This is a genomic window from Metapseudomonas cellulosilytica (assembly GCF_049334135.1).
Lineage (GTDB): Bacteria > Pseudomonadota > Gammaproteobacteria > Pseudomonadales > Pseudomonadaceae > Metapseudomonas.
The window spans coordinates 1-56672 of the sequence record NZ_JBHZGN010000032.1; the positions used below are offsets into that span (position 1 = coordinate 1).

At 62.5% G+C, this 56672-nt stretch carries 50 protein-coding genes and 2 pseudogenes (1 of these 52 running past the window's edge); 23 read left to right on the forward strand and 29 right to left on the reverse strand.

Translation table 11 applies throughout. From position 1 onward, the window contains the following. Positions 1-70: 70 nt before the first annotated feature. The 10 genes and pseudogenes from ACFW0H_RS27190 to ACFW0H_RS27235 all read right to left on the reverse strand — a co-directional run bounded on the left by ACFW0H_RS27190 (position 71) and on the right by ACFW0H_RS27235 (position 10746). Positions 71-1327 carry an aromatic ring-hydroxylating oxygenase subunit alpha gene (locus ACFW0H_RS27190; RefSeq protein ID WP_422916960.1) on the reverse strand — a complete coding sequence of 419 codons (1257 nt, stop codon included), beginning with the start codon at positions 1325-1327 and terminating at the stop codon, positions 71-73. A 400-nt stretch (positions 1328-1727) separates the two neighbouring features. After that, positions 1728-2459 carry a substrate-binding periplasmic protein gene (locus ACFW0H_RS27195; protein WP_422916961.1) on the reverse strand — a complete coding sequence of 244 codons (732 nt, stop codon included), beginning with the start codon at positions 2457-2459 and terminating at the stop codon, positions 1728-1730. 332 nt (positions 2460-2791) lie between these two features. Beyond that, a complete protein-coding gene (locus tag ACFW0H_RS27200; RefSeq protein WP_422916962.1) occupies positions 2792-3316 on the reverse strand; it encodes a hypothetical protein in 525 nt (174 codons plus the stop codon). Between the two features lie 65 nt (positions 3317-3381). Next, positions 3382-4368, reverse strand: coding sequence for a caspase family protein (locus ACFW0H_RS27205; protein ID WP_422916963.1), 987 nt, complete (start codon positions 4366-4368; stop codon positions 3382-3384). Continuing rightward, on the reverse strand, positions 4368-4739 hold the full coding sequence (locus ACFW0H_RS27210; RefSeq protein WP_422916964.1) for a TIR domain-containing protein: 372 nt from the start codon (positions 4737-4739) through the stop codon (positions 4368-4370). The genes ACFW0H_RS27205 and ACFW0H_RS27210 overlap by 1 nt, the downstream gene beginning before the upstream one ends. Positions 4740-4941: 202 nt before the next feature. Next, on the reverse strand, positions 4942-5775 hold the full coding sequence (locus tag ACFW0H_RS27215; protein WP_422916965.1) for a DUF4062 domain-containing protein: 834 nt from the start codon (positions 5773-5775) through the stop codon (positions 4942-4944). 495 nt (positions 5776-6270) lie between these two features. After that, entirely contained in the window at positions 6271-6741 is a 471-nt protein-coding gene (locus ACFW0H_RS27220; protein ID WP_422916966.1) for a LysR substrate-binding domain-containing protein, read from the reverse strand. Between the two features lie 223 nt (positions 6742-6964). Beyond that, positions 6965-7195: pseudogene (locus tag ACFW0H_RS27225) on the reverse strand (NYN domain-containing protein); the annotation flags it as partial. 52 nt (positions 7196-7247) lie between these two features. Further along, complete coding sequence (locus ACFW0H_RS27230; protein WP_422916967.1) at positions 7248-8018, reverse strand: DUF6602 domain-containing protein; 771 nt, start codon at positions 8016-8018, stop codon at positions 7248-7250. A 1357-nt stretch (positions 8019-9375) separates the two neighbouring features. Then, positions 9376-10746 (reverse strand): transposase, encoded by a 1371-nt coding sequence (locus ACFW0H_RS27235; protein WP_422916968.1) that lies wholly within the window; start codon positions 10744-10746, stop codon positions 9376-9378. A 171-nt stretch (positions 10747-10917) separates the two neighbouring features. Here ACFW0H_RS27235 and ACFW0H_RS27240 point away from each other — a divergent pair, with 171 nt between their 5' ends. Further along, entirely contained in the window at positions 10918-11109 is a 192-nt protein-coding gene (locus ACFW0H_RS27240) for a DUF7740 domain-containing protein (protein WP_422916969.1), read from the forward strand. A gap of 139 nt (positions 11110-11248) precedes the next feature. On the opposite strand, the gene ACFW0H_RS27245 is transcribed toward ACFW0H_RS27240, so the two are convergent. Then, the gene (locus ACFW0H_RS27245; protein WP_422916970.1) at positions 11249-12136 is read right to left on the reverse strand and encodes a DNA-binding protein; all 888 of its coding nucleotides are present in this window, start codon (positions 12134-12136) and stop codon (positions 11249-11251) included. Between the two features lie 87 nt (positions 12137-12223). Here ACFW0H_RS27245 and ACFW0H_RS27250 point away from each other — a divergent pair, with 87 nt between their 5' ends. Beyond that, the gene (locus tag ACFW0H_RS27250) at positions 12224-13360 is read left to right on the forward strand and encodes a site-specific integrase (protein ID WP_422916971.1); all 1137 of its coding nucleotides are present in this window, start codon (positions 12224-12226) and stop codon (positions 13358-13360) included. 200 nt (positions 13361-13560) lie between these two features. On the opposite strand, the gene ACFW0H_RS27255 is transcribed toward ACFW0H_RS27250, so the two are convergent. The 4 genes from ACFW0H_RS27255 to ACFW0H_RS27270 are packed head-to-tail and all read right to left on the reverse strand — an operon-like array spanning position 13561 to position 18407. Beyond that, on the reverse strand, positions 13561-14910 hold the full coding sequence (locus tag ACFW0H_RS27255; RefSeq protein WP_422916972.1) for a hypothetical protein: 1350 nt from the start codon (positions 14908-14910) through the stop codon (positions 13561-13563). Continuing rightward, positions 14891-15823, reverse strand: coding sequence for an AAA family ATPase (locus tag ACFW0H_RS27260; RefSeq protein ID WP_422916973.1), 933 nt, complete (start codon positions 15821-15823; stop codon positions 14891-14893). The genes ACFW0H_RS27255 and ACFW0H_RS27260 overlap by 20 nt, the downstream gene beginning before the upstream one ends. Then, positions 15820-17730, reverse strand: a complete 1911-nt coding sequence (locus ACFW0H_RS27265) for a hypothetical protein (protein WP_422916974.1) — start codon at positions 17728-17730, stop codon at positions 15820-15822. Before ACFW0H_RS27265 ends, ACFW0H_RS27260 begins: the two co-directional genes overlap by 4 nt. After that, positions 17727-18407, reverse strand: a complete 681-nt coding sequence (locus tag ACFW0H_RS27270) for a hypothetical protein (RefSeq protein WP_422916975.1) — start codon at positions 18405-18407, stop codon at positions 17727-17729. Before ACFW0H_RS27270 ends, ACFW0H_RS27265 begins: the two co-directional genes overlap by 4 nt. A 200-nt stretch (positions 18408-18607) precedes the next feature. On the opposite strand from ACFW0H_RS27270, the gene ACFW0H_RS27275 reads away from it, so the two are divergent. Then, the gene (locus tag ACFW0H_RS27275) at positions 18608-19612 is read left to right on the forward strand and encodes a hypothetical protein (protein ID WP_422916976.1); all 1005 of its coding nucleotides are present in this window, start codon (positions 18608-18610) and stop codon (positions 19610-19612) included. Between the two features lie 203 nt (positions 19613-19815). Further along, positions 19816-20091, forward strand: a pseudogene (locus ACFW0H_RS27280) (MFS transporter); the annotation flags it as partial. A 152-nt stretch (positions 20092-20243) separates the two neighbouring features. Here the strand turns inward: ACFW0H_RS27280 and ACFW0H_RS27285 are convergent. From ACFW0H_RS27285 to ACFW0H_RS27295, 3 genes are all read right to left on the reverse strand, one after another. After that, entirely contained in the window at positions 20244-20660 is a 417-nt protein-coding gene (locus ACFW0H_RS27285; protein ID WP_422916977.1) for an SRPBCC family protein, read from the reverse strand. A gap of 83 nt (positions 20661-20743) precedes the next feature. Further along, complete coding sequence (locus tag ACFW0H_RS27290; RefSeq protein WP_422916978.1) at positions 20744-21754, reverse strand: aldo/keto reductase; 1011 nt, start codon at positions 21752-21754, stop codon at positions 20744-20746. Between the two features lie 162 nt (positions 21755-21916). After that, positions 21917-22813: a LysR substrate-binding domain-containing protein gene (locus ACFW0H_RS27295; RefSeq protein WP_422916979.1), complete on the reverse strand. Its 897-nt coding sequence runs from the start codon at positions 22811-22813 to the stop codon at positions 21917-21919. 123 nt (positions 22814-22936) lie between these two features. Here ACFW0H_RS27295 and ACFW0H_RS27300 point away from each other — a divergent pair, with 123 nt between their 5' ends. Beyond that, on the forward strand, positions 22937-23728 hold the full coding sequence (locus ACFW0H_RS27300) for an SDR family NAD(P)-dependent oxidoreductase (protein WP_422916980.1): 792 nt from the start codon (positions 22937-22939) through the stop codon (positions 23726-23728). Between the two features lie 72 nt (positions 23729-23800). Here the strand turns inward: ACFW0H_RS27300 and ACFW0H_RS27305 are convergent, their stop codons facing one another. From ACFW0H_RS27305 to ACFW0H_RS27325, 5 genes are all read right to left on the reverse strand, one after another. Beyond that, positions 23801-24985, reverse strand: a complete 1185-nt coding sequence (locus tag ACFW0H_RS27305) for an MFS transporter (RefSeq protein ID WP_422916981.1) — start codon at positions 24983-24985, stop codon at positions 23801-23803. After that, positions 24982-25326 (reverse strand): MoaF-related domain-containing protein, encoded by a 345-nt coding sequence (locus tag ACFW0H_RS27310; protein ID WP_422916982.1) that lies wholly within the window; start codon positions 25324-25326, stop codon positions 24982-24984. Before ACFW0H_RS27310 ends, ACFW0H_RS27305 begins: the two co-directional genes overlap by 4 nt. Continuing rightward, positions 25323-26261 (reverse strand): cyclase family protein, encoded by a 939-nt coding sequence (locus ACFW0H_RS27315; RefSeq protein WP_422916983.1) that lies wholly within the window; start codon positions 26259-26261, stop codon positions 25323-25325. The genes ACFW0H_RS27310 and ACFW0H_RS27315 overlap by 4 nt, the downstream gene beginning before the upstream one ends. A 127-nt stretch (positions 26262-26388) precedes the next feature. After that, entirely contained in the window at positions 26389-27204 is an 816-nt protein-coding gene (dkgB, locus tag ACFW0H_RS27320; protein WP_422916984.1) for a 2,5-didehydrogluconate reductase DkgB, read from the reverse strand. A gap of 479 nt (positions 27205-27683) precedes the next feature. After that, positions 27684-29600, reverse strand: coding sequence for a sigma 54-interacting transcriptional regulator (locus ACFW0H_RS27325; protein WP_422916985.1), 1917 nt, complete (start codon positions 29598-29600; stop codon positions 27684-27686). A gap of 224 nt (positions 29601-29824) precedes the next feature. On the opposite strand from ACFW0H_RS27325, the gene ACFW0H_RS27330 reads away from it, so the two are divergent. The 9 genes from ACFW0H_RS27330 to scpA are packed head-to-tail and all read left to right on the forward strand — an operon-like array spanning position 29825 to position 38522. Continuing rightward, on the forward strand, positions 29825-30307 hold the full coding sequence (locus tag ACFW0H_RS27330; protein WP_100548284.1) for an MSMEG_0572/Sll0783 family nitrogen starvation response protein: 483 nt from the start codon (positions 29825-29827) through the stop codon (positions 30305-30307). 59 nt (positions 30308-30366) lie between these two features. Beyond that, positions 30367-31347: a Nit6803 family nitrilase gene (locus ACFW0H_RS27335; RefSeq protein WP_422916986.1), complete on the forward strand. Its 981-nt coding sequence runs from the start codon at positions 30367-30369 to the stop codon at positions 31345-31347. Continuing rightward, positions 31334-32431, forward strand: coding sequence for an MSMEG_0568 family radical SAM protein (locus ACFW0H_RS27340; protein WP_422916987.1), 1098 nt, complete (start codon positions 31334-31336; stop codon positions 32429-32431). Before ACFW0H_RS27335 ends, ACFW0H_RS27340 begins: the two co-directional genes overlap by 14 nt. An 11-nt stretch (positions 32432-32442) precedes the next feature. Beyond that, the gene (locus tag ACFW0H_RS27345; RefSeq protein WP_422916988.1) at positions 32443-33003 is read left to right on the forward strand and encodes an MSMEG_0567/Sll0786 family nitrogen starvation N-acetyltransferase; all 561 of its coding nucleotides are present in this window, start codon (positions 32443-32445) and stop codon (positions 33001-33003) included. After that, positions 32996-34000 (forward strand): sll0787 family AIR synthase-like protein, encoded by a 1005-nt coding sequence (locus tag ACFW0H_RS27350; RefSeq protein WP_422916989.1) that lies wholly within the window; start codon positions 32996-32998, stop codon positions 33998-34000. Before ACFW0H_RS27345 ends, ACFW0H_RS27350 begins: the two co-directional genes overlap by 8 nt. 1 nt (position 34001) lies before the next feature. Then, positions 34002-34310 carry an MSMEG_0570 family nitrogen starvation response protein gene (locus ACFW0H_RS27355; RefSeq protein WP_422916990.1) on the forward strand — a complete coding sequence of 103 codons (309 nt, stop codon included), beginning with the start codon at positions 34002-34004 and terminating at the stop codon, positions 34308-34310. A gap of 38 nt (positions 34311-34348) precedes the next feature. Then, entirely contained in the window at positions 34349-35608 is a 1260-nt protein-coding gene (locus ACFW0H_RS27360) for an MSMEG_0569 family flavin-dependent oxidoreductase (RefSeq protein WP_422916991.1), read from the forward strand. Positions 35609-35637: 29 nt separating this feature from the next. Then, positions 35638-36459, forward strand: coding sequence for a Pnap_2097 family protein (locus ACFW0H_RS27365; protein WP_422916992.1), 822 nt, complete (start codon positions 35638-35640; stop codon positions 36457-36459). Next, positions 36456-38522 carry a methylmalonyl-CoA mutase gene (gene scpA, locus ACFW0H_RS27370; protein WP_422916993.1) on the forward strand — a complete coding sequence of 689 codons (2067 nt, stop codon included), beginning with the start codon at positions 36456-36458 and terminating at the stop codon, positions 38520-38522. Before ACFW0H_RS27365 ends, scpA begins: the two co-directional genes overlap by 4 nt. 248 nt (positions 38523-38770) lie before the next feature. On the opposite strand, the gene ACFW0H_RS27375 is transcribed toward scpA, so the two are convergent. Further along, entirely contained in the window at positions 38771-39433 is a 663-nt protein-coding gene (locus ACFW0H_RS27375) for a LuxR C-terminal-related transcriptional regulator (RefSeq protein ID WP_422916994.1), read from the reverse strand. A gap of 174 nt (positions 39434-39607) precedes the next feature. On the opposite strand from ACFW0H_RS27375, the gene ACFW0H_RS27380 reads away from it, so the two are divergent. The 9 genes from ACFW0H_RS27380 (at position 39608) to ACFW0H_RS27420 (ending at position 50598) form a co-directional block, all read left to right on the forward strand. Next, the gene (locus ACFW0H_RS27380; RefSeq protein WP_422916995.1) at positions 39608-40135 is read left to right on the forward strand and encodes a dimethylamine monooxygenase subunit DmmA family protein; all 528 of its coding nucleotides are present in this window, start codon (positions 39608-39610) and stop codon (positions 40133-40135) included. Further along, positions 40132-41061 carry a PDR/VanB family oxidoreductase gene (locus ACFW0H_RS27385; protein WP_422916996.1) on the forward strand — a complete coding sequence of 310 codons (930 nt, stop codon included), beginning with the start codon at positions 40132-40134 and terminating at the stop codon, positions 41059-41061. Before ACFW0H_RS27380 ends, ACFW0H_RS27385 begins: the two co-directional genes overlap by 4 nt. 15 nt (positions 41062-41076) lie before the next feature. Next, positions 41077-42093, forward strand: coding sequence for a heme-dependent oxidative N-demethylase family protein (locus ACFW0H_RS27390; RefSeq protein ID WP_422916997.1), 1017 nt, complete (start codon positions 41077-41079; stop codon positions 42091-42093). A gap of 42 nt (positions 42094-42135) precedes the next feature. Beyond that, positions 42136-43266, forward strand: a complete 1131-nt coding sequence (locus ACFW0H_RS27395) for an aminomethyltransferase family protein (protein WP_422916998.1) — start codon at positions 42136-42138, stop codon at positions 43264-43266. 36 nt (positions 43267-43302) lie between these two features. Then, positions 43303-44157, forward strand: a complete 855-nt coding sequence (gene purU, locus ACFW0H_RS27400; RefSeq protein ID WP_422916999.1) for a formyltetrahydrofolate deformylase — start codon at positions 43303-43305, stop codon at positions 44155-44157. Beyond that, entirely contained in the window at positions 44154-45065 is a 912-nt protein-coding gene (gene folD, locus ACFW0H_RS27405; RefSeq protein WP_422917000.1) for a bifunctional methylenetetrahydrofolate dehydrogenase/methenyltetrahydrofolate cyclohydrolase FolD, read from the forward strand. Before purU ends, folD begins: the two co-directional genes overlap by 4 nt. Then, entirely contained in the window at positions 45062-46432 is a 1371-nt protein-coding gene (locus tag ACFW0H_RS27410) for an NAD(P)-binding domain-containing protein (protein WP_422917001.1), read from the forward strand. The genes folD and ACFW0H_RS27410 overlap by 4 nt, the downstream gene beginning before the upstream one ends. Before the next feature lie 43 nt (positions 46433-46475). Beyond that, positions 46476-48818 (forward strand): DUF1989 domain-containing protein, encoded by a 2343-nt coding sequence (locus tag ACFW0H_RS27415; RefSeq protein WP_422917002.1) that lies wholly within the window; start codon positions 46476-46478, stop codon positions 48816-48818. A gap of 91 nt (positions 48819-48909) precedes the next feature. Then, positions 48910-50598, forward strand: coding sequence for an APC family permease (locus ACFW0H_RS27420; protein ID WP_422917003.1), 1689 nt, complete (start codon positions 48910-48912; stop codon positions 50596-50598). Positions 50599-51175: 577 nt separating this feature from the next. Here ACFW0H_RS27420 and ACFW0H_RS27425 read toward each other — a convergent pair. The 5 genes from ACFW0H_RS27425 to glnT all read right to left on the reverse strand — a co-directional run. Further along, positions 51176-52501 carry an ammonium transporter gene (locus ACFW0H_RS27425; RefSeq protein WP_422917004.1) on the reverse strand — a complete coding sequence of 442 codons (1326 nt, stop codon included), beginning with the start codon at positions 52499-52501 and terminating at the stop codon, positions 51176-51178. A 177-nt stretch (positions 52502-52678) separates the two neighbouring features. After that, on the reverse strand, positions 52679-54001 hold the full coding sequence (locus tag ACFW0H_RS27430; protein ID WP_422917005.1) for an FMN-binding glutamate synthase family protein: 1323 nt from the start codon (positions 53999-54001) through the stop codon (positions 52679-52681). 20 nt (positions 54002-54021) lie between these two features. Beyond that, positions 54022-54696, reverse strand: coding sequence for a GltB/FmdC/FwdC-like GXGXG domain-containing protein (locus ACFW0H_RS27435; protein ID WP_422917006.1), 675 nt, complete (start codon positions 54694-54696; stop codon positions 54022-54024). 11 nt (positions 54697-54707) lie between these two features. Then, positions 54708-55607: a class II glutamine amidotransferase gene (locus ACFW0H_RS27440; RefSeq protein ID WP_422917007.1), complete on the reverse strand. Its 900-nt coding sequence runs from the start codon at positions 55605-55607 to the stop codon at positions 54708-54710. Positions 55608-55646: 39 nt separating this feature from the next. Next, positions 55647-56672, reverse strand: partial view of a type III glutamate--ammonia ligase gene (gene glnT, locus ACFW0H_RS27445; RefSeq protein WP_422917008.1) — the 3' portion only. Its footprint extends 309 nt past the window's final position; the window shows 1026 of its 1335 coding nt (coding positions 310-1335); its start codon lies off the right edge, out of view — the gene reads right to left on this strand; it ends in the stop codon at positions 55647-55649.

The window sequence follows — 56672 nt, forward strand, 5'->3', positions numbered from 1 at the left end:
TGGTCGGTATCGGCGAAGCGTTGATCAGCGCGCAGGCTGGCGATATTTTCAAACATGCTCATCACCGTACTCACACGCCATGAGCCGCGAGGCGGGCCGCGTACCAACGGGAGAACTGATCGACGTAGCTCTCGGTAAAGGCCGAGAACGGGCCCGGCGAGTACGCCGGATCCTGAGTGCCGCTGTGCGTGATAGCTACCAGGTTTGCATCCTGCTGATTGGTGGCCATCCACACTTCGGTCAGGGTCTGGCGGTCATAATCGACGCCTTCCACGGCATCAGCATGTACCAGCCATTTGGAGCGGACCAAGGTCTTGTCCGGGGCCAGCGGTATGATGTAGCTGATCACCGCATGATCGCTCATCACATGGGTCCAGGAGTTATGGGTCCACATATGCGTGTCACCCAGATCGCGACGAGTCAGGTTGCCGAACAGCTTGGTGCAAGCGACCTTGGTATCGATGGTCTGCGACTCGCCATGGCCTGCGATCACCAGACGCTGGGTGCGGAACTGAGTCACGGCGTTTTCGTCGAGGTATTCGACGGGGGCGCAAAGATGACCTTGGCTTTCCCAGTTAGTCTGCGCATTGGTATTGCGCTGGAAGTACTCTTCCAGAGCCAGGAGCGAGTCTTCGCCCATTCCGTCGGTGCAGAAGCCGAAATCTTCCGGCAGGAACGACGCGGTCAGCTCCGGATGGGTGGCCGCGCAGTGGTAGCACTCGCGGTTGTTTTCCATCACCAATTTCCAGTTGCCGTTCTCAATAATTTCAGACTCAAAGGCAATCTTGGTGTTGGTCAGGTCATAAGGCGCGAAACGCGCCGCCATGGTTTGTTCCAGTACGGAAATATCTTCAGGCGGGTTGTCACCCAGGCAGACAAAGATATGCGTTCCAACAACCTTGCAATGCACCGGAATTAGGCTGCGACACTTCGAATCGAAGTCCTTGCCCATGTGCGCAGCGTGCTTAAGACTACCGTCCAGATCATAGGTCCACTGGTGGTACGGGCAGACAAGCATACCCACGGTGGACTTACCGGCATCTTTGAGCCGGGCACCGCGGTGACGACAAACATTGCGGAAAGCGCGGACCTGCTCATCATCGTCCCGCACCAGGATGATCGAGGACTTGCCGATGTCGATGGTCGAAGCATCGCCGGGTTCGGCGACATCGGCGGTAACACCAACAAGAATCCAGTGTTTGGTGAAAAAGATATCCACGTCTGTGTCGAAAATATCTTCTCGGCCAAAAAGCTCACCAGGCATACCTTGGCCTGGTTGACGTTGATTCACGAGTTCACGATGAGTTTTAACGGGCGCAATGTTCATTATTATCCTCAGGCACTTTGTCAGGACATCACGGATGACGTGAAAAAGTATCCGAAGACCTCAAAAAAGCGTCAACGCGCTTAATTTTACGTGTCACATTACCTAAAGTTATGCGTGCAGAATCAGTAGGCCGAAGTGGAGCTTTTCCCGCAGCAGCCATTCGATCAGCGTTAGAAATTGCCTGTCATCTATCCCCGATCCCCAGGGTGGCGAGTCGACTTTGGCTGCAGCTGCAAGGACATCGACCCCTCCGCGAAAGCTCGACGGTCCCACCTTTAGAATGATCTGAAACCTTCCGCGCTAATCACGCACGCACACTGGCATCACCGGAAAAGGATCCCTGGCAGTGGCTACATGGCGAATCAACCATTGCCCCTCGCCTGCTGCCAGCGTGTCGTGATCACTTCAGACCGTTCTCTCGGAGAATAGTGTCGAAGGTGCCATCTGCCTTGATGGTGGCCAGTCCCTTGTTGAATGCATCGACGATGGCCTTGTGGCGCGGATTCTTCAAACTGCTGGCCACGTGCATCTGCTGGCTGGACAAACCGTTATGGGTGAACTCGATCTTTTGCATTAGGTCGGGGGCATTGTTCTTGATGATCCAGCGGGCAACGAATTCGTCCTCTAGCGTCAAGTCGAGCCGCCCGCGAACCAGCTTCTTGACGTTTTGCAGGACTTGGGAAACCTCGGGCCGAGCGAAATTGGTGGCATTGAGGAATTCGTCGCCGTAGCCATACCCTTTGACAATGCCCACTGTTTTTCCAGTCAGACTCCCCAGTCCATCGTATTCAAACGGGTCGCCTTTACGCTTGATGAACTTTATCTCGTTCTTCAAATAGGGTTCGCTAAACAGCAGGAACGCCGCCCGTTCTTGCGTCCACCAAGCATTGGGCAGGATGTCATACTCGCCGCTTTTCACTCCGCTGAGCGCTCGCGCCCAGGGAACGAAGCGCATGTCGACCGTATAGCCTTGACTGGCAAACGCTGCCCGAACAATTTGCAGGCAGATGCCCTGTGCAGGATGGGTCGGGTCTGCAAAGGGGGGATATGAGTCAGCTGCTGCAATGATTTTCTGAGACCAGGCAGGAGCGGAGAACAACAGACAGAGCAACAGGACAAGAACACGCCGCATACGCTTCTCCTCAACAGTGGAGAAAAGCTATGTTCAGTAGTTTAGTCAAACTGCCCCTCGTAACGGGTCTCTTTCGGCCAAAATCTGCCATTTGCGGCGAACTTCTCTCGCCCCATAGCGGCCCCGTAAGCAATCTATAAAGCAGGAAGTATAAAGCTGCCGGTTTGCTCTTCGAATAAAAAGCCCGACTTAAGGTCGGGCTGTAAGTTATGGCTTGCGACTGATCGGGGGAACTACTGGCGGCGGCGGCGGCGGCGGTGGGCGAACATCACCACGAACATTTCTAGTTGGTGGCGGCGGTGGCGGCGGTGGCTTTTGACTCATGTTGCCTCCTAAAGAGTAGGGAATTTGGCAATCGCATAGGCAATCGCAGCAAAGGTCGTCGAGATAATTACTGCCATGTTGCAGAAATATAAGCTGGAAGATTTTCTGTCGTTATTTATCGTCGAGATAGAAGCGCAGTCCATGTAATCCAAATATAGCTTTCGCCTAATCTCTGCGGTGACAATGGAGTCGCAATCAACGTCGGCCGCATAGTAGGCAAGTAGCTGTTGTCGCCAGTCTTCTAAATCGTTCGGGGTGACTATGGCCCGATCCATCTTCCCCAGTAGCGCATCTGTAAAAAAATACGCTCCGAGGAATAAGAAACAGATGGAGACAGCCAGCACAGTCCAAAACCAGATTGTCAACCCTAGCTCTAGCTTCTTGTAATCCGTGCTGACGACCACTGCATAGAAACCAACAACGGCAACCATCACGGCGAGCGGGATATTGAGTCGAGAGAAAATTTGTTCCTTGCGCTGTTGCTCATGAAAGTAAATTTTCTCGTAGTGGGCAAACAACTCTTGTTGATTCATGAGCCTCCCTTCAATTTACAATTCGATAATGCTTATGTGAATTGCTAAGCTGCCCGCTATTTCTCCTATATGAGGCTCTTCGATGCTAACCTTCTATAGTGTTCGCCAAGTGCTGTGAGGCGGACAGTCTTGCTTTCCATTGCAGCATGCCACATGTGCGGTGCACCCTCTGGGACAAGAAGCCCTACTCGGTTGTACTTCTGCAGGATTTTGAAAACGGCGTTGTGATCCGGATTAGGTGCCGGAATGCCTTGAGGATTCGTTGCCCACGACTCATGCCGTTCTGGCTCATATGTGGGATCAAGTTGGAGTTGAAAGCCTGCGGCCGGAAAGAACTCTGAGATTCGACGCAACTCAGCGAGCTCCAATGGAGGCTGTACTTTCCGCAAGGAAACGAAACGCTTAACATTAGTCTTGAAAACGGGGCGCTGCGACCATGGTCCAAGCGACTGGTCTACGTGTGCATAGACACCTCCTGGTGTTACGTCACCAACGAGGTTCGCCGCAGCACCACCAAGTGCGTCCACGAGCAAACTGGTGAAGACTCCCGCTCCATCCTCCTCGGTTGCATACTGCTCCGCTGTCGAAGCTGTGAGAATGGTTACGCCATCGCTAATCTCAGCAACCTTCTGTTGCAGTGCGCTTCCTCCTGCGATGCCACTATGACAGCTATCCAGAACAATCACTCGGTTCTGGACCTTCGACTGGTTTGCCATGGTCATGATCTCGGCCAACGGCACGCCATCATTTCCTGTTTTCACCTCGGAGGAGCATAGGTAGCCGCCCGTTGCTTCGATGTGACCGTGACCGGCAAAGTAAAAGAGAGATACCTCGCCATCACCTTCGAAGAGACTTTCGATGGCCTGCCGAAGATCATCTCTCCCAACCATATCGCTTGGCCCAGTGGCCGTTAGATGCTTCACACCGAAATTCACTGAACCATCGGCGTGTCGGTCAAGCATTGCCTTAACCGCGAATGAGTCGTTGACGCAGCCATGGAGAGACGAGACGTTGGAGTAGTGATCAATGCCGACAACGAGAGCTTTACGCATCAGAGGCTATCAATCCAGTTGGCGATGTTGTCCCAAGTCCAAACCATCGTATTCACTCCGGCGAGGTCAGTGCGATCATCCTTATAGGCCCAAATCCCACGAATTTTCTTTTTCTCTTCCTTGGCGCACTGAATCTCCCACTTCTGCCCACTGGATTTGAGGGAATTCTTGCTGACGATCACCAGTACGCCATCTGACCTAAGAATGCGAGTGCGCACCTTCTTTTTCCACTCGTCGTCGTAGGCTTCTTTTACCGACATATCTACGTACTCAAAGGGCGAGTCCGTATGCAGAGACTGCCCCTTGATCATGTCGCGGATGCGAGCATCCTCGATTGCAAAAGCAACGAAGACAACTTTCTTTTCGGCCATGGCAAAACTCCTTTTAATGGCTTCGACTAAATTACTGCACAACTAATAGGCGGTTCCTGCTGGGCGCGAACGGCAGGTATTGGTAAAATTGCCAAACTACCTATGTAGCCAAACTGAATCCACCTTCCACAAGGGGCGTACAGGAGTAGGTCCATTTAGAGACCACTAGACCCCCAATACTACTGGAACTCTACAGGGCGAATTACAGCGCATCTGCAACTCTGTAGCCTTGATCAGTCAGCTCGAAAATTTGCCCCTTTCCTCCTCGCGACCGGACAAGTCCATGGTTCTCCAACTGCTCCAACGCACCTTCCCATAGCGCAATTTCCCGGCGCCCACCATCGCCAATAATATTTTTCCCGTTAACTTGTATTTCAGTTCCGCCTATATGGCCCAAGTGCAAAATAACACCACCCCGGTCCAGCGATGCTTCCTTCAGGAGTATCTTGGCCTCTTTTGACAGTCCCGGCGATGCGGAGGCAGCAAGAGAGATCGACGGGATGCCGAGGGAAACCGAACCGGCCTCCCCCAACAAGTCGTTCATATGCATGGCGAGGTGTTTGTTTAAATCTTCGGCGAACTGCGTAATGTCGGCAAACTGGTGATAAAGGCCACGAGATTTACAAGACTCCTTGAATTCCTGCAGCCGGTCGTACTCTTCGCGGACAACTGACGCCATCGCAACCGGTTCCTCGGAGAAGTAGAGGAGAGTTGGTTTTCCGGCTTCAATATGTCGCTCGATCTCTTCAACGCTTCCGCTTGCATATCCCTCGGTTGGCGTCCCGAGGCGCGTCCAAAAGACACCCACCAAAATATCGGCATCAGCGAGCAGCTTGTCGTTGATGATGTCTTGCGCAGGACGTCCCATATTTGGGGCCGAATTGGTTTCCCACCCTAGAGCAAACAGAATTGCCTTACGATGCTTCGTATGGATTTCGTTCCACACGCGCACCGAGCTTCTGACCTGGGCTCGCGCCGCGCTCACGTCACCGGGCGATGCGATAAACACGTTGTACAGCGTCACTCCATAACTCATGCTTCCCTTCTCCTCGGGTGAACGAGCCCCCTTTATACCAACGGAGCGGCGCGGCCAAAAGCCATCAGAGATGGTAATTGATACGTGGAGCCTAGATTGCGTGGTGGCTGGGCCTGGCTGAATCTCGCGCACAAGGTCATCCGCCCCCTGCTTCGTAGGTAAGGCGCCTTCATGTCGACTTAGGCCATTTCATAGGCAACCGAGAGATTGGTTCAGATCAGTCATCAACACGTTGCACTGGCCGCCGACGAAGTTGTTGAAAGTGATCCGCCTTTCGACCGTGCTGTTATCTCTTCCGTTCGTGGACGGTCATCAACGTTCGTTTAGGGTGGGCTCCGGCCAGGCGCGACCCGCAGAAGCCAGCCACTTCCCGCTAATCCGCCGGTTTGGGGTACTACGAATGGCCTACTCGCTCATGCCGGCGAAGTAGGTTTTGGCCAGAGCTGTAGCATTTTGATCGTGATGGTCCAGTCTTCGTGGATTCAGACAGCGAAGCTACCGCACGTCGTTCTCTAGCGACCTCCACAGTTCGAGTATCGTCTGGTTGGGGTTACTTATCGATCTGAACGACCAGATTTCCAGCTCGGCACTCCATCCCTCGCCGGCGCGTACTAACCTGCCAGCAGCGATCACCTCTTCGACAGCCAACTCCGGCTGCCAACTGATTCCATAGCCTTCCCGAGCCATTCTCATGAGATGCATGGCCATGTCCGCCTCGTAGAAACGCTTGAGATGCGGTTGCTGGCTTTCACCTCTGAAGATGATCTCCACTACACGCCCCAGAAACGAGGTGGCCGTGTAAGCAAGGTAAAGAATGGGGTTCACCGACGAGCCGGGCAGTTGGAACAGCGGTTTCCCATCCGCATCTGGCGCCGATACCGGAATGAACGCGTCGGCTCCCAGTCGAAGTCCAATAAACTTGTCGGGATCGAGAAAGATGGGGGGCTTGAGGATGGCTGTACCCAATCATCAAGTCGCAGTTTCCTTCGGCCAAGGCAATCACCGCGTCGTGCACATTCGCTGCCAGGACATGGGCGTTGAAATAGCCATTCCGCCGTTGGAATTCGACAAACCACTTGGGTACGAAGGTCATGGACAGCGTATGGCCTGCCACCACCTGGATTGAGCGCCCGGGCATGCGATCACCTCGTCGCAGTGCAGATCGCAGCTCCATGAAAGTCGTCAGCGCATTCTTGCCGGCGGCGTATTGGTATTGCAGGCAGGGTGTGAAGGCCTGACGGACCAATGCCTCTTGCCATCGATTGCCAAGCGTGGCGTGGTTGCCATACCCACGCCGCAGAACAACCCGCCCAAACTGGGCAACCACCCGAAGTGCATGGTCCAAAATCTCGGGCGGTACGTTGTCGCAATCTACGAGTACAGCGACGCGTAGGTCGCTATCTGAGTGACTCGTATTCATTCCCCGACTCCCTCATTAAACCAAATTCCGAACGTATGGCTGGGGCCCACTCTTACATAGGGAAGAGGTCGATACCGAGTACCTTCTTGACCTGACGCTTGTGATAGATATCGCGAGGAGCCAGAGCTGCTCGAGGCGCGTGGCGATTCGTTATGTAAGCTTCGACATGTCTGTAGAGGGACAGGAAAAACAGCTCCAGTGCGTTGATCTCCATTCCCTCTAGATCCTCGAAGAAGTACGACAGGTAGCCCGCCCCGTCGCGATCATGGATAACGTAATTCCGCTCGAGGTGGTAGGACCTATCGAGGCCCGTGATCTCGTCCGGCAAGAAGTGAAAAGTATCGTGGTCGAAGTCATCGCGGCCATCGAGGTGCGGATAGGTATCGAAGTAATCGTGCAACAACGCGAGTTTTGGGGCGTTGAACATGAACAGATAGGTCCGTGTATGTGATTCTAGGGCCTCGAAACTAGCGAAATAACGAATAACATCGTGGAATGTTTTTTTATTGATAGAAGTCTTGACCTCAAGAACAGCGATCACTGCTTCTGCCGGAACAACCACCAGCCCTCCAACCTGATAGAACGGTGCATACAAGTGGGCATCGTAGATCAGAATGTCACATTGCTTGGAGATTCCGCCGTCTTTATCGAGGATGAATCCTTGGTTGACGCTGACCAGTTGCGGGAGATGCTCCTTAAGAAATTGACGCAGCACTTCTTCGGCCAGCGCACCGGTCGTGGGGTTGTGTCGAGTGATGTAGGCCTTTGCCTGCATAATTTTGCTGTGCAGTTCTTGGCCGATGTATTCGAAGTACTGACTCATCCAGGGTCTATTCCTCTTGCGACGTCTTCCGCCACTACCATCGAGAGCTTTGTGTCCAGCGCCTTGTACATGCTCACGGCTCAACCTGTATGGCCTTAGCCACTGCGCTTGGCTAATCTGGCCCGCCCGACGAATCAATCGTCTGGTTGCATGGGTAGCCGCGGGGATGGTGACCGAGCAGTATGCCAGTGTGTTCCGCGACTTGAGGAGGTGATCCCACAACTCCTCATGCCTGGGTGACGTGAGTGGGCAAGTCTCCCAAGGTGACAGGTTCCATCCAATCCAGGTTCGATAGGCATACGCCGCAGATCGGATCACCACCACCTTCGTGATTGATCGGCTGAAAGACCCGTCGGATCAAACCGCACTCAACGCACTCGCCTCGCTCCGCCCGAAACAGCACAACCAGCGCTGGTTCTCCCGGCTCACGAGGGGGTATAGACCAGTGGGTGGCTCCCCAACTCGTTGCATCCTCTACCGTGGTCGTCAATAGTTGAAATGACTGTGTCAAGCGAAGTGGTTGCCCCCTGGGCACAAGCTCGCTCGCTAAGGCAAATCGCAGAAGGGCCACCAATTGCTCTCGTATCGCCCCCTCGAAATTCCAGCTGCTCTCCAGCGCTTGCTCCAACACGCTGAGTGCGTTAGACAGCCGTCTGGTGCCAACGACCTCGTCGTAAACCCGGCGAGCCTTGTCGGCCTTTTCTGCAAGATTTTGCAGTTCTACCTGGATAAGAAGGGAAGGCTTAAATTGGAGCGCTGACTTTTTCCCATTGCATGAGCTACATGCTGGCATCCAATTTTCGAACGAATTTAGGTCGAACGAAGCGGGCAGGCCAAGCGCCTCCTTAGCAGCGTTAAATAGTGAGGGACTCTCAAGAAGGTGCTCAGGCAAAACATGGTCGACGACCATTGAGGTGAGGTCGAGTGGGACCCTGCACAGGTAGCACTTCGTGCCGTGTACCAAGAATATCGCGTACCGTTGCGCGCTGGAGAATTTATACCTCGACATGATGCAATCTTTCGTCACCTCACCGTACGAACAATAGCGTCTACTCGTCTGCTCAACGCGCCACAGCCACGTGTTTAATCCGCGATTTTGGCCGTTCTTCTGAATACCCAAATGCTGCCAGAAAGCCACCCATGCCGGACGACCGTTCATGGCCGATTTCTGCCGATTAGGACCGGCAGCTTTGGGCCGATTGTGTTGAAAAAGGCGGTTCTGCGGCAGCCAGTCGGCCAGGTGCGCCAGCTTTCGAAGTGGCTGCAAGCCACTTCAAGTTGCCTTTCGGCGTTTCACTGAGCCACCGGGCTCAGGTTTGCGGGTTAATTCGAGGGTTTCTGCTCGCAGCAGGCGTACCTATCCCGTGATCGGTGGCCCGTGAGGCATGAGCTTGGCCATGCGTCGCAGGTTTTGCACCGTCGCGGCCAAGGTGAATTCGTCGGTGGCGCCGGTCAGGCCACGCAGTCGTAAACGGTCGAGTTTCATGATCCGTTTGAGGTGGGCGAACAGCATCTCCACCTTCTTGCGCTCGCAGCGAGAGACGAGGTACTCCGGTGTCTTGGCGATGCGTCGAGCTACGTCGCGAGCAGCCTCATGGATACTGCGGACGATCTTCCGATTCGGCGTATTGGGACAGCACTTGGCTTTCAGCGGGCAGGTGGCGCAGTCGGCTTGGCTGGAGCGGTAGATGATGGTGTTGGCCTTGGTCACCCGCGTTCTCTGTTGGGTGAAGGCGCGCCATTCACTGCGTAGCGGTTTGCCGGCTGGGCAGCGGTATTCCTTGGCCTCCTGATTCCAGTGAAAGTCGTTGCTGGAGAGACTGTTGTCCTTGCGCTCGGTCTTGTCCCACACCGGCACATGCGGCTCGATGTCCTTCTCCTCGACCATCCAGGCCAGCATCGGGGCCGTGCCATAGGCGGTATCGCCGATCAGGCGTTCCGGTGTGAGGTCGAACTGCGCTTCGACGCGCTCGACCATCGTTTTGGTCGACTCGACTTCGGCAGTCCGATGCGCCGGGGTGGCTTCCACATCCAGGATCACGCCGTGCTCGGTGTCGATCAGGTAGTTGGTAGCGTAGGCAAAGAAGGCCGGACCACCTGGCGCGGCGGTCCACCGGGACTGCGGATCGGTGAGTGAAATTTTCTTGGGCAGGGCTTCGGCCAGCGCCTCTTCATCAAGGGCTTCGAGGTACTCGCGCACGGCGCGGCTGCTGAGCGCCGGATCGCGCCAGTCGACTTCATCGCCCGCCACCCCACGTTGCCGGCTGGCATCCGCCTTGATGATGCTGGCGTCGACGGCGAAGCCTTCGCCCTTGACCAGCCCAGCGGCCATGCAGCGCCGGAGCACCTCATTGAACAACCAGCGGAACAGGCCGCTGTCACGGAAGCGGCCGTGGCGATTCTTCGAGAAGGTCGAGTGATTGGGCACTTCGTCTTCCAGGCCCAGCCGGCAGAACCAACGATAGGCCAGGTTCAGGTGCACCTCTTCACACAACCGCCGCTCGGAACGGATGCCGTAGCAGTAGCCGACCACCAGCATGCGCACCATCAACTCCGGATCAATCGATGGGCGTCCGATGGGGCTGTAGAAGTCGGCCAGGTGAGCACGCAGGTCACTGAGATCCAGGCACTGATCGATGCTGCGCAGGAGGTGTTGGACTGGGACGTGCTCTTCCAGATTGAACGAGTAGAACAGGCGCTCCTGTCCTCCCGGTAACTGCCCCATCATGCTGCCTGCCCCCACGCTCACTGAGCGTGCGATTCTGCCGGCGGCATGGGGCGGCAGCTACTTTTTCAACAGAATCGGCCGTACTCAGCCCTTCACCAGGCCGAAACGGTATTGAGCCATTCCAAACCCAGACGGCATACTGCCTGACGACATCGAATGAGCTTATGACAAGTGAATTTGCAAGACGCCACCCTGGCCCTCTTCCTCGCCGCACGCATCCACGGTACCGACGCGGCCATCAAAGCCACAGCCAAACGCTGTTCGAAATCACTGCCGCGCAGCAAGCGCGACCTGATGTTCGCCATCGTCGACAGCGCCGAGCCACTCAAGCTGGTCAATTATCTGGCCGAACACTTGGACTAACCGGGCTCGACAACACGTCGACTGCCAGATGTGGCCCAAAATGATCGTGCTCGACGCCGGCCTGAGCTGATTTGAGATCGCCCACCAACATTGCCTCGCTTACCCCATGCCCGTCCGGGCGGCCGGCAGCTCCCGGGCACTATTCCGCGTCTGCCGATTTTCTCGGTCGTTTCGCCGGTTTGACTGTCTTCGCGGGCTTGGCGCTGGTGCGCCGGGGACTTGCGGCAGCGGCGAGTTGCTGCTCGAGCGTCATTGCCCGCGCCGATTCAGCGGCGGCGACTTGTTGCGCTTCGCTAAGTTGGGCCAGCGCGATATCCAGCCGCTGGCGCAGTTGTTCCTGCTGCTTCCCCACAGTCTTCAGTTGGGTCGCGGCCGCCCTGCTCTCCTCGCGGGCGCGATCGACTTCCCGGTGGGCACGCTCCTCCACGCCCCGCACATAGCCGGCCGAGGACTCGCGCTCCTGCGTCAACTGACGCTGCGCGGCCTGCAGCTCCTGGCGCAGGGTGCCGACCTCGTGCACGGCTTCTTTCCGCTCCGTCGTAAGGACCGTACAACGGTTCTGCAGGTCGTCCAACTGCGCTTGGCGTTGCGCGAGCAACTGCTCCAAGTCAGACAACCGGGTTTCCGCGGCCTGCCGTGCAGCCTGGTCCGCCGCTACCTGCTGCCGCGCCTGCGCCGCTGCCTGGCGTGCCGCCTCCTCGACGTCTGCGACTCGCACGCGTTCGGCATCCAGCACGGCCCGCTGTTCGCTCAGCCCCTGCTCGGCGACCCCCTGGGCGAGCAGGATTGCCTGCTGCCACACGGCGACAAAGGCCTGGGCCACCTCCGTCGGCAGCGTCGGCAAACGAGTTTCGCCACGCAGGCGCTGGGCCAACTGGTCCCACCACTGGTCCAGCAGAGCACCGACCCGTGCCGGACTGCCGCGGCCGAGTTCGAGGCGCACGCGCTCCACGGTGGGCCGCTCGCCGCGCGCCAAGACGGTATCCGCCGCGGCGAACACTTCGGTTTCCGGTACGCCTACCGCCATGCCCAGCCTCCTGCTAGATTAGGTCTGATAATCGAATGTTATCCGACCTTATCTGAATCAAGCTTCATTTATCATACGTTGAACGTAATGGATCATACACATCTCTTGTTACCGGGCGACAATCCCCTGCTCGCCGCCGATCGCCTGGATGCCACGGCCCGTGCCGCCGCCGCGGCGTTTGTTGCCGCCGGCACCGCGGCCAATACCCTGCGCAGCTACCGCAGCGCCCTCGCCTACTGGGGCGCCTGGCTGCAGCTGCGCTACGGTCGCACCCTGGAGACGGGGCCGCTGGAGGACACGGTGGCCGTGCAGTTCCTCCTCGACCACCTGGCGCGCCCCGAGGCGGGCGGCTGGCAGCACCTGCTGCCGCCGACGCTGGATGCCGCGTTGGTCGACGCCGGCGTCAAGGCCAGGCTCGGCGCCCTGAGCCACAACACCGTGCGCCAGCGCCTGGCCGTGCTTGCCAAGTGGCACGCGCTGAAGGGCTGGCCGAGCCCAACCGAGGCGGTGACGGTGAAGACCCTGCTGCGCGAGGCGCGCAAGGCGCAGGCGCGCCACGGCGTCACGGTGCGCAAGAAGACCGCGGCGGTGCGCGAGCCGCTGGCGGCACTGCTGGCCACCTGCACGGATGGTGTGCGCGGGATCCGCGATCGCGCCCTGCTGCTCTTGGCCTGGAGCGGAGGCGGCCGCCGGCGCTCGGAGGTGGTCGGCCTGCAGGTCACCGATCTCCGTCCGTTGGACGCGGACACCTGGCTCTACACCCTGGGCACGACCAAAACGGAAACCGGAGATGTGCGTCGAGAAAAGCCGCTGCGCGGCGCCGCGGCGCAAGCCCTGACGGCTTGGCTGGCGGCGGCACCGGCCAGCAGCGGGCCGCTGTTCCGTCGTGTTTACAAAGGAGGCCGTGTGGGTAGCGCGGGCCTTTCAAGTGACCAGGTCGCGCGCATCGTGCAGCGCCGCGCGCAGCTGGCCGGGCTCGCCGGCGATTGGGCCGCGCACAGCCTGCGTTCGGGCTTTGTCAGCGAGGCCGGGCGCCAGGGCGTGCCGCTCGGCGAGGTGATGGCGATGACCGAGCACCGCAGCGTGAGTACGGTGATGGGCTATTTCCAGGCCGGCGCGCTGCTCGGCAGCCGCGCCAGTCGACTGCTGGAGACGCCCGAACACCTCGCTGGCAGGCCCGAGGGCAGGAGCGAACCGTCCACCAACGGTCAAAACCGTGGCTAAGGGCACGGGCACTATGTGCAGCGCACTTCAACCGCTAAGCGGTCTTTGCCAGCCGCCGTCGCCACCGGTCACTGGCCGGTCGACCGGCTGCGCAGCACTGAAAAGGAGACACGGGTGGGCGCGAAGCGATTACCGGAAGCGTTACCTAGCCCCACAGCCGCGAGGTGGAGGCGTCTGGTTCGGCTGCTCAGGGACCCACGTTAAAAGTAAAACATCGCTGTCGCCCGCAGCGAACCGAAGAACAGCCTGGACTTGGCCGAGGTGCTCAACTCTGCGCGGGTACCGAAATTGCGCAGTCGCAGGACCTGCTCCTCCCGGGCCGGCCCCATGAGCTGGCGCATGGCCGCTCGATCAGCGGGCAAATCGAATACGCACCTGCAGCAGCCTTCCCAGCGCTCCCCGAGCAGCCGATCCAGCATTGGCAGGAATTGGCCGGCGTGCAGCACCGCAAAAAAATGCCGCGGATCAATGTGCACGAAAAACTGTGACGCAGCGCGACTCCAGAACCATAAGCGCGCAACGAGCTGGTAGAACACGCATTGAAAGAAGCGTTGCGCCACCCGGGGCGCCATCTGCAGCTTGGCCAACTGCTGCACGGCCTGCGCTGACAGTCGCGGCATCGCGTCAGCACGGCTCAGGTCCTCAAATTTCTGCCGAAAGATCGACAATGCCGCGGTATACACGCACACGCTGCGCGACGCATCCCCAAAGTCGGGGCGCGAAAGCACGGCACCGCAGGGGCAGTCGCGATGCGCCTTGAGCAGGCGCATCTGATGAAAACTCACAAAGCGCCGGTAGCTCTCATCGGGTGAGCTCGGCGCCGCACACGGCCCGCCCAGTTCAAGCGTCTTGTACCAGCTCTTGGTGGTAGCATCGTGAACAAACTCCGGCATCGCGCCACCCTCCGCGCACGCTTGCGCGCCACAGTCGGTCAACCTATCGAAATGGAGGACATCCAGTACCGCCAAGCGGTGCAGTCGAAAGGTATGCGTGACGAACATGGAGCACGCAAGCTCGTGCCTGTGGATGGCAGGAGTGTGACATACGGCAAAGATCGCCCGCCGATTCGGTACCCAGTAGCCGCAGTCCACACAACGGTAGCCGACCGCGCTACCGAACGGGGTAGGGGTGAATTTGCGAATGTCGTGGCAACGTTCGCACAGGGGGATCAGCGGCTGGTGATGCCACGGACAGCTGACCACAAAGCGCAGGGCAAAGATTGCCGGCACGAACCCTGTCCCAGCCAGGCATGCCGCACAATATTTGAGGGGGCCGTTGACACTTCTCGGAAAGCAATCGGCGGCTAGTTCGAGGAAGCTGGTATTCAAGAAATAGCCGGGCGAGCTGTCGTAAAGTTCGTGCAGGGCCTCCTCGATGTCGGTTTTCCCCCTCCAGTGCCGCCGGGGCATGAGGGGCACTGCTCTGAGCACTACCTGAGCGCGCATGCCATTGATCACCGACGTTTTGTGCAGAATGGCAATGTCGTGCTCAAACTGCCACGGAAAATGATCTGGGAAAAAAAGCCCGTATTTATAGTGCATCTGTTGCATTGCAAAACATCGCAATCCCACTGCAATAGACCGCTTCCTGGATCATCCGCTCATCGATTTCAAACAAGACGCTGTCATGCGGCGCGATGAGCAGCAACAGGTCAAGGATCGCCTCACGCACATGCTGCATGGGTAGGTTGTCGACGTACTTCCCCTTCACGCGTGTCGCGAAGGCCTTCCAGAACCAGTCAGCCAGGGGCGCCAGCCTGAATCCGGCGGCAAAGGCCGCTGGCGCGAAGAAGGCGGTGTAGCTGATGCCCGACCCGACGGGGTATTCGGAGCCCGCATCACACGCCTGCAGGATTGCCGTTAGTTGTCCGACGTTCTCACACCCCTTGAACTCGATGATTTCTGAAAAGAAGCGCGCCACCAGCTGATCGTGCTCCAGCACACGAAACGCGGAGAGTCGCTCACTGATGGCGTTCGCCTGCCCAAAACCGATGACCGTTAGCTGAATGCCTGACGACTCGAGATAATCGTAGAGGTCAGCCAACACGTGAAAGTCGTTCTGAAGCCAACGCTGAATTTGATCGATTACCAATACACATTGGGGCGCGGGTCGGCCAGTCACCTGTCCTTCGATGTAGGCCAGCAGATGCTGAAGGTAATCGACCCCACGCGCTTCAGGAAGCACGTGCTCCGATGCGCACAACTCCTTCAAAGCGGACTGCCGCTTGCCGGGATCCCGGTGGCGGGCAATGTGGCGCGTCGTGAACACCTCCGGCAACGTGTCCTTTAACTGGCCGGTGACATATTCGGAACAACGGGATTTGCCGACCCGCGACGCGCCTTCGAACAACACGGCGGAGCGCCGGGCGGTGACCCGATCGAGACACAGGTGGAGTGCGCGGCTCATCTGCTCCGTGATAAACAGCGCCTCGTGGGTCTGGAGGGGATGCGCGCCGGCGTTCATGGCTTGAATCGGTTCAGCGCGTGCCCGGGTGTGGGGAGCTCACCGTAATCGTGATCCGGCTGGATAAGGTAGTACGGTCGCTCAGGCCGGCTTTTTCGGGGCTGCCGGTTGCCTGCCTCCGGGGTTGCCGCTTCGCGACTGATGGACAATGCCACTCCCGCTTGTCCCTGTCGGATGAAGTAGTCACCGAGCTGTTGAACCGGGGAGCTATCCTCATCGAGTTTCAGATCCCCGGAACGGATCAAGCTGTTCACCTTGCGCCGCACGGCCGGGGTATGCTTGAACTCGCCCCACCACCCTTGGGCGCGGAGATAACCAATGCACTCACCATTGGGCAGATAGGCTTTGACGGCGCGGTAATCGTGATTGTCGACTTCGATCAACAACTGCATGCCGACAAAGCCGTAATCACTCGCCAGCACCTCGTTGGTGTAGTGCACCCGATCGAGCTGGATGTAAGGACGCCGCCCACTGTCGGCACTGCCTCGCACGGTCGCTTTGCGAGTGGTCAGATCCGCCTGTAATCGCTCGCGCTGCTCGGTGGAATAGGTGGGGATCAATGCGCCCTGGCGGAAGAACTGCTCCAGGCAACCTAGTGGTGAAAAGAGTCCTAAGCCTTCACTGGGCGTGGCGTTGTAGTTGGCCAGCATCACGTCGATCGCATCTTCCATTAGCAAGAGATCGACTTCGAAGTCCACGGCCTTTTGCTCGGCGTCCTTGGCCCGCCCGGCATGAGGATGACTGCCAGTGGAGGACATCAACCCATGAACTTTGCGTGCCACCTCCAGGAAGGAGCGCTCGATTTCCGCGCGCGTTTCGAAGTGCCCGACCGGGCCGATGCACACCTGGAAACCGAAGTCGCTGCGTGCGGTCGTGGTGATTTTCTTGGCGAGGTTGGACAGGTGGGCATCGAAAAACAACACGCCGAAGCTGATACCGTGGCAATCTTCGATGACGCCTGAAGGCAGCCCTGCGCCCGGTTTGTATTGATAGGCTGTGTTCGCCAACGCCCTGGGACGCCATTTCCCCAGGCAGGCCTGGGCGATGACCTCACGTACATCGGACGCTGAGACCTCACTTCGCAGGACGAGCTTGTAGGCCAGGACCGCATGGGAAAAAGCGTCGATGATCGACAATAACCAGATTCGATCGATCACGACCCATTGATAGTATCCAGGCGCTTCTTCGATTCTCAGCGCGAAGAATGCGTCGATGCAATGGCCATCCAGCTGAGCACAATCGAAAGGCCGCTTAGCGCGGATGAATCTTCGATGACCGGTACCGGTCGCTAGATGGGCCATGGCAACCTCGTCACCGTGGGCATGAATGTATTGGACCGCAAACTGTGCACGCAGCGCTTTGAGGTACTTGCGGATGGCCGTACGACCTTTGTGCTTAGTATTGAATGGCCAAGCGGGTGGGGCTATGCCCGCCTTTTCCAGCGCTTGATAAAACTTTGCGATTAAGAAACTCAGCCCCCCCCGATCATCATTCAAGACCACACCTGGCGTACGGAGGAGGTCAATCATGAAAGCTTCAATTTCGGCGTGTTCGGACAACAGCAGGTTGAGCACACCGGTCAGCCCACCCTGCTGTTCGCTGCGTTTCGGGCCGATGGGCTTGTGTCGCTCATAGGTAACAATCCGGGCTTGCTCTAGTAACGCCCGCTCCCCAAAATAATGACCGTCGTCATCCATGGCGCAGAAGCGCGCCGCGTTCCGGTTAACCTCGTTGGACGGCATTCCAGTGCGCAGCCTGATCTCCTTCATTGCAGCGCCGTCAATGTACAATGACACGGCAAGCCGCTTGCGGGCGAACTCCGGCCATTGCGCCTGCGGCACCGTCGCGGGTTCGAGGCGCGGGTAATCGCCGTCTCTGATTGCCTGGGGGATCGCGGTCCGCTTCATGATGGGTCCCTCCGCGACCACGCCGTGTGTCGCGTGGGGGTGGACTCTTCAATCTCGACTGTCACCAGCCCTTCGATGGTGAGGCGCACCAACGCACAGATCAGGTGCGTGGAGGCCAGCGTGGGATAGGTTTGCAGCAACCCGCCAAACGTACCCGCCTGCACCTGATTCACGTAATCGAGAACAGTCTTCCGCACGTGATCTACAAGGGGTTGATTGCGCCCAACTGCAATGAACTGCATGAGACGCAGTCGGGGCAGCAACTCATAGTGGCGGGCCACACGTGTGGACTCATCAAATAAGCGATACAACGCACTGTTATTCGCGGCTAATTCGCGCTGTATCTTGATCTGCTCGCTGGAATTGACTTCATCCACATGTCCGGCTTTGACTTCATGCCACTCCAGCACCCCGTCGGAGTTCTTGGCCACGACGTCGGGCCGAGTCCGACGACCGCCGAACTGGTCGCCGTAGATCTCATCCACCCCGGGGATCCAGAAGTCAACGATATGGGGATCAAACTCAAGGTTCAGCAGCCAGTGCGCAAGCTCCTGGTTACTTTCCAGGATGAGGTCAGAGCGCAACTTATGGCTGTAGACTAACCACAAGTAACTGCGTGACGATCGCCGGCTACGAATCCGCGCAAGAAAGGCGTTCTCGGGTGTTTTATTAGGCATAATCGGCCCCTCAACTGATGTGAGTCGTGGGGTGACTTGCCTCTCCCTCGCGTGAATTCCCTTTGAATGGGGGAGCAGCACCGAGCAACATTATAGCCGTCAAAATAGGTTTAGCTAATTGGTGAAAGCTTAAAATCTTGAATTTTTATGTGATTTCGGCATATGCATGGCGATGCCACAGTTCTCGGAGTTTAGACACTATGCATCTAGATCAGGTTGAGCTAAGCGGTGGTCTGACTGCGCGGCAAGAGGCGGAACGTCGTAGGGCCTTGCGCCGCTACATTGAATGGCAAGGCCGCGATTTGCCGGCGCTTGCCTACGAAGTCTGTCTCTATCTGGCGGACTGCTTTGGTAGAGGTGACCGAGCACCGCTGATTGTGACGCTGACCGCGCTCAGTGAGTGGCACAAGGAAAACGACTTTCCCGATCCGACTCAATGTCCGTCAGTCGTTGATCTGGTACAGCAAGTCAGGTTCCGGTTGCCCCGACGATCGCCGTCAATATTTCAACCGCCTCCTTCGATCATGGATGTGCAGTATCTTGCCGAGGCCCATCAGCACCGTTTTTCCCCCAGGGCGCCGCAATACATAAACTTGTGCGAAGATTCAATAAAATCAACTCCCCTTTTTGAGCTTGTTGCTTGCCGAAATAGAGCAATTTTGCTCATAGGATTCTGGTTCGGATTGACCATTGGAGAGGTGTGTAGGCTTAGGAGGAAAAATGTAAAAATAACGAGTAATTATCTTGAAATTACCATTAGTCCTGGTCGTGGGAGAGCGAGATACTCCTTCCAGATTGGCCGCCTCCCCTTGCTCTGCCCTCTGGCGGCGCTTGAAGACTGGCTGAACTACCCCTGCAACACACAAGACTATCTCTTCCCTCGTACTACGTGGAAAGCACTACCCGGCCCGGTCTCCCTTCAAAGAGTGCAAGATAGTTTCAAGAAGCTTTTGGTAACGTCTGATGGATGGACAACCAGCGGCCTACAGCTTCGCTATAGTCTTTACTTTTTCTTGGCGGAAAATGGCTGGTCCCGCAGTAAAATATTGAAGCATTTACCCTTCTATGGCAGCGATGCATCAAAGAGGCGTCTTGATCGCACGTGGAGAAATACATACAGCCATCAACGTCCTTCAACTATCCCCCCTGCAATACTGTCAGCGATAGTGTCGAAATTCGAGAAAAGCATTTATAAAACCGCTTAGAACCTGCCGGAATAAAAAATAAAAAATACTCATCGACTCTATCTGCACATTTGTAAATCTTTAGTTGCGGAAAAAGCGAAAGTCATTGCAGACCCGAGTTTCTGCGAACAAATTAATTGAAAACCTTTCGGGAGGGAAATGGAACTTATTGAAATAGAAAGAGTTTTTTCGCTTGGCGGATTCAGAATATTAGTTCTGAGGACTTGTTCGCCATCAACATGGCCAGTGCAACGGCCTGTATGATCGTCAACACCATTATCAGCACCCGCCGCGTCGCCTCGTTCGGCTCGATCCAGAATTTCGGTGGCTATCTCGCCGGCTCCGTGGCGCCCGTGGTGACCGGCTTCAGTGTCCAGCACAGCGGATCATTCTCGGCCTTCGTCATCAGCGCCGCCGTGGCCTCGGTATCCGCACTCGCGTATTTCGTGCTGCTGAAGGCGCCAGTGGCCGAGCCGCAGAACAAGGCGGCACCGGCCTGAATGACCCTGTCCTGGGCCTCTACCAACAGAGAAAGGGTCAGGAAAAGCTGGATCAATTGATTGGCTGGCCTTCGGTGCGCGTCTGGTCGCGCAGAAGAAAGCCCCCTGCCCGGCGGCGAACACCTTGCCGTCGCACAGGGGGCCTCAAGCCATCAGCTCTCGATGGCTCGCTTCAGCGCTGCCAAGCCATCCTCATAGATGGTGGTGAAGAGCGCAGTGGCTTCCGCGTCGCTGATGCCCTCGGGGATGAAGGAACCGAACCATTCCACGCGGGAACCCCGGCCATCGTTTCCGGGCAGGACACGCAGGGTCGCTTCGTAGTCGCGGACCGGGGCGGGCCCGCGGAGGATGGTGTAGCTGTAGCGACGCTCGGCTTCATTGAAGTCCAGCAGGCGCTCGATGATGGTCTCGCCGGCCACGCTCTTCAGGGTGCGCACGCGGCCGCCCTCGCTGAGCGCGCTCTGCGGAATGAACGGCAGCCAGTCGGGCAGCGAGTCGAAGCCGCCGATCAGTTGCCAGACCTGGTCGATGTCGGTGTTGAGGTCGATGAAAGCAGTGGCCTTGGCCATGATGTTTCTCCCGGGGCATTGGCCCCAAATGATTCGATGATGGGCTGTGATGCGCCGGGCCGCGAGGCCCGGCGACTGAGGGTTCAAACAGTCGGGACAGGTGCCACGGCGCTGATCAGGCCCTGGGCGCGCAGGTCGTTCCAGAACGCGGCCGGGATGACGGCGCTGAGCGCGGCATAGTCCTCGTTGGCGTGCAGCGGACGGGTCGAACCGGGAATCGCGGCGACCACGGCCGGGTGGGCCAGGGCGAATTGCAGGGCGGCGGCTTTCACGTCGACGCCGTGGTCGCGGGCCACCGAGCGGATGCGTTCCAGCTTCGCCAGCACGGCCGGGCTGGCCTTCTGGTACTCGAAGTGTTCACCGCCGACAGTCACGCCCGAGCTGTAAGGGCCGCCGACGACGATGCCGACGCCCTGCTCCACCGCCTGCGGCATCACCCGCTGCAACGCGCGTTCATGGTCCAACAGCGAGTAGCGGCCGGCGAGCAGGAAGCCGTCGGGGCGCGGCTCGTCCAGGTCCAGGGTCAGCTCGATGGGCTCGACGCGGTTCACGCCCAGGCCCCAGGCCTTGATCACGCCTTCTTCACGCAGGCGGGTGAGCACGCGGAAGGCGCCGGTACGGGCGATCTCGAACTGGGTCAGCCAATCGTCACCGTAGAAGTCCTGGGCGATGTCGTGGATCCACACGATATCGAGGCGGTCGGTGCCCAGGCGCTTCAGGCTGTCCTCGATGGAGCGCAGGGTGGCGTCGGCGCTGTAGTCGTTGACGATGCGGTTGCGGTTGCCGTGCTCGAACAGGCCGCTCTTCTCGCCCAACTCGCGGGCGGCCGGGTCTTCCAGCTCGTCGAGGATGACGCGGCCGACCTTGGTGCTCAGTACGTATTCGTCACGCGGGCGGTTGGCCAGGGCGGCGCCCAGGCGGGATTCGGAAAGGCCGGCGCCGTAGAAGGGAGCGGTGTCGAAGTAGCGCACGCCGTTGTTCCAGGCGGCATCGACGGTGGCCTGCACTTCCTCGGCGGGCACGGCGCGGAACATGTTGCCCAGCGGCGCGGTGCCGAAACCAAGGCGGGTGGGGATCAGGGACTTGAGACTCATGACGGGGTTCTCCGGGTTGGGGGGAGTCGCTTGTGAACTCCAGTGGCGGCAATCCTATGCCCGCCCAGTCGAGACCGTCCAAGTCATAATTCGACATACTTGAGACTAAAAAGGTCATCACCCCACTCTGCCCCGCCGTAGCGATTTGCCGGGAAGATCCGTTCAGACTTCCGAGCAGGCCAGTACCATCTCGCGAAACTCACTCACGATCGGCCGCAGGTCGACCCGGTGCCAGGCCGCCCACAGGCCGGTGCTCTGCCCCAGCCAGGGCAACTCGCGCAACACCACGTTGGGATTGCGCTCGCCGCCGATGCTTTGCTGGATCAGCGCCAGGCCCAGACCGGCGGACACCAACCCGAGGGCGCTCAGCGGCTCGGCGGCCTCCAGGCGGATCTGCGGGGTGAACCCGGCTTCCACGCAACTGGCCAGAAAATGCTCGCGACGGCTCTGCTGCAAGTGGCCCTCGACCATGATCCAGTCCTGCTCGTGAAGGTCGGCCGGTTCGATGACGGCCTTGTCGGCCAGGGAATGTCCCAGCGGCAAAGCGAGGTGCAGCGGGTCGTTGAACACCGGCGAGGCGAGCAGGTCAGGGTCGTCAGCTGCCGGCGGCTCGCAGACCAGGGCAATGTCCAGGCTGCGCTGGCGCAGGCCTTCGAACTGCTCCCGGGCCGAAAGGTTGTAGAGCGCGATATGGATGCCCGGTCGCTCCTCGCGCACCCGGCGCAAGGCATCGGGTAGCACGCCGGCATGGATGGCATGACTGACGTAGCCGATGCACAGCCCGCCCGTCTCGCCCCGGCCCAGGCGGCGGCCGAGGGACTCCAGGCGCTCGGCGTGCTTGAGCAGCGCCTTGGCCTCGTGCAGGAAAGTGCGCCCGTCGGATGTCAGGCGCAATCGCTGTTGGCTACGCTCGAACAGTTGCAGTCCGAGGCGCTCCTCCAGTTGGGCTATCTGCCGGCTCAGCGGTGACTGGGAAATGTGCAACTGCTCCGCTGCCTTACCCACGTGCTCGACTTCGGCCACGGCGACGAAATAACGAAGTTGTCTGAGATCCAGCATATGACCTTCCGGGACTCAAGTGTGTCGAATTAAGTTATGTACGATCTTACAGACCATCCCTAGGATGTCGCCAGATCCAGTCGATTACCGGCACATCCCGTGCCCCCGAAAGAGGACCCCGACATGCAGATCGATCTCGGCGGCAAGACCGCCATCATCAGTGGTTCCACCGGCGGCATCGGCCTGGGCATCGCCCGCCAGCTGGCCGCCTCCGGCGCCGAGGTGGTCATCGTTGGCCGCAACGCGGCTTCCGTCGACCAGGCCGTGGCCGGTATCCGCGAAGCCAAGGGCAAGGCCCGTGGCGTGATCGCCGACCTGGGCAACGCCGCTGGCGCCGAAACCCTGTTCGCCGCCGAGCCCCACGCCGACATCCTGGTGAACAACCTGGGCATCTATAACGACGTCGATTTCTATGAGACCAGTGACCAGGAGTGGCTGGACTTCTACGAAATCAACGTGCTCTCAGGCGTGCGCCTGGCCCGCCACTACACCCCCGGCATGGTCGAGCGCGGTTGGGGCCGGGTGATCTTCCTGTCCTCGGAATCGGGCGTCGCCATTCCCGCGCAGATGATCAACTACGGCGTCACCAAGGCCGCCAACCTCGCTGTCTCCCACGGCCTGGCCAAGCGCCTGGCGGGCACCGGCGTCACCGTCAACGCCATCCTCCCCGGCCCGACCTTCACCGAAGGCGTGGCGAATCTCGTGGCCGACGCCGTACGCCAGTCCGGCCGCACCGCGCGCGAGGAAGCGGATGAATTCGTGCGCCGCGAGCGCCCCAGCTCCATCATCCAGCGGGTGGCCGAGGTGGACGAAGTCGCCGCACTGGTAACCTACGTCGCCTCGCCCTACTCTTCCGCGACCACGGGAGCCGCCTTGCGCGTAGATGGTGGCGTGGTGGACAGCATGGCCATCTGATGCCGGCAAACAGAAGGCCCCGGGAGTTCTCCTCCCGGGGCCTTTTGCCAGTCCGTCAGCAACTGAGTTCAGTCACACACCGTCGCAGGATTGCTCGGCCAAACTGGCCTCGGCGACCTTGCCAGCCCGCCCCAGCCACACCAGCAACAACCCCAGCGCAGCCAGCAGGCCACCGGCCACCGGCACGGCGACGTAGCCGAGGCCCAGGCCGATGACGCCGCCGCCAAGTGCCGCACCGAGCGCATTGCCGAGATTGAAGGCGCCGACGTTGATGGACGAGGCCAGTCCGGGCGCTTCGGCGGCAGCTTCCATCACCCGCATCTGCAGGGGCGGCACCAAGCCGAAGGTCGCGACACCCCAGACCAGCAAGCCCAGCGCCGCCGCCACGTGATTGGTCAGAGCCAGCGGCAAGAGCAGCATGATGACGGTCAGCCCCGCGAGGAAAATCCGCGTCGAACCGTCGAGTGACCAGTCTGCGAGACGGCCGCCCAGGCTATTACCGAGGGTGAAACCAACACCGATCAGCACCAGCGCCAGGGTGACGAAAGCGTCCGAAGCGCCGGTCAGCTCGGCGAGCACCGGTGCCACGTAGGTGTAAAGCGTGAACATCGCGCCGGCTCCCACCACTGTCGTAGCCATCGCCAGCAACACGCTCGGGCGAGTGATCACGGCCAGCTCACGACGCACATTGGGTACGCTGCCCCGCTCGCCTCTGGGCAGGGCGAGCCAGAGCGCGGCCATTGCGATCAGCCCCAACACCGCGGTGCCGGCGAATGCCACGCGCCAGCCGACCTGCTGGCCCACCCAGGTCGCCGCTGGCACGCCACCGATATTGGCGATGGTCAGACCCATGAACATGGTCGCCACTGCGCTGGCCTGCTTCTCCTTCGGCACCACGCTCGCCGCGACCACCGCCCCGAGGCCAAAGAAAGCGCCATGGTTGAGGCTGGTGACCAGGCGCGAGGCAAGCAGCGTGGCATAGTCGGGCGCCATGGCCGAAAGCAGGTTGCCAAGGGTGAAGATGGCCATCAGCGAGATCAGCGCGCCGCGCCGGCCGAAGCGGCTGAACAGCAGCGTCATCACTGGCGCGCCGAGCATCACGCCAATGGCATAGGCGGTGACCAGCATCCCCGCACTGGGAATGCTGACATCCACCCCCTCGGCGATGACCGGCAACAGCCCCATCGGCGTGAACTCGGTCGTGCCTATGCCGAACGCGCCGATGGCCAGCGCGAGCAGTACGTGACCGGACTTCATTGCCCGCCCTCCTGCGCGTCGATCTCCGTCAACGGCCCCTGCATCCGGTGGAAGCTCAGGTCGGTTGCGGTGAAGAACGCCTGCGAGCGCCCGTTGGCGAAGTCGTCGACGTGCACCACGGTGGCGCCGTCGGCTTCCTGCCAGGAGATCACGTAGACGCCCTCGGCAATTTCCTGCCACTGGCACTCAGCCTCGCCCTGGGCTCCGGCGTAGGGGCCGGAGACGATGGCGTAGCGGATGCGGGAGCCGTCCGCCGAATAGAGGTTGTGCGCGGACAGGCCGTCGTAGTCGACGCGAAAGCTGCGGCCGGCGAAGGCCGGCCGCGAAGTGGAAGTCGTCATTTGATCGCTACCGGGTTGATGTTGACCTGGGTGGAGCCGACGTACAGTGGCTGGCCGAGGACGAAAAGGAACTCCCAGGCCTGGTCACGCACCAGCGCGCGGCTGTCGATCAGTTCCAGGTTGTAGATGCCGCGTTTGGCCAGCATGTACTGGTTCACCGGGAACTCATCCTTGCCGTGGGGATTGGGGTAGACCTCTGAGGCCCAGGTATCGCCGCCGAAGGCGACTATGCCCTGGTCGGCCAGCCACTTCGCCGCTTCCATACCGATGCCCGGCTCGACTTCGAGGAACTGCTTGTTGTCCTTGCCGATCAGCTCCAGCCAGCCGGTGTTGAACAGCACCACGTCACCCTTGCGCAGCGTCAGGCCCTGCTTCTTAAGCACCGCCTGGATGTCGGCGACGCTGAACTCGGTGCCGCCGGGGACGATGGCCTTGCCGTAGTGCGCACTCATGTCCAGCACCACGCCACGGGTCACGAACGGCGGGACCTTCTCGATGCCGAGCTTCTTCACGCCTTCGACGGTGACGAAGTCGGCCGCCTGGTTACCGTTGTAGTAGCGGTTGTCGATGCCGATATGGCCGATGCCGTTGAGCTGGGTGCCGACGCCGGTCCAGGCGTTCACCATCTCGTCGTTGAAGGTGAACTTGTTCGGGCCGAGGGACTGGCCGGCCTGTTGGCCCGGCTGGATGTTGTAGAGGTGGAAGCTGCGGTGGCGGAAGGCCGGCAGGTTCTTGTCCACCGGCACCGCCAGCGCATAGGTCTTGCCAGTCCTGACCAGCCCCACCGCCTGTTTCACCACGTCAGGGGTCAACAGGTTGGCGGCGCCTATCTCATCGTTCGCGCCATACGCCGACGGATACCAGTCGGCGGCGGAAGCGACCTGCATGGCCAGCGGTAATGCGGTGGCCAGGGCGAGTCTGGTGAAGGTTTTCATCATGACGTTCCTGTATTCGTTCAGGCCATCGGCGGAGCGCAGGACGCCCTCGCCTGACGGCATTCGGTGATCATCGGGATTCAGCGGCGCGCCGGAATCAGACACGCCAGGGGAGCTGGCGTGGCCGTCAGTCCCAGACCGGTGCCAGGCCTTCGGGGCTGACTTCACGGCCGTTGCGTTCCAGCGCGGCGATCTGCGCCATGTCCTCGGCGTCCAGGCGCAGCTCGCTGGCGAGCAGGTTGCTGGCCAGGTTCTCGCGGCGGGTCGACGACGGAATCACCGCATAGCCAAGCTGCAGCGCCCAGGCCAGCGCGACCTGCGCGACAGTGGCCTGGTGCTTGGCGGCGATTTCGGCCAGCACCGGGTCCTTCAGAACCTTGCCGTAGGCCAGGGTCATGTACGAGGTGACCGGGATGCCCTGCTCCTTCAGGAAGGCGGTCAGCGCCGTGTTCTGCAGGTAAGGGCTGAGCTCGACCTGGTTGGTGGCGATCTCGCCCTTGCCGACCGTCGCGACGGCCTGTCGGGTCAGCTCGATGTTGAAGTTGGAGATGCCGATCTGGCGGGTCAGGCCCTGGGCCTTGGCCTCCGCCAGCGCCTCCATGTATTCGGGCAGCTCGACGCCGTTGCCCGGCGCTGGCCAGTGGATCAGCGTCAGATCCACCTGATCGGTGCGCAGCTTTTCCAGGCTCTCGCGCAGGCTGGCGACCAGCTTGCCGCTGGCGTAGTTCTCCACCCAGATCTTGGTGGTGAGGAACAGCTCGGAACGGGCGACACCGCTCTCGGCGATCGCCTGGCCGATATCGGCCTCGTTGCCGTAGATCTGTGCGGTGTCAATGGCGCGGTAACCCAGCTCCAGTGCGTTGCGCACCGAATCGATAACGGGCTGGCCGGTCAGGCGGAAGGTCCCGAGGCCGAAAGAAGGAATGGAGGTGGTGAACGACATGGCTGCACTCCGAAAGGTCAGTGACTCGAATGGCGCGCAGTGTGTCGGGTTTGCTTTTGTCGATTAAGCCGTCAATCGACCAAAGTTATTTGAGTTGAAATCAAGAGTCGAATCGACGGCCGACAGGTCGCCTCTCCCGATGCGGCATGACATTGGTGGCAGCGACTTCACCCAGAGCTTGGGCGCCGGCGGCAGTAATCAGTGGGAAAACCAGCTCTATAGCAATATCGGCTACTACTTCTGATGAATGTGAGCAGGCCTTGACTCCATTCGCACAAAGGAAGCTTTGCACAGCGTCCCACGCGAGCCAATGTTGGGAGTCGTTTAAATCAGCAGTACTTCGACGGGTTACCCCAGGGCTCTACCGGCAATCCCGGCTGCGATAGGCCGACATCACGCTCAATCTGGTCGTCATATCCAACAAACGTGCTAGTAAAAGTCGAACATCGCCGTGGTGCTCCGAACTAAAAATCGCAATCTCAGCCGTCTTGAACGATGTTCAAACGCTTCAATCGTGATGCCAGGGTGGTGGGTTTAAGCCCCAGCAGCTCCGCTGCGCCTCCCTTCCCAAACAATCGACCATTGCTGGCACGCAGCGCGGCCCTGACGTTGTCGGCTTCCAGGCGCCGCAGTTGGGCGTCGGTGAGGATGCCGGACGGAAACACGGGCGAGTCGCTGACCGAATTCGCCGCCCCCTCGGGCATCTCCTGCAGGTCGATGAACTGTTCAACGCCTTGCGAGGTGATCAGCATACGCTCCACCACATTCTGCAGTTCGCGGATATTGCCCGGCCAGGAATAACGCTGCATGCGTTCGATATCGCCCTTGCTCAGCGGGCGCCCAGCCTTGTTCAGCCGCGGACCGATCTGGCAATTGAAGTGGTCGGCCAGCAGCGGAATGTCCATCAGTCGTTCCCGCAGCGCCGGGGAATGGATGGGGAACACGTTGAGGCGGAAATAGAGGTCCTCGCGGAAGCGTTTGGCACGCACCTCCTGGCGCAGATCGCGGTTGGTGGCAGCGATGATGCGCACGTCCACCTTGCGGGTGCGCTCCTCCCCTACCCGCTCGAACTGCCCCTCCTGTAGCACCCGCAGCAGTTTGCTCTGCAAATCCAGGGGAATCTCACCGATCTCGTCGAGAAACAGGGTACCGCCATCGGCCAGCTCAAAGCGGCCGACGCGGTCTCGCAGTGCACCGGTGAAGGCGCCCCTAACGTGGCCAAAGAACTCGCTCTCGAACAGCTCCGCCGGAATGGCCGCGCAGTTCACCCGGATAAGTGGATGCTCCGCGCGTCGACTGGCCTGGTGAATGGCCCGGGCGATCAGCTCCTTGCCGGTGCCGGACTCGCCATGGATCAGCACGCTGGCATCAGTCGGGCCGACCACGTCGATCTGCTGGATGATCTTCAGGATCGGCTCGCTCTGGCCGACGATCTCGCGGTAGTTGTGCTCGATGCTGATTTCTTCCTGCAGGTATGCGTTCTGCTGTTCCAGGCGCTGCTTGAGTTCCTGCAGTTCGCCCAGGGCGTTCTGCAACTGGATTTCGGTGCTGCGTCGCTCCGTGATGTCACGGAACACCACTACCGAGCCGACGATGCGGCCGTCAGAAATCACCGGGGTGCTGGTGAACTCCACCGGGAACATGGTGCCATCGCGCCGCCAGAACACTTCCTGGCGGCCCTCGTGGACCATGCCGTCGCGCACCGCCTTGTAGATGGGGCACTGCTCCACCGGGTAGTGGCTACCATCGGCATGACTGTGGTGGTGCATTTGGTGGATGTTCTTGCCAATCATGTCCTCCTGTTCCCAGCCCAACATCCGCGCACCGGCCGGGTTAACGTAGGTAGCCAGGCCATCGCTGTCGATGCTGTAGATGCCGTCGCCCACGGCGCTCAGCAGCAGCTGGTTGTCTCGCTCGGTTTCCTTGAACAGGTTGAGGATGTTGCGCCACTCCAACAGGCCACCGCGCATGGTGCGCTCAGTCTGTGCCTGGTCGAGGTGGTAGCGCTGGGCACTGCGCTCGCGCAGGACCAGGATCAGGTAAACCACGGACTTGAGCTTCAGCGCGGCAGCGGAGGTCTCCACCGCCACCCGTTCGCCGTCCTTGCGCGCGCAGGTCAGCTCGTCGCTCCAGCCTTTCCCCTCCTCCATCACCGCCTGGGTGAAAACGATCAGGGCCGGCAGTTGGTGGCCGAACAACCGGGTGGCGGTCAGTTCGAGCAGCTCGTGGCGGGAATAGCCCAGCAGGGTGCAGGCGGCGATGTTCATGTCCACCACGCGGTTGCTGGTGGGGTCCAGCTGCAAGATGGCTTCGCTGCAATGCTCGAAGACCATGTGCCGCGTGGAATAGGCCATGTTGGCCCAGTTGGCGAGGTAATCCGGTTCCGTCTCGTGCATGGCCTACGCAACCTCGTAATAGCGCCTACGAACTTGCGTAGTTTTACGAGATCTCGTAGTCGCGCAACAGCGTCAGGTGTATCAGAAAAAACCGTATCAGACTCCTAAGTCTCTGATTTTAAAGGCCATATTAAGCCAAAAACAAAACTGGCACGACCTTCGCTCTAGACCCTTGCAAGTGCAGCGGCAGTCGCTGCGATTCAAAGCCCTAGAGGAGAAGCAATATGCCGAGCGTCGATATCGCCCACTACAAGGACGGCGACTTCCTGGTCAACTACGAAGAAAAGGTCTTCGAGGACGTTAAGGCCGAGCCGGGCGAAAAGGCCCTGATCACCTTCCACACCATCGCCTTCGAGGGCTCCATCGGCCTGGTCAACATGCTGCAGGCCAAGCGCCTGCAGCGCAAAGGCTTCGAAACCAAAGTCCTGCTCTACGGACCGGGCGTGCAACTGGGCGTGCAGCGCGGCTTCCCGACCCTGGGCGCCGAGGCCTTCCCCGGCCACCTGGCGGTTAACAAGCAGATCAAGGCCTTCATCGAGGAAGGCGGTGAAGTCTATGCCTGCCGATTCGCCCTGCAAGCCCTCTACGGCCAGACCGAGAAGGCCCTGATCGAAGGCATCCGCCCGATCAACCCGCTGGACGTGATGGACCTCCGCCTGCTGATGCGCCGTGAAGGCGCGCTGATCATCGACACCTGGACCGCCTGACCGCCCCACCCCTTCCGCTCGCGGGAGGGGCCCTTCCTCACTCCCACAGGATCGATGACATGCCGACCATCCGTGCCGCCGCCGTGCAACTCAGCCCGGTGCTCTACAGCCGCGAAGGCACTATCGACAAGATCTGCCGGAAGATCCTCGAGCTGGGCCGCGAAGGCGTGCAGTTCGCCGTCTTCCCCGAAACCGTGGTGCCCTACTACCCCTATTTTTCCTTTGTGCAGGCTCCCTTCGCCATGGGCGGCCAGCACCTGAAACTGCTGGAGGAGTCGGTGGTCGTCCCCTCCGCCGCCACTTCGGCCATTGGCGCCGCCTGCCGCGAAGCCGGAGTAGTCGCCTCCATCGGTATCAACGAGCGTGACGGCGGGACGATCTACAACGCGCAGTTGCTGTTCGACGCCGACGGCACGCTGATCCAGCACCGTCGCAAGATTACCCCCACCTACCACGAGCGCATGGTCTGGGGTCAGGGCGACGGCTCCGGCCTGCGCGCGGTCGACAGCGCCGTGGGACGCATCGGCTCCCTGGCCTGCTGGGAGCACTACAACCCGCTGGCGCGCTACGCGCTGATGGCCGACGGCGAGCAGATCCACGCGGCGATGTTCCCCGGCTCGCTGGTGGGCGAGATCTTCGCCGAGCAGATCGAGGTCACAATCCGCCACCACGCCCTGGAGTCCGGCTGCTTTGTGGTCAACGCCACCGCTTGGCTGGAGCCGAAACAGCAGCAACGGATCATGGCCGACACCGGCTGCGCCATCGGCCCGATCTCCGGCGGTTGCTTCAGCGCCATCGTCTCGCCGGAGGGCAAGCTGCTGGGCGAACCGCTGCGCAGCGGCGAAGGCGCAGTGATCGCCGACCTCGACCTGGCGCTGATCGACAAACGCAAGCGGATGATGGATTCCGTCGGCCACTACAGCCGCCCCGAGCTGCTCAGCCTGTTGATCGACCGCACCCCCAGCGCCCACCTGCATGAACGCAGCACGGGCCTGCCGCAGGCCTTCGAGCCCGTGGAGGTGGACCATGAATGCGCCTAGCCGCCAGCCCGACGACCTGCTCAGTGAGCTGCAGTGCCACGGCGTGCGCTGGCAGGACCAGAGTACCGGCCTTTCCCGCAGGGGTGGCGCCGGCCCATCCGACCACAAGGCCCTGACCCTGGGCGCACGTACCGCCATGGTGCCGGTGCTCAATCAGGCCTCCCTGGACTCGCCCTACGAGGCGCGTCCATCCAGTGATGGCGACCTGGCGCTGATCTTCCGCGAGGGCCGTCAGGTAGGCCAGGTGGAGCTTCCCGGCGTACCGAAGTTCTACGCGCGCAGCACCGCCGATGGCATCCCCTACTGGAAGATCGCCACCCTGCACAGTCGCGATGTGCTGGCCACCACACTGTTGCAGCACTGCATCCGCATGAACGACGCGGCCACTTCCTGCCAGTTCTGCGCCATTGGCCAGTCCCTTGTGGCGGGCAAGACCATCGCGCGCAAGCGCCCGGCGCAGCTGGCCGAAGTGGCGAAGGCGGCAGTGGAACTGGACGGCGTGAAGCACATGGTGATGACCACCGGCACGCCACAGACCCGCGACCGTGGCGCCGCCATCCTCTGCGAGGCCGCTGCGGCCGTGACCGCCGCCGTCGACCTGCCGATCCAGGCCCAGTGCGAACCGCCGGACGAGGACAGCTGGTTCCAGCGCCTGAAGGACAGTGGCGTCGTCTCCCTCGGCATGCACCTGGAGGCAGTCACCGAGCCGGTGCGCCGGAAGATCATGCCGGGCAAGGCCGAAGTACCGGTGAGCCGCTATTTCGAAGCATTCGAAGCCGCCGTCGAGGTATTCGGCCGGGGCCAGGTGAGCACCTACATCCTCGCCGGCCTGGGCGACCCGGAAGACGCCATCGCCGAGATGAGCGAGCGCCTGGCGGCCATTGGCGTGTACCCCTTCGTGGTGCCCTTCGTCCCCATCGACGGCACCCCCCTGGCCCATCACCCCAAACCCGACAACGCGCTGATGCAGCGCCTCTACCCGCGCATCGGCGCCAGCCTGCGCCGCCACGGGCTGCATTCCGACGATATCCGCGCAGGGTGCGCCAAGTGCGGCGCCTGCTCGGCCCTGAAACACCACGAATGAGGAGAACCGCCATGGCGTTGAGAAGTCTCGAGTGGCTGGAGGAACCGATCAGCCCCTATATCGCCGGTGACCTGCGCGTGAAACCCGCCAGCGAAGCCTGGGAGCGTCGCCAGTACTATGCCTTGCGCCAGGCGGTGTTCTCCGAGGAACAACGTCTGCTGGCACAGGACCGCGATGAACGCGACTTCCGCGCCATTCCCATCGTTGCCCTGACCCACTGCTGCGGGGAGGCGGACCGCGTGGTGGGCGCCGTGCGCATCTACGAGCAGGAACCACGCCTCTGGTACGGCGGCCGCCTCTGCGTGGAGCCGCACTACCGGCGCCAGGGCATGCTCGGCAAGGCGCTGGTCAACGAGGCGGTGTCATTGGCCCTGGCGCTGGGTTGCGATCGATTTCTCGCCACCGTCCAGGAACAGAACGAAACCTACTTTCACCGACTGCACTGGCGGACCCTGGAACGCATCGAGCTCCTCGGCCGTCCCCACGTGCTGATGCAAGCCGAATTGCAGCGCTACCCCTTCATGCCACGGCACGTGTCACTACGCGCCCTGCGAGGGGCCCGCCATGACTGAGCTTGCCACCCTCCTGGAGCGGCTGCGCAACACGCCGGCCATGGACGCGAAGCGCGCCGTGCAGCAGGCAGCTCGCACCGTCCTCACCCCCTCGGCTGGGCTGGACGATCCCTACGCCTTACCCGGCGACGACACCGCCGCGGTTCGCTGTGGCGATCACTACCAGCTGTTGGCGATTGAGGGGATGCTGCCTGCGTTTGTCGCCAAGGCCCCCTGGTTCGCCGGCTGGTCGGCGGTGATGGCCAATGTCAGCGATATCGCCGCGATGGGCGGTCGCGCCACCGCTGTGGTCAACGCCTACTGGCACCACGACGTCAGTGCCGCCGCTGAGGTTCTGCGGGGAATCCGCGACGCCTGTGAGCGCTACGGCCTGCTGCTGGCCGGTGGGCACACCAGTCTCACACGGGGCAACCCGACGGCGCTGGCGGTGGCCATCACCGGTATCGCCCGGAAGCTGCTTTCCACCCTGCATGTAAAACCCGGCCAGTTGCTGGCCACGGTGGTGGACCTGGACGGCCAGTGGCACCCCGGCACCGCCTACTGGAAGGCCTTCGAGCACAAGGACGCCGGTCACCTGCGCCGACAGCTCGAGCTGCTGCCGCAACTGGCGGAGGACGGGCTGCTGCTGGCCGCCCGCGATATCAGCAACGCCGGCCTGCTGGGCTCGTTGCTGATGCTGCTGGAAGCCACCGGTTGCGGCGCCCGCATCGACCTGGACGCCCTGCCGCGCCCGGGCGACGGCGACCTCGAACGCTGGCTGCTGGCTTTCCCCAGCTTCGGTTTCCTGCTGACCCTGGACGAGGTCCACTGGCCCGCGGTCCGGGACCGTTTCGCCAGCGAACGCCTGGCCGTCGCCGCCATTGGCCGCATCGACGCCAGCGGCCGCCTGGAGGTCGGCGTGGGTACCGAGATCGCCGAGTTCTGGGACTTCGCCCAGGCGCCCTTCACCGGGCTTTCCGCCCCCATTTCGTCCCTTCACCACCACGAGGTGCACTGAGATGCCCGCCGTCAACTTCAGGGTGCGCTGGCCCGATGGCCAGGAAACCCACGGCTACTCCCCTTCCACCCTGATCTACCAACACCTGCAGAGCGGTAGCAGCTGCAGCGTCGAGCAATTCCTCGCTCGGGCCGAAACGGCGCTGTCCGCTGCCTCGGAGCGGGTCCGCGAGCTGAAAGGTTTCTATTGCAGTTCGGCCATGGACACCCTGGCCATCCTCCGTCACCAGGCCCGCTACTACAGCGCCGAGGACTCGGTGCTGATCCTCGACATGCACACCGAACACAGTGGCCAGGTCCTGGCCCGCTGAGGCCGGCCGCCCTATCACCCATTCCCCAGGAGAATCTCATGCCCAGCTCCCTCAAGTCCGTCCCGGTCCCCCATCACAGCGTCATCATCGTTGGCGGCGGCCAGGCCGGCCTCTCCGCCAGCCATTACCTGCAACAGGAAGGCATCGACCACCTGGTACTGGAGAAGCACAGCCTCACCCACAGCTGGCGCACCCAGCGCTGGGACAACTTCTGCCTGGTAACGCCCAACTGGCAGTGCACCCTCCCCGGCCACCCCTACGACGGCAACGATCCGCACGGCTTCATGAAGCGCGAAGAAATCATTACCTACCTCGATGCCTTCATCGCCAAGGTCAAGCCACCAGTACGCGAAGGCGTGACAGTGCAACGCGTGACCCCGCGCCCGCAGGGCGGCTATGCGGTGCAGACCTCCGCCGGCGAGTTCAGCGCGGATCAGGTCATAGTCGCCTCCGGCGGCTATCACGCGCCGATCATCCCGCGCCTGGCCGAGCGACTGCCTGGTTACATCCAGCAGCTCCACTCGGAGCAATACCGCAATCCGCAATCCCTGCCGGCCGGCAATGTGCTGGTCGTGGGTTCGGGCCAGTCCGGCGCGCAGATCGCCGAGGACCTGCACCTGGCCGGTCGCAAGGTCTACCTGGCGGTGGGCGACGCGCCGCGTTGCGCGCGCTTCCATCGCGGCAAGGACGTGGTCGACTGGCTGGCGGAGATGGGCTACTACGACATCGGCGTCGATCAGCACCCGCTACGCGAGGGCGTGCGCGACAACACCAACCACTATGTCACCGGCCGCGACGGCGGGCGCGACATTGACCTACGCAAGTTCGCCACCCAGGGCATGGAGCTGTTCGGCCTGCTCCAGGGCCTGGACGGCACCCGCCTGCAATTCGCCCCGGACCTCGCGGCCAAGCTCGATGCCGCCGACGCGGTGTACAACCGCATCAATACCAGCATCGACCGCTACATCGAGGAGAACGCCATCGATGCCCCGCCCGGCGCACCCTACCAGCCGGTCTGGCAGCCCGAGGCGGAGCGCGAAAGCCTGGACCTGGTCGAGGCTGGCATTACCAGCGTCATCTGGTGCATCGGCTTCAGCCCGGACTTCAGCTGGCTGGAGGCCGGGGTGTTCAACGGCCGCGGCCAGCCGCTCCACGTGCGCGGGGTGACCCGCGAGCCGGGCCTGTACTTCCTCGGCCTGCCCTGGCTCTACACCTGGGGCTCGGGACGCTTCTCCGGCATCGCCCGCGACGCCGAGCACTTGGTCCGCCACCTGGCGCGCGCCCGAAAGGCCGCCTGACCACCCGATCGCTGAAGGAGCGACCGAGCATGAACCTGCCCGTCGACCCCGGCATCCGCCTGCGCCAGGATTACCTCGCCGGCATGCCCCACCTAGCCTATGTCGGGCTTTCGGAGAACTGGTTGCTGAAGGAGTGCGGTCACCTGCACTGGCTGCTGCTGGCCCGATTGCAGGGTCTCGACGTGCCCGTCTTCAGCGATCGCGAGGGGCGCAGCGCCTATGCGGCCTTCACCGCCATCCATCTGCGCCGTCTGCAGTTGGAGCGGATCGGTGAGAACACCCGCTTCGAGCTGCACAGTCACCTGCAGCCCGCCGGCCGCGCCCGTCACTGCAGTGAGCACTTGCTGCTTGCCGCGGGCCTGCCCTGTGGCGAGCTGACGATGCTCTCCACCTTCGTCTGCCGCACCCGCGCCGGCGACAACCGCAGCGCCACGCGCGCTCAGTTCGCCATCGACGAGGGCACTCCAGCAGAACCCTGTCAGGCGGCGCGGGCACTACTGGAGGCCGGCAAGCACTGGCGGGAAGCGGAGCCGGTCGAACAGGTCTGGGAGCAGCGTTTTAGTCCCTGCCCGGCGCTGGATTTCAATGGCGCCGAGTTCCTCTATTTCGCCCAGTTCCAGGCTACCGTGGAGCGCGCCGAATGGGCCCTCGCCCGCAGCAACCTGCTGCTCCACTGCCGCGAGCGGCAACTGTACTTCTACGGTAACCTCAATCCCGGCGACGACCTGCTGCTGCGCCTAGCCCCGCCGGTGAATGTCGACGGCATGCAGCGCTGCGAGATCCGCCGCGCCTCTGACGGCCGCAAGCTGGCCGAGGTGCTCACGCGCCGCGCCCTGCAGGTGCCGGCATGAATCCCCCGCGCCGCCCTCGACCACGCAGCGTGCCGTTGAAGCCGCTGTACCGCGCCGCCGACCTGGACGGCCTGGCGCACCTGGACGACCTGCCCGGCGAGGCGCCCTTTGTCCGTGGCCCTTACCCCGGCATGTACACGGAACGTCCCTGGACCCTGCGCCAGTACGCCGGCTTCGCCAGCGCCGCTGAGACCAACCGCTGGTTCCGCCAGAGCCTCGCCGAAGGCGTGCAGGGCCTTTCGGTGGCCTTCGACCTGCCCACTCATCGCGGCTACGACTCCGATGCCCTGGAGGCAGACGTCGGTCGGGCCGGCGTGGCCATCGACAGCGTCGAGGACATGCGGGAGCTTTTCGCAGGCATCGACCTGGCACAGGTCTCAGTGTCCATGACCATGAACGGCGCAGTGTTGCCGGTGCTCGCCGCCTTCATCGTGGCGGCCGAGGAATCCGGGGTGGGAGTGCACCAGCTCAGTGGCACCATCCAGAACGACATCCTCAAGGAGTTCATGGTCCGCAACACCTACCTGTTCTCTCCCGCTCCATCCCTGCGTATCGCCACTGACGTCTTCGAGTATCTGACCCACCACCTGCCACGCTTCAATGCCCTCTCGGTGTCCGGCTATCACCTGCAGGAGGCCGGCGCCGACCCCGCGCTGGAACTGGGGCTCACCCTGCTCAATGCCCGCACTTATGTCGAGTGCGCCAAAACGCGGGGCCTGGACCTGGACACCTTCTGCCGCCGACTCAGCTTCTTCTTCGGCATCGGCAGCGACTTCTACCTGGAAGTGGCCAAGCTGCGTGCGGCGCGACTGCTCTGGGCCGAAATAAGCGCCGAACTTGGCGTAACCTCGCCGCGTGCACGGGCCCTGCGGACGCATTGCCAGACTTCCGGCTGGAGCCTCGCCGCCCAGGGCGCGCAGAACAACATTGTGCGCACCACGGTAGAGGCCATGGCTGCGGTATTCGGCGGCACCCAGTCCCTACACACCAACGCCTGGGACGAAGCCTTGGGTCTCCCGGGGGCGGAAGCGGCACAACTGGCGCGCAATACACAGCTGATCCTGCAGGACGAGTTCGGTCTCTGCGACAGCGTCGACCCCTGGGCCGGCTCGTACCTGATGGAGTCGCTGACCGCGGCACTGGCCAATGCGGCAAGACAGCTCATTGCGCAGGTCGATGCTGAAGGTGGTGTCCTGGCTGCACTGGACTCCGGCTGGATCGACCAGCACATCCACGCCGCGGCGGTGCGCACCCAAGCGCGGATCGACTCTGGCGCCACCGCGATCCTCGGCGTCACCCGCCATCCGCAGTCCGCCACCGACGCGACCGCCTGCCAGAACGTGGACAGTGCCCAGGTTCGCCAACGCCAGCTACAGCGTCTCGACGACCTGCGCCGACAGCGCGACCCGGTAAGGGTGGCCCATTGCCTGGAGGCGCTGACCCGCAGCGCTCAGTTCGGCGAAGGCAATCTGCTGACCGCCACGCTGGAGGCAATACGCGCCCGCGCCACCGTTGGCGAATGCACGGAGGCGCTGGAGCGCGTCTGGCCCCGCCACCAAGCCACGCCACGCTGTTGCCAGGGTGCCTATGCCGAACTGCGTCAGGACGAACCGGTCTGGCAGGCCCTGCGGCGCGCCGTGGCGGATCTGCGTGAGCGACGCGGCCATTCGCCACGGCTGCTGTTCGGGAAGCTGGGACAGGACGGCCATGACCGCGGGGTCCGCGTGCTGGCATCCATCCTCAGCGACCTCGGCTTCGACGTGCACCTGGGCCCCCTGTTCCAGTCGCCGGACGCGCTGGCGAACCTGGCTTGGGAGCAGGCGGTGGATCTTGTCGGCGTATCCAGCTTGGCCGGTGCCCACGATGAACTGCTGCCCACGCTCCTGGAACGCCTGGCAACACGCGGCATGCGCGTACCGGTGGTGGCCGGCGGCGTTATTCCGGCAGCGGACTGCACCCTGCTCGAGCGCGCCGGCATCGCCGCCTGCTTCGGCCCCGGCAGCGATCCGCTGGTGATCGCCGAACGCATACTGGCGCTGATCAGCAATAGGCACGAGACCTGATACGCACGGCCACCCACTAGCGGCGGTGGGTTCAGCGCCCATGCAGCCAGCGGGCGACAGCATCGAGGAAGCCCCCCAGCACACCGATCAGCAGCACCATACCAGATCAACCTGGGAGCGCTGGGGACTCCGCGGTGCAGATCGAAAGAGCTTCAATCCCTGGCCGTCAAAGCGGAATCGAGGCGGCTTCTGACAAGCATCTCCGCTTACGAACGCTCTCATGGGTAATCCATATGCGTGATCGGCTATTACCTAACTTCAAAAATGGCACCCTCCACCCCCAGGACCTCGCCAGTCACCGAGTAAATGCCGACACCTTTTTCCCAGACGTCCTTGATTTTTCCGTCAGCGCAACGGATCCGATAACTGAGCTGGTAGGGCTCGTGCTTGAGGAGTGCGCATTGCACGCAATACCAGATGTAGTCGGCGTATTCGTCGAGGATCAGCGAGCCGTAGCTGTGCTCGGGGTCGCGCGTCAGGTACTCGGCCGTGTAGCCGGTGAGGGTCAGGCAGCCGGCGCTGACGTACTCCATGTACCAGGTGCGGTCGTTGTCACCCCGGTAGATCAACCCCGGCAACTCATCCAGCAGCCCTGAAACGGGCGGAATCGGTGCAGACGGAACCGGACGTGCACCCTCGCTGGGCAACGGTGCGTCGTCCATCGTGCGCCAGGAATCACCGCAGCGGTGGACCCGGGTGGCCAGCTCCAGGCGTGAATGGAGGCGGAACTTGCGCAGCAGATTGCGCACATAGATCTTCACCGTGCCATCGCTGATGCCCAGTTCACGGGCAATCTGCTTGTTGCTGAGCCCCGTGGAGATCAATGCGAGGGTCTGGCCCTCGCGCTCGGTCAGCTCATCCCAGGCGGGCACTGACGGAACGGCGGTCGGTAACAGGCTGGCGTTGTACATCCCTCTCCTCCTCCGGTGCTCGCCTCTAGGTTGGCAGGTTCCCAGTGCCAGCAACTTCCATGCCTCCATAAGGGCACTACTCCTTTTGGCATATCTCCTCGTGCGGATTGAGCGCCGATTCCCAAAGAGAAAATATTTTCTCCACCAGGAAACAGGCGAATCCGCGAGGACACCATGAGCGCCACTGCAACCGACCATCCGTTCAGCGTGCCGCGCTACCCCAGCGGGCAGCCGAACCTGACCGCCAATACGCACCTGCTGGTGACCCAGGGTCCGGGGCGGGACGACTGCGCCGCACTCGCCGCGCAACTGGGCAAGGCCCGGCTGACGCACCTGGCCCGACCGGACTTCCCGAGCCTTGCCGCCCTGCAACTGGCCCTGGGTGCACAGCTGAAGGACGCCCGCGTCGGCCTGCGCCTGGACCTGCGCGGCGACGAAGCCTTTGTCTGGCCTCTGCACGCCCTGGCCCGTGCCGCCGGCCTGCAGGTCGACGAGATTCTCATGAGCAGCAGCCCGCAAGGGACCCGCCAGGTGTTCTGCGTGCACTGCGCCACCTGCCAGCCGGCCAGCAGTACCACTCACCTCACCTGCGCCCAATGCGGTGTGGTGCTGGAGGTGCGCCGGCACTTCTCGCAGCGCCTGGGTGCCTACCTCGGGGTATGCGCCGATGCCGACCAGCCGTATCAGGAAGTCCGCCCATGAATGCCCTGCTCGATGTCCGCGTCGCCGCCATCCGCGAACTCACCCCGGTGATCCGCGAATACAGCTTCGAACCCTTGGCCGGCGTACTGCCAGGCTTTTCGGCCGGCAGCCATGTGCAGCTGCACCTGCCCAATGGCCGGCGCAACGCCTACTCGCTTCTGGGCGACCCGGCCGACACTCGCCAGTACCGCATCGCAGTGCGCCACCAGGACGCCTCGCGAGGCGGCTCGCGTTACCTGCACCAGGGCCTGAAGGTCGGCGACCCGCTGCGCCTTTCGCCACCAGCCAACCTGTTCCCGCTGCATGGAGAGGCGCGCCAGCACCTGCTGGTGGCCGCCGGCATCGGCATTACCCCCTTCATCGCCTACAGCCGGGAGCTGCTGCGCAGGGGTGCTGACTTCGAGCTGCACTACGCCTACCGCACCGGCATCAGCGACGCCTATGCAGGCGAACTGCGCCAGTTGCTCGGCCCACGCCTGCACGAATACCGGGGCGGTGTGCGCCGGCTTGACATCGCCGCCCTGCTCCAAGGGCGCCCCCTGGGTACCCATGTCTACGCCTGCGGCCCGCAATCCCTGCTGCTGGACCTACAGGAGCAAGCCGCAATGCAGGGCTGGAGCCCGCGCCGCGTGCACTGGGAAGCCTTCTCCGCCCCCGAGCCCGGGCATCCGTTTCGCGTCGAACTGGCGCGCAGTGGCCGGCAACTGGAAGTGGGCGCGGACGAGAGCCTTCTGGAAGCCCTGGAGGCGGCCGGTGTGGACGTACCCAACCTGTGCCGGGGCGGGGTCTGTGGCCAGTGCCAGACGCCCTGGCTGAAAGGCGACGTGGAACACCGCGACCACTTCCTCAACGCCGACGAGCGCGCCACCAGCCTGATGCCCTGCGTCTCGCGCGGCTGCGGCAGCCCGATCCTGCTCGATATCTGACTCCGGAGACGCCCCATGACCCTGACCTTCAAGCCGCTGGAAACCTACCGGGACGACTTCAGCTTCCGCAACAGCCCAGCCGCCATTGCCCGCTTCCCATTTCCCTTCCCGGAAGACCAGTACATGTACTCGGTCAACCTGGAGCCGGCGGTGTCGCGCGATCCCGGCTCGGTGTTCGAACACAGCTTCGATGTCGACGAGCACTACGTCTCCGAAATGTCCGAACGTGCCCGTGTGCTCGAACTGGACCCTGACCGCTGCCTGGTGATGCCGCACATGACCCAGGCCGCCTGGGACACCCTGGAAATGCTGATGGAGAACCTCGCTCGCGATTACCCGCAACACTTCCACCTGACACGCGACGGCATCGCCTGGCACTGGCAGAACCTGGCGCTGGGCATCGACCAGCACTTCACCTACGGCGACCCGGCCAGCCTGCCCTGCGAGCCGCTGGAGTACATCACCCGTCAGATGCAGGGTGACTTCGCTGTACTCGACCAACGTGACGGCGATCTCTTCATGGACGCCGGCATGGTCACCTGCCCAGCCGACTGGTCGCTGCGCTTCGACGCCGGCATGAGCTTCAAGCAGTGGCATTCGCCGGTGCCCATGGCGCACCAGATCGGCGTGTTCGACCGTGCGCTGAAGTACCTGCTGAACATCCAGGTCGGCCAGCCGGTGCGCCGCCTCAACTGGACCCTGACCATCAACCCGCGCCTGGACACTTCGCCCGAGACCTATCACGAGTGGGGCAGCGACCGTGGCAAGGTCACCGCGGAGAACGTCGGCCGCCTGGTGCACCTGCGCGTCGAATTGCAACTGATGGCCCGCCTTCCGCGCTCCAACGCGTTGCTGTTCGGCATCCGTACCTACCTCATAAGCCTGGATGAACTGGTCACCAACCCGGCCTGGGCGCAGCGCCTGCACCGGGTGATGCGCGACCTGCCCGACCCCATCGCCGACTACAAGGGCATCACCCGCTACCGCCAGACGCTGGTGGACTGGCTGCGCCGGTTCGATCCCGAAGCCTGAGTTTTCACCCCGACAGAACAACCACGACAAGAGGACTTTCCCATGGCTAACTCATGGCGCATCAGTGCGCTCCGCGAACGCCATCTGGCACTTGGTTCGAACCTGGAAGACTGGAATGGCATGGGCACCGCCTGGACCTACGCCAGCGATCTCGCCGATCATCACGAGGCCATCCGCACCCGCGCCGGGCTGATGGATGTGTCCGGCCTGAAGAAGGTGCACTACGTCGGCCCCCACGCCGAAAGCCTGCTGGACTTCGCCACCACCCGCGACATCAGCAAGCTCTACCCGGGCAAGTCGGTGTACGCCTGCATGCTCGATGAAGACGGCAAGTTCATCGACGACTGCATCGTCTACCGCACCGGCCCCAACGCCTTCATGGTGGTGCACGGCGCAGGCAGTGGCCACGAAGTACTGATCCGTTCGGCCCAGGGCCGCCAGGTGGCGGTGCTGTTCGACGACGACCTGCACGACCTGTCCCTGCAAGGGCCGCGCGCAGTGGCCTTCCTCGCCGAACACGTACCGGGCATCCGTGAGCTGCCCTACTTCCACCACACCCAGACCAAACTGTTCGACCGCCCGGTGATGATTTCCCGCACCGGCTACACCGGTGAGCGCGGCTACGAGATCTTCTGCAAGGCCGCCGACGCCCCCGCCATCTGGGACGGCATCCTGGAGAGGGGCAAGGACCTCGGCATCATCCCCTGCGCCTTCACCGCGCTGGACTGGCTGCGAGTGGAGAGCTACCTGCTGTTCTTCCCCTACGACAACTCGCAGATGTACCCCTTCGCCGACCAGAAGGCCGGCGACACCCTATGGGAACTGGGCCTGGACTTCACCGTGTCGCCCGGCAAGCAGGACTTTCGCGGTGCCGGCGAGCACTACCGGCTCAAGGGTCAGGAGCGCTTCAGGATCTTCGGCGTGCTACTCGACGGCCACGTCGCCGCGCAGAACGGCGACACCCTCTGGCACGAAGGCCGCCAGGTCGGCGTCATCACCTGCGCCATGTACTCGCGCCTCACCGAACGCTCCATGGCCATCGCCCGCGTCGAGCCGCGAATCGCCGAGCAGGGCGTGCCCCTGGAAGTACGCGGCAGCCTGAGCGTGAAAGCCATCGCCCACACGCTGCCGTTCGACGACCCGGAGAAGAAGAAGCGCACCGCCAAGGGCTGAGCGCGGCCGTTCCTTGCCTGCACGAGAGCAACCGACATGAATCACTACATCCTCAAGATCAGCTGTCCGGCCACCTCCGGCATAGTCGCCGCGGTCACCACCTACCTGGCCGGACGCGAGTGCTACATCAGCGAACTTGCCCAGTTCGACGACGAGTTCACCGGACGCTTCTTCATGCGCGCGGTGTTCCGCTACAACACCGGCGCCAAGCCGGATATCGACGTGCTGCGTCAGGGCTTCGATGACGTCGCCGTGCCCTTCGAGATGGACTGGGAGCTGTTCGAAGGCAACCGCCCGATGCGCGTACTGTTGATGGTGAGCAAGTACGACCATTGCCTCACCGACCTGCTCTATCGCCATCAAAAGGGCGAGATGGACATGCAGATCACCGCCATCGTCTCCAATCACCTCGACCTGCGCCCCATGGCCGAGCGCGAGGGTATCCGCTTCGTCTACCTGCCGGTGACCCGCGACACCAAGGCCCAGCAAGAAGCGGCGTTGCTGAAACTGGTGGAGGAAACTGGCACCGAGCTGGTGGTGCTCGCCCGCTACATGCAGATCCTTTCCGATGACCTGTGCAAGCAGCTCTCGGGGCGCGCCATCAACATCCACCACTCCTTCCTGCCCGGCTTCAAGGGTGCCAAGCCCTATCACCAGGCCTACGAACGCGGCGTCAAGCTGATCGGTGCCACCGCTCACTACGTCACCTCCGACCTCGACGAAGGCCCGATCATCGAGCAGGAAGTGCAACGCGTGGACCACGCCTACCTGCCCGACGACCTGGTGGCCATCGGTCGCGACACCGAGACGGTCGCGCTCTCCAAAGCGCTGAAGTACCACTTGGAGCACCGCGTCTTCCTCAACGGCGACAAGACGGTGATCTTCCGATGAGCGCCGCCCTCTCCCCCACACTCATCGACGGCAAGGCGGCCGCCACGCGGGTGCTGGCCGAAGTCGCCAAGGAAGTACGCGAGATGAAAGGTCTTGGCATCGCCCCGGCCCTGGCGGTGGTGCTGGTGGGCCAGGACCCGGCCAGCCAGGTCTACGTGCGCAACAAGGTGCTGCGCGCCGAGGAATGCGGCATCCGCTCCCTGGAGCACAAGCTGCCGGCGGACACCGCCGAAGCCGATCTGCTGGACCTGATCCGCAACCTCAATGCCAATGCCTCGGTGCACGGCATCCTGGTGCAGCTGCCGCTGCCGGCGCATATCGACGAGACCCGTGTGCTGCAGGCCATCGACCCGCTGAAGGACGTCGATGGTTTCCACGCCGAGAACGTCGGCGGCCTCAGCCAGGGCCGCGAGGTGCTCACCCCCTGTACTCCAGCCGGTTGCCTGCGCCTGCTGCAGGACACCTGCGGCGACCTCACCGGCCAGCACGCGGTGGTGATCGGCCGCTCCAATATCGTCGGCAAGCCCATGGCCGCTTTGCTGCTGAAGGCCCATTGCTCGGTGACCGTGGTGCACTCGAGGAGCGCCAACCTGCGCGAGTTGTGCCGCCAGGCCGACATCGTGGTCGCCGCCGTCGGCCGCCCGCGCCTGGTGGATGCCGACTGGCTGAAACCTGGCGCCGTGGTCATCGATGTCGGCATCAACCGCATCGAGGAAGACGGCCGTTCGAAGCTCGTCGGTGACGTGGACTTCGACAGCGCCCTCACCCGCGCCGCCGCCATCACCCCGGTCCCCGGCGGCGTCGGCCCCATGACCATCGCTTACCTGATGAAGAACACCCTGGCCGCGGCGTACCTGCAGCACCCAGCCAGCGGCCTGCCCCTACCTACCGTGGAGAACCCAGCATGAAACAACGAGTCGCCATCATCGGCGCCGGCCCCTGTGGCCTCGCCCAGTTGCGTGCCTTCCAGTCGGCCCGGGACAAGGGCGCAGAGATTCCCGAACTGGTCTGCTTCGAGAAGCAAGCGGACTGGGGCGGCATGTGGAACTACACCTGGCGCACGGGCCTCGACGAACACGGCGAGCCGGTCCACGGCAGCATGTACCGCTATCTCTGGTCCAACGGGCCGAAGGAATGCCTGGAGTTCGCCGACTACAGTTTCGACGAGCACTTCGGCCGCCCCATGGGCTCCTACCCACCGCGTGAAGTGCTGTGGGACTACATCAAAGGCCGCGTGGAAAAAGCCGGCGTGCGCCCCTACATCCGCTTCAACACGACCGTGCGCGGCGTGACCTGGGACGCCGCCAGCGGCACCTTCAAGGTCACCGCCCACAGCTACGAGAAAGACCTGACCTACAGCGAAACCTTTGATTACGTGGTAGTCGCCAGCGGCCATTTCTCCACCCCCAACGTGCCCTATTTCGAGGGTTTCGAAAGCTTTGCCGGCCGCGTGCTGCACGCCCACGACTTCCGCGATGCGCTGGAATTCAAGGGCAAGGACGTACTCATCGTCGGTGGCAGCTACTCCGCCGAAGACATCGGCTCGCAGTGCTTCAAGTACGGCGCCCGCACCATCACCAGTTGCTACCGCAGCGCGCCCATGGGCTACAAGTGGCCGAAAAACTGGGAAGAGAAACCGCTGCTCACCCACGTCAAGGGCAGCACTGCCTTCTTCTCCGACGGCAGCAGCAAGCACATCGACGCCATCATCCTCTGCACTGGCTACAAGCATCACTTCCCCTTCCTGCCGGAAGAGCTGCGCCTGAAGACCAGCAACCGCCTATGGCCGCTGAATCTGTACAAGGGCGTGTTCTGGGAGCAGAACCCCAAGCTGGTTTACCTCGGCATGCAGGACCAGTGGTACAGCTTCAACATGTTCGACGCCCAGGCCTGGTACGCCCGCGACGTCATCCTCGGCCGCGTCGGCCTGCCCGACCAGGCCGCCATGCACGCCGAAGACCTGGCCTGGCGCCAGGAAGAGGAAACGCTGGAAACCGCCCAGCAGATGTTCGAATTCCAGGGCGAATACATCCGCCAACTGATCGAAGCCACCGACTACCCGACCTTCGACATCTCCGCGGTGAACCAGACCTTCCTCGAATGGAAGCAGCACAAATACGAGGACATCATGGGCTACCGCAACAACTGCTTCCGCTCGCTGATCACCGGAACCCAGGCCACACCCCACCACACCCCCTGGCTGGAGGCACTGGACGACTCGCTCGCCGCCTACCTGGCCGAGGCTCCCGCCGACCCGCTGAAAACCGCCATCTGAACTGCGTAGGGCGGCCCCGCCGCCCCTCACAGTGGAGCACGCCATGCGACAACCCGTGATTTCCCGTCCTCGGGAGCCCGCCCTGTTTGCCCGCGCCCCGGCGCTGGAGCGCCATCGTGTCGTCCCCGGTGGCCTTACCGCGGTGAAGCTGGAACCGGGGGACCAACTGCAAGTGATCGACCTGGAAGGCGACCAGTGCGCCGAGCTGCTGGCCTTCGCCACGGACGGCCGCCCAGCGCTCGGCGCACTGGCGCTGGAGTCATCGCCCGCGGCTCAGTTCGCCCATCACCTGCTCACGGCCGACAGCGGCGAATCCGCACGCACACGCCTGCGCCTCAGCCAGCTCGGCATCGACTGCCGCCTGCTGCCTGCCGCCGCCAATCTATGGCCCGCGGGCACGCCTGCCGGCTACAGCCGCACCCTGGTCGCCAATGAGGCGCTGCTGGTGCTGGTTGCAGCCCCGGGGTTCGCCTGCCCGGTAGACAGCCAGCAGCGCGCCAGCGAGTTGCGCCTGCTGATCCAGCGTGCCAACCCGCGCACCGTTCTGGCCCCGCCACTGCCTGAGCCCCTCGGCGAAGTGGTCGACGAGTTCACCATCAACCCCGGCACGGCTCGCGATTACATTGTTGCCGCCGGCCAGTACATCCAGGTGCTGGACGTGGCCGGACGGCAGTGCTCGGACTTCGTCGCATTCGACCGCCGGAGCCTGGATGCCGGCCGCGAGATCGACCTGGACCCCACCGTCACTCGCACCCTCAACGGTAACGCCTACCCGGGCCCCGGACTGTTCAGCAAGTTCTTCGACCGCGACATGCAGCCGATGCTGGAAGTGCGGCGCGACACCGTCGGCCGCCACGACACCTTCGCCCTCGCCTGCACTGCGCGCTACTACGAGGACCAGGGTTACTTCGGCCACGCCAATTGCAGCGACAACATCAGTCGCGCTCTGGAAAAGCACGGTATACGCGGCCGCCCCGGCTGGCCGGCGATCAACTTCTTCTTCAACACCGGCATCGACGCGCACCAGCGATTGACCCTCGACGAGCCCTGGTCGCGGCCCGGCGACTACGTCCTGCTGCGCGCCGCCACCGACCTGATCTGCGCCAGCAGTTCCTGCCCGGACGACATCGACGCGGCCAACGGCTGGCAACCGACCGATATCCATATTCGCGTCTATTCCGAAAAGGAGCGCTTCAGCATCGCCATGGCCACTTGCCCGACTCCCGACGCCGACCCGGTGCTGACCCGCGAAAGCGGCTTCCACCCCGGCACCTCCGCCCTCACCCACCACTTCGTCGACTATCGCGGCTGGTGGACTCCCACTCATTTCGACGGCTTCGGCACCCTCGAGGAATACCATGGCTGCCGGGAACGGGTAGCGGTGATGGACCTCTCCGCCCTGCGTAAATTCGAGGTGCTCGGCCCGGACGCCGAAGCCCTGCTCAACCACTGCCTGACCCGCGACGTGCGCAAGCTGGCGGTGGGCCAGGTGGTGTATTCGGCCATGTGCTTCGATCACGGCGGCATGCTCGATGACGGCACCCTGCTGCGCCTGGGCCCGGATGCTTTCCGCTGGATCGGCGGCGAGGACCACGGGGGCCTCTGGCTGCGCCAGCAGGCCGAGAAGCTGGGCATGAAGGTCTGGGTAAAGTCCGCCTCCGAACAGATCCACAACATCGCCGTCCAGGGGCCGAAAAGCCGCGAGCTGCTGGACCAGATGATCTGGACGCCGGCCACCCAACCCACACTCGCGGATCTTGGCTGGTTCCGCTTCCTCACCGGCCGTCTCGGCGACTACAACGGCTGCCCGGTCATGGTCTCGCGCACCGGCTACACCGGCGAGCTGGGCTACGAGATCTGGTGCCACCCGACGGACGCCATGCAGGTGTGGGACCGCCTGTGGCAACTGGGCCGCCCGCTGGGCCTGGTACCCCTCGGCCTGTATGCCCTGGACATGCTGCGCATAGAGGCCGGACTGGTGTTCGCCGGCTACGAGTTCTGCGACCAGACCGACCCCTTCGAGGCCGGTATCGGCTTCTGCGTGCCGCTGAAAAGCAAGCAGGACGACTTCGTCGGCCGGGCCGCACTGGAACGGCGCAGCGGCCAGCCACAGCGACGCCTTGTGGGGCTGGAACTGGAAGGCAATGAAGCGGCCGCCCATGGCGACTGCGTGCATGACGGCCGCGCGCAGATCGGTGTGATCACCAGCGCCGCGCGATCACCCGTATTGGGCAAGAACATTGCTCTGTGTCGTCTGGATATTGGCTACTGCGAGCCCGGTACGCGGGTCGAGATCGGCAAGCTCGACGGCCAGCAGAAGCGCATCGCCGCCACCGTGACCGGCACCACCGCCTACGACCCGGAAAAGCACCGGGTGCGCGGCTGAACCCCGCACAGCCGCACACATAACAACAACGCTTGCTCCACGTCTTGCTGATCTGCCCCCGCCACAAACATTCATGAAAAAGGGGAACGAGATGGACGCTACAACGTTTGAACAACCCGGCCCGGTCGCCCATTCGACCGGAACGCTGCACCGCAAGATCGATTGGCGGGGTGCGTTCTGGGTCGCCAGCGGAGTGCCGGCGCTGGTGCTGTTTTCCATTGGCGCGATTGCCGCCACCGTTGGCAAGCCGGCCTGGATCGTCTGGATGTTGTCGATCAGCTTCGGATTCATCCAGGCCTTCACCTATGCCGAAATCGCCGGGCTGTTCCCCAACAAGTCCGGCGGTGCTTCGGTCTATGGTGCGGTGGCCTGGGTCCGCTACTCCAAGCTGATCGCGCCGCTGTCGGTCTGGTGCAACTGGCTGGCCTGGTCACCGGTGCTGTCGATCGGCTCGGGGATCGCCGCTGGCTACCTGCTCAGCGCGCTGTTTCCGGCCGATGCGCTGATCAATACCTGGCAATTGACCCTGCTCGACCTGGGCTTTCTCAAGAGCGGGCTGACGCTCAGGGTCAACGCCACCTTCATCCTGGGCGCGGCGATACTCCTGCTGGTGTTTGCCATCCAGCATGGCGGCATCCTGCGTTCGGCGCGCCTGACCCTGGTGCTTGGCGTCACCGCGCTGATCCCTCTGTTGCTGGTTGGCCTGGTCCCGCTGCTGACCGGCGACGCCCCCCAGGCCAACTTCCTGCCGCTGGCACCCCTGGCCCATGACGCCACTGGCCAGGTGGTCGACGGCGCCTGGGACCTCTCCGGTTGGTCGCTGATGGCTGGCGGGCTGTTCATGGCCGCCTGGTCGACCTACGGCTTCGAGACGGCGGTGTGCTACACCCGCGAGTTCAAGGACCCCAAGCGTGACACCTTCAAGGCGATCTTCTACGCCGGACTGCTCTGCATCCTCGTGTTCAGCCTGGTGCCACTGGCGTTCCAGAGCAGCCTCGGCCTCGGCCAGCTGGTCACGCCAGCGATCACCGACGCCAATGGCGAGATCGTCACGCCGGCGGTCTACAGCGGCATGCTGGCGTCAGACATCTACAGCGGCATGGGCGTTGGCCAGGTGATGGCGCAGAGCATCGGCGGCGGCCCGCTGGTGCAGAACGTGGTGCTGATCATGCTCGTCCTGGCCACCCTGCTGGCGATCATGACCTCCATGGCCGGCTCCTCGCGCACCCTCTACCAAGCCTCGGTGGACGGCTGGCTGCCACGCTACCTGGGCCATGCGAACGAGCACGGCGCACCGACCCGGGCCATGTGGACGGACCTCAGCTTCAACCTCCTGCTGCTATTGATGTCGGACTACGTGTTCGTCCTCGCCGCATCCAATGTCAGCTACATCATCTTCAACTTCCTCAACCTCAACGCCGGCTGGATCCACCGCCTCGACCGACCCAACTGGGACCGACCGTACAAAGCACCGGCAGTCCTGCTCGGCCTCGGCGCGCTGCTCAGCTTCGTCAACCTGGCCTGTATGGGCCTGGGCGCGGATATCTGGGGTAGCGGCACCCTGCTCACCGGCCTGTTCTTCGCCCTGCTGATTATCCCGGTCTTCCTGTTCCGCCATTACGTCCAGGACAAGGGCCAATTTCCCGATGCCCTGCAGAGCGACCTGCATCTGGACGAGAAAGGCGTACTGCACCGTGCCGGCGCGCTGCCCTATGTAACGCTGGCAGCCGGCGCGCTGCTGGTCTTCTACACCCATCATCTGGCCACCAGCGCAGGCTGATTGGGCTGTATTCCGAACGGGGCAAATCTTGCGGCCTGCCCGACCGCCCCCAGATCGTTCCAGACGTCGCAACACGGCCCCTCTCCCGCCTGGAGAGGGGCCGTGTTGCAAGGAATTCCAGGGCAGGCCTTTGGCCGGATTTGCGAATGAATTCGCACCCACAGGAAAAAGCCCCCGCACGACAGCAGCCACCTGGATTCACTCCTCTGCTCGTCAGGGAGAAGGAAGCCGGGTCTGGCAAATGAATTCCACCCGCAGTCCGATACCCAGGCAATAGACGAAGTCCGCCGGTGCCAATGACAAGTGCGCGGTGATCAGCCGAGAGAAATAGGTAACGGGTGTCGGAAGGCATGGGTAACGCATTCAGGCTTACGGAATCCTTCGACTCGGGAACTCGAGCGATGCCGTGGCAGGAGTGCACCACCAAGTCGCCTGATCCCACCTGATGCCTGGCTCAATCCTCTATCAGGTGGGAGATGCCTTACGCGCCGGAAGATCGATGGCATATGCAGGCCTGCCCTCCCAAAAACAAAAACGCCGGGGCAATGCCCCAGCGTTTTCACAATCAATTTGCACCTCAGTGGTTGTATGCACGCTCATTATGCTCGGCCAGATCGAGGCCCAGCTCTTCCACCGACTCATCCGCGCGCAAGCCCACCAGTACGTCGGTGACCTTGAGGATCAGCCAGCTCAGGCCGAAGCAGTAGACGATAGTGACCAGCACGCCCTTCGTCTGCGCCCAGAGTTGGGTGGCGATGTCGCTGCCTTCCACGAACCCGCCCAGTTCCGGCACGCAGAACACGCCGGTGAGGATCGCGCCGACAATGCCGCCGATACCATGCAGGCCGAACACATCGAGGCTGTCGTCGTAACCCAGGCGCTTCTTCAGCACGCTCACGCTCAGGTAGCAGCACACACCGCAGAGCAGTCCGATCAGCAGCGCACCGGCTGGTCCTACATAGGCGCAAGCCGGGGTGATGCCCACCAGGCCGGCGAGCGCCCCGCTGGCCAGGCCGAGGGCACTGGGCCGTCCGGCCTTGAGCCATTCGCTGAACATCCAGCCGAGAATGCCGGCGCAGGCGCCAAGTTGGGTGTTGAGCATGGTGATACCAGAGGTGCCGTTGACGCCGACGCCGGAGCCGACGTTGAAGCCGAACCAGCCGACCCAGAGCATCGCCGCGCCGGTCATGGTCAGGCTCAGGTTATGCGGTGGCATCGGCGCGTGCGGCTGGTAGCCCTTGCGCTTGCCGAGCATCAGGCAAGCCGCCAGGGCCGCCACCCCGGCGTTGATGTGCACAGCGGTGCCGCCGGCGAAGTCCAGCACGCCCCAGTTGTTCATCAACGCGCCGGGGCCACCCCAGACCATGTGCGCCACCGGCGCATAGACGAAGGTGAACCAGAGGGCCATGAAGATCAGCGCGGCGGAAAACTTCATGCGCTCGGCAAAGGCGCCGGCGATCAGCGCAGGGGTGATGATGGCGAAGGTCATCTGGAACGTGATGAATACACCCTCGGGAATGCCCAGAACCAGGCTGTTCGGGGTCAGGCCAGCGAGGAATACCCGTGACAGGCCCCCGACGAAGCTGTTGAAGGTGACCTCACCCGCCACCATGCCGGTGGTATCCACCACCAGGCTGTAGCCGTAGATAACCCAGAGCACGCCCACCAACCCGGCGATGCCGAAGCACTGGGTGAAGAGCGAGAGCATGTTCTTGGCGCGGACCAGGCCGCCATAGAACAGCGCAAGACCCGGCAGACACATGAACAGCACCAGCGCGGTGGCGGTGATCATCCACGCGCTGGCGCCAGTATCCAGCGGGGCGTCGGCGGCAAGCGCCAGGGGTGAGACGAGAGTCAAGGCGCAGAGCCCGGAAAGGAATATTCCGTTAGCACGAATAACCATTGCATAACTCCTGAGGAGGTTGAGCAGAGATTGTCGTGGCAGCTTCCAAGATGACGATCAGAGATATGAGCGGCGGACTATGCCGATGGGTGACCGGGCCCTGGTTGGGCCTCTCGAAATGACGAACCGCCCTGCCCGCTTAGGCGGACAGGGCGTCAAGCAACGTACTGGTCCAGGTCAATACTGCTGTCCCGGAATCCAACTGGTTCCCGCCAGCGGTACCCGCGCCATGGCGGCAGCTTCGACGGTCAGTGCCACCAGGTCCTCAGGGTCGAGATTGTGCAGGTGCGACTTGCCGCATGCCCGCGCCATGGTCTGGGCTTCCAGCACCAGCACCCGCAGGTAGTTGGCCAGGCGACGACCGGCTTCCACCGGGTCCAGGCGCCTGGACAGCTCCGGATCCTGGGTGGTGATGCCCGCCGGGTCACGGCCGTTCTGCCAGTCGTCGTAGTAGCCGGCGGCAGAGCCGATCTTCTTCAGTTCCTCGTCCAGACGCGGGTGATTGTCACCCAGGGCCACCAGGGCAGCGGTACCGATGGCGACCGCATCAGCCCCCAGGGCCATGGCCTTGGCCACGTCGGCGCCGTTGCGGATACCACCGGATACGATCAGTTGCACCTGACGATGCATGCCCATCTCCTGCAAAGCCTGTACCGCTTGCGGGATTGCCGACAGGATCGGGATGCCCACATGCTCAATGAAGACTTCCTGGGTGGCCGCGGTACCGCCCTGCATGCCGTCGAGGACGATCACGTCGGCACCGGCCTTCACCGCCAGCTTGACGTCGTAGTACGGGCGGCTGGCGCCGATCTTCACGTAGATGGGTTTTTCCCAGTCGGTGATCTCGCGCAGCTCGGCGATCTTGATCGCCAGGTCGTCCGGGCCGGTCCAGTCCGGGTGACGGCAGGCGCTACGCTGATCGACACCGATGGGCAGGGTACGCATGCCTGCGACACGCTCGGTCACCTTCATGCCCAGCAGCATGCCGCCACCGCCCGGCTTGGCGCCCTGGCCAAGGACGATCTCGATGGCGTCGGCCTTGCGCAGGTCATCCGGGTTCATGCCGTAGCGCGACGGCAGGTACTGGTAGACCAGGTGCTTGGACTGGCCGCGCTCTTCGGGGGTCATGCCGCCGTCGCCGGTGGTGGTGCTGGTGCCGGCGATGCTGGCGCCACGGCCGAGTGCTTCCTTAGCGTTGGCGGACAGCGCGCCGAAGCTCATGCCGGCGATGGTCACCGGAATCTTCAGGTGAATCGGCTTCTTGGCGAAGCGGGTGCCGAGCACGACCTCGGTACCGCACTTCTCGCGATAGCCTTCCAGCGGATAGCGGGACACGGAGGCGCCGAGCAGCAGGAGATCGTCGAAGTGCGGCAGCTTGCGCTTGGTGCCGCCGCCTCGGATGTCATAGATGCCGGTTTCGGCAGCGCGCTGGATTTCCTGGATGGTCAGGCGATCGAAGGTGGCGGATTCACGCAGCACCGGAGTGTGTTTTTCGCTCATGAAATTGTCCTCGCTGCGGATCAGTACGCGGATGCGTTGTCGACTTTGAAGTTGTACAGCTGGCGAGCCGAGCCGTAGCGCTTGAAGCTGGCCGGGTCTTCGTCGAAGCCGGCGCGGTTGAGCAATTCCGCCAGTTCCTCCAGGTGCTCGGCACGCATCTCTTTCTCGATGCAGTCCGAGCCCAGGGACTTGACCGTGCCCTTGACGTAAATGCGGGTTTCGTAGAGCGAATCGCCCAGGGCGTCGCCGGCATCGCCACACACCACCAGGCGACCAGCCTGGGCCATGAAGCAGCTCATGTGGCCGATGCTTCCGCCGACCACGATATCGACGCCTTTCATGGAAATGCCGCAACGCGCGCCGGCATCGCCCTCGATCACCAGCAGGCCGCCGTGGGCGGTGGCGCCGGCGGCCTGGGAGGCGCTGCCCTTCACCCGTACCGAGCCGGACATCATGTTCTCGGCCACGCCGACGCCGACGTTGCCATGCACGGTGACGCTGGCCTTCTGGTTCATGCCCGCGCAGTAGTAGCCGGCGTGGCCCTGGATATCGATGCTCACGGCCTGGTTCACGCCCACGGCCAGGTTGTGTTTGCCATCCGGATGGGTCACCACCCACTCGCGGTCCTGCACGTCGCCGTGCAAAGCCTGGTTCAGTTCGCGCACCGAGGCAGTGGAAAGATCAACGGTTTTCATAGCTCAGCTCCTCAGGCGCGTTCCCAGATGTACATGGTGGCCGGTTCGGGTTCCCAGACTTTTGCTTTATCGATGCCCGGCAGGCTGGCCAGAGCCTGGTACTCCGAGGCCATGGCCACGTAGTCGTCGGTCTCGGCAAGGATTGCCGGCTTGCAGGCGATCGGGTCGCGGATCACCGCGAAACCGTTGCGGGTGCCGATGGCGAAGGTGAAGAAGCCATCGAGGTCCTCCAGGGACTTGTCCAGCGCTTCCTCCAGGCTATCCCCCTGCTGCAGGCGCCAGGTCAGGTAGCCGGCGGCGACTTCGGTGTCGTTCTCGGTCTCGAAGGTGATGCCCTGGCGCTTGAGTTCCTGACGCAGGCGCGAGTGGTTGGACAGCGAGCCGTTGTGCACCAGGCAAAGATCGGCGCCGGTGGAGAATGGGTGGCTTCCTTCCATGGTCACCGCGCTCTCGGTGGCCATGCGGGTGTGGCCGATGATGTGGCTGCCCTTCATCTTCGAAAGACCGAAGCGCTCGGAGATTTCACGGGGCAGGCCCATGCCCTTAAGGATTTCGATGCTCTGACCGGCGCTCATGATGCGCACCTCGGGAGCGAGATCAGCGAGGGCTGCGCGTACACGGTCTTCGTCACAGTTGACCTTGAGTACGGCGGCGCTAGCGTTCTGGAACCAGTCCAGGGAGCAGCCCAGATGGCCCTCCAGCTCGCCCATCAGGTTTTTCCAGTCGTAGCTGACGTCAGCGGCCTGCAGGGTCAGCTTGACCCAGCCGTCGGCCACTTCATCGCCATAGATGGCAAAGCCAGCGCTGTCCGGACCACGATCGGTCATGGCCTGCAGCATGGGTTCGAACAGCTTGCCGAGCTGGCCTTCCAGCTCGGGCTTCTTCAGGTAAAGACCTACGATTCCGCACATGGCGTGTCTCCTTGGGGCAGGTAAATGGGCGAAGGGGTATCAGAAAAATTCGGTGTAGCGCTGGATCTCCCAGTCGGAGACGTGGCGGCTGTACTCCACCCACTCCATGCGCTTCTGCTTGATGAACTCGTCGACGATCTCGGCGCCCAATACCTCGCGGAACAGCGGGTCGGCTTCCAGGGCGTCGGTGGCTTCCTTGAGCGACTGCGGCAGGGTCTTGATGCCCCGCGCGGCGATCGCTTCGAGGCTCAGGTTGTAGAGGTTCTCGTTGCAGACTGTGTCCGGCTCCAGCTGGCGGTCGATGCCATCGAGACCAGCAGCGATGATCGCGGCGGTGACCAGGTAGGGGTTGCAGCCGGCATCCGGCAGGCGGAACTCCAGGCGGCCGTAGGGCACGCGCACCATGGCCGAGCGGTTGTTGGCGCCGAAGGCGATGAACGCCGGTGCCCAGGTCGCGCCCGAGAGCGAGCGGCCCACCACCAGGCGCTTGTAGGAGTTCACCGTGGGCGCGGCAAAGGCGCACAGGGCCGGACCATGGGCCAGCAGGCCGGCGGCGAAGTGATAGGCCAGTTTCGACAGGCCCATGCCGCTGGGGTCGTTCGGGTCGTGAAAGAGGTTCTTGTTGCTGGCGCTGGCGATGGAAAGGTGGAAGTGCATGCCGTTACCGGCGCGCTTCGGATCGGGCTTGGGCATGAAGGAGCAGATCATGCCCATGTCGTTGGCGATCTCGCCGGCGGCCATGCGGAAGAAGGTGAAGCGGTCCGCCGATTCCATGGCGTCGCTGTAGGTGTAGTTGATCTCGAACTGGCCGTTCGCATCCTCGTGGTCGATCTGGTAGATGTCGAAGCCCACCGGTTGCAGGGCCTCGGTCAGGCGCTCGAGGAACTCGCGGGAACGGGACAGGCCCTTGTAGTCGTAGCAGGGCTTGTCCAGGTTGTCGGAAGCGTCCACCAGTTGCAGCTTGCCGCTGGCGTCGCGGCGGAACAGGCTGAATTCTGGCTCCAGGCCGGTGTTCAGGGTCCAGCCCTTGTCAGTCAGGCGCTGCACCTGCTGCTGCAGGACGTA

Excerpts from the sequence above, each read along its gene's own strand:
- ACFW0H_RS27415 (WP_422917002.1), top strand. The coding sequence starts at position 46,476 with ATGCGACAACCCGTGATTTCCCGTCCTCGGGAGCCCGCCCTGTTTGCC.
- ACFW0H_RS27330 (WP_100548284.1), top strand. The coding sequence starts at position 29,825 with ATGCCGAGCGTCGATATCGCCCACTACAAGGACGGCGACTTCCTGGTC.
- ACFW0H_RS27315 (WP_422916983.1), bottom strand. The coding sequence starts at position 26,261 with ATGAAAACCTTCACCAGACTCGCCCTGGCCACCGCATTACCGCTGGCC.
- ACFW0H_RS27345 (WP_422916988.1), top strand. The coding sequence starts at position 32,443 with ATGGCGTTGAGAAGTCTCGAGTGGCTGGAGGAACCGATCAGCCCCTAT.
- ACFW0H_RS27340 (WP_422916987.1), top strand. The coding sequence starts at position 31,334 with ATGAATGCGCCTAGCCGCCAGCCCGACGACCTGCTCAGTGAGCTGCAG.
- ACFW0H_RS27410 (WP_422917001.1), top strand. The coding sequence starts at position 45,062 with ATGAAACAACGAGTCGCCATCATCGGCGCCGGCCCCTGTGGCCTCGCC.
- ACFW0H_RS27200 (WP_422916962.1), bottom strand. The coding sequence starts at position 3,316 with ATGAATCAACAAGAGTTGTTTGCCCACTACGAGAAAATTTACTTTCAT.
- ACFW0H_RS27300 (WP_422916980.1), top strand. The coding sequence starts at position 22,937 with ATGCAGATCGATCTCGGCGGCAAGACCGCCATCATCAGTGGTTCCACC.
- ACFW0H_RS27380 (WP_422916995.1), top strand. The coding sequence starts at position 39,608 with ATGAGCGCCACTGCAACCGACCATCCGTTCAGCGTGCCGCGCTACCCC.
- ACFW0H_RS27385 (WP_422916996.1), top strand. The coding sequence starts at position 40,132 with ATGAATGCCCTGCTCGATGTCCGCGTCGCCGCCATCCGCGAACTCACC.
- ACFW0H_RS27205 (WP_422916963.1), bottom strand. The coding sequence starts at position 4,368 with ATGCGTAAAGCTCTCGTTGTCGGCATTGATCACTACTCCAACGTCTCG.
- ACFW0H_RS27245 (WP_422916970.1), bottom strand. The coding sequence starts at position 12,136 with ATGGCGGTAGGCGTACCGGAAACCGAAGTGTTCGCCGCGGCGGATACC.
- ACFW0H_RS27295 (WP_422916979.1), bottom strand. The coding sequence starts at position 22,813 with ATGCTGGATCTCAGACAACTTCGTTATTTCGTCGCCGTGGCCGAAGTC.
- folD (WP_422917000.1), top strand. The coding sequence starts at position 44,154 with ATGAGCGCCGCCCTCTCCCCCACACTCATCGACGGCAAGGCGGCCGCC.
- ACFW0H_RS27325 (WP_422916985.1), bottom strand. The coding sequence starts at position 29,600 with ATGCACGAGACGGAACCGGATTACCTCGCCAACTGGGCCAACATGGCC.
- ACFW0H_RS27420 (WP_422917003.1), top strand. The coding sequence starts at position 48,910 with ATGGACGCTACAACGTTTGAACAACCCGGCCCGGTCGCCCATTCGACC.
- ACFW0H_RS27430 (WP_422917005.1), bottom strand. The coding sequence starts at position 54,001 with ATGAGCGAAAAACACACTCCGGTGCTGCGTGAATCCGCCACCTTCGAT.
- ACFW0H_RS27190 (WP_422916960.1), bottom strand. The coding sequence starts at position 1,327 with ATGAACATTGCGCCCGTTAAAACTCATCGTGAACTCGTGAATCAACGT.
- ACFW0H_RS27390 (WP_422916997.1), top strand. The coding sequence starts at position 41,077 with ATGACCCTGACCTTCAAGCCGCTGGAAACCTACCGGGACGACTTCAGC.
- ACFW0H_RS27375 (WP_422916994.1), bottom strand. The coding sequence starts at position 39,433 with ATGTACAACGCCAGCCTGTTACCGACCGCCGTTCCGTCAGTGCCCGCC.
- ACFW0H_RS27435 (WP_422917006.1), bottom strand. The coding sequence starts at position 54,696 with ATGAAAACCGTTGATCTTTCCACTGCCTCGGTGCGCGAACTGAACCAG.
- ACFW0H_RS27290 (WP_422916978.1), bottom strand. The coding sequence starts at position 21,754 with ATGAGTCTCAAGTCCCTGATCCCCACCCGCCTTGGTTTCGGCACCGCG.
- ACFW0H_RS27285 (WP_422916977.1), bottom strand. The coding sequence starts at position 20,660 with ATGGCCAAGGCCACTGCTTTCATCGACCTCAACACCGACATCGACCAG.
- ACFW0H_RS27355 (WP_422916990.1), top strand. The coding sequence starts at position 34,002 with ATGCCCGCCGTCAACTTCAGGGTGCGCTGGCCCGATGGCCAGGAAACC.
- ACFW0H_RS27365 (WP_422916992.1), top strand. The coding sequence starts at position 35,638 with ATGAACCTGCCCGTCGACCCCGGCATCCGCCTGCGCCAGGATTACCTC.
- ACFW0H_RS27310 (WP_422916982.1), bottom strand. The coding sequence starts at position 25,326 with ATGACGACTTCCACTTCGCGGCCGGCCTTCGCCGGCCGCAGCTTTCGC.
- ACFW0H_RS27360 (WP_422916991.1), top strand. The coding sequence starts at position 34,349 with ATGCCCAGCTCCCTCAAGTCCGTCCCGGTCCCCCATCACAGCGTCATC.
- ACFW0H_RS27440 (WP_422917007.1), bottom strand. The coding sequence starts at position 55,607 with ATGTGCGGAATCGTAGGTCTTTACCTGAAGAAGCCCGAGCTGGAAGGC.
- ACFW0H_RS27215 (WP_422916965.1), bottom strand. The coding sequence starts at position 5,775 with ATGAGTTATGGAGTGACGCTGTACAACGTGTTTATCGCATCGCCCGGT.
- ACFW0H_RS27275 (WP_422916976.1), top strand. The coding sequence starts at position 18,608 with ATGCATCTAGATCAGGTTGAGCTAAGCGGTGGTCTGACTGCGCGGCAA.
- ACFW0H_RS27235 (WP_422916968.1), bottom strand. The coding sequence starts at position 10,746 with ATGATGGGGCAGTTACCGGGAGGACAGGAGCGCCTGTTCTACTCGTTC.
- ACFW0H_RS27350 (WP_422916989.1), top strand. The coding sequence starts at position 32,996 with ATGACTGAGCTTGCCACCCTCCTGGAGCGGCTGCGCAACACGCCGGCC.
- ACFW0H_RS27255 (WP_422916972.1), bottom strand. The coding sequence starts at position 14,910 with ATGCAACAGATGCACTATAAATACGGGCTTTTTTTCCCAGATCATTTT.
- dkgB (WP_422916984.1), bottom strand. The coding sequence starts at position 27,204 with ATGTCGTTCACCACCTCCATTCCTTCTTTCGGCCTCGGGACCTTCCGC.
- ACFW0H_RS27230 (WP_422916967.1), bottom strand. The coding sequence starts at position 8,018 with ATGAGTCAGTACTTCGAATACATCGGCCAAGAACTGCACAGCAAAATT.
- ACFW0H_RS27195 (WP_422916961.1), bottom strand. The coding sequence starts at position 2,459 with ATGCGGCGTGTTCTTGTCCTGTTGCTCTGTCTGTTGTTCTCCGCTCCT.
- ACFW0H_RS27425 (WP_422917004.1), bottom strand. The coding sequence starts at position 52,501 with ATGGTTATTCGTGCTAACGGAATATTCCTTTCCGGGCTCTGCGCCTTG.
- ACFW0H_RS27250 (WP_422916971.1), top strand. The coding sequence starts at position 12,224 with ATGGATCATACACATCTCTTGTTACCGGGCGACAATCCCCTGCTCGCC.
- ACFW0H_RS27305 (WP_422916981.1), bottom strand. The coding sequence starts at position 24,985 with ATGAAGTCCGGTCACGTACTGCTCGCGCTGGCCATCGGCGCGTTCGGC.
- ACFW0H_RS27260 (WP_422916973.1), bottom strand. The coding sequence starts at position 15,823 with ATGAACGCCGGCGCGCATCCCCTCCAGACCCACGAGGCGCTGTTTATC.
- purU (WP_422916999.1), top strand. The coding sequence starts at position 43,303 with ATGAATCACTACATCCTCAAGATCAGCTGTCCGGCCACCTCCGGCATA.
- scpA (WP_422916993.1), top strand. The coding sequence starts at position 36,456 with ATGAATCCCCCGCGCCGCCCTCGACCACGCAGCGTGCCGTTGAAGCCG.
- ACFW0H_RS27265 (WP_422916974.1), bottom strand. The coding sequence starts at position 17,730 with ATGAAGCGGACCGCGATCCCCCAGGCAATCAGAGACGGCGATTACCCG.
- ACFW0H_RS27395 (WP_422916998.1), top strand. The coding sequence starts at position 42,136 with ATGGCTAACTCATGGCGCATCAGTGCGCTCCGCGAACGCCATCTGGCA.
- ACFW0H_RS27210 (WP_422916964.1), bottom strand. The coding sequence starts at position 4,739 with ATGGCCGAAAAGAAAGTTGTCTTCGTTGCTTTTGCAATCGAGGATGCT.
- ACFW0H_RS27270 (WP_422916975.1), bottom strand. The coding sequence starts at position 18,407 with ATGCCTAATAAAACACCCGAGAACGCCTTTCTTGCGCGGATTCGTAGC.
- ACFW0H_RS27335 (WP_422916986.1), top strand. The coding sequence starts at position 30,367 with ATGCCGACCATCCGTGCCGCCGCCGTGCAACTCAGCCCGGTGCTCTAC.